Source organism: Streptomyces sp. A1277 (genome assembly GCF_004795015.1).
GTDB lineage: Bacteria > Actinomycetota > Actinomycetes > Streptomycetales > Streptomycetaceae > Streptomyces.
In genome coordinates this window covers 1-56,020 of record NZ_SSBI01000041.1, presented here as the reverse complement: position 1 = coordinate 56,020, position 56,020 = coordinate 1, and the positions used below count along the sequence as shown (strand labels likewise).

Here is a 56,020-nt window from a genome sequence, read left to right as displayed (position 1 = left end):
GGCGCCTCCTGGGGCTTGTGCGGGTGGACCTGATGGCCCGTAGAATCTAACGGTCCGTCAGAAACCGCGGGAAGGGGCCGGGCATGGGGAACTTCTTGGCAGGCAAGGTCGTCGCCGTAACCGGTGCCGGGCGCGGCATCGGCCGGGCCGTCGCGCTCGCGGCGGCGGCGGAGGGCGCGAAGGTCGTCGTCAACGACTACGGCGTCTCCATCGAGGGCGGCGAACCGGCGAGCGGGATAGCCGAGTCCGTCGTCAAGGAGATCGAGGCGGCGGGCGGCGAGGCGGTCGCCGTCGCGGACGACATCTCCACGATGGCCGGCGGGCAGCGGGTCGTGGACACCGCGCTCGAACGGTACGGGCGGATCGACGGCGTCGTCTGCGTGGCCGGCATCCTGCGCGAACGGATGCTGTTCAACATGTCCGAGGCCGAGTGGGACCCCGTCGTCGCCACCCACCTCAAGGGCACCTTCACCGTCTTCCGGGCCGCGTCGGCCGTCATGCGCAAGCAGGAGGGCACGGGCACGCTGATCGGCTTCACCAGCGGCAACCACCAGGGGAGCGTCGCCCAGGCGAACTACAGCGCGGCCAAGGGCGGCATCATCTCGCTCGTCCGCAGCGCGGCGCTCGGCCTCCACAAGTACGGCGTCACCGCGAACGCGGTCGCGCCGGTGGCGCGTACCCGGATGTCCGCCAACGTCCCCATGGAGCTGAAGGAGATCGGCGAGCCGGAGGACGTGGCGGCCCTCGTCGTCTACCTGCTGAGCGAGCGCGCCCGCGCGGAGGGGATCACCGGGCAGGTGTACACGATCGCGGGCCCCAAGATCGCGGTCTGGGCCCAGCCGAGGGAGCTGCGCGCGGCGTACACGGAGGGGGCGGCGGCCTGGACCCCTGAGCGCATCGCGGACTTCCTGCCGGGGACGGTGGGGGTGGATCCGATGCCGATGCTGGCGCGGCTGGAGGAGATGGCGGAGGCGGCGCGCGCGAAATCCCGCCCCAATGCGTGAATCGGCGGGGGCCGATTTTCAGCCCCTCCGGCGATTGAGGAGGGGGTCCGGGCCAGCGCCCCGGGGGCTCCGCCCCCGAACCCCCGCTCCTCAATCGCCGGAGGGGCTTGGTTTCGCGCCCCGCTCCTCAGTCGCCGGAGGGGCTTGGTTTGGTGCCCCGCTCCTCAGTCACCGGAGGGGCTTGGTTTGGCGCACCGCTCCTCAATCGCCGCAGGGGCTTGAGTTGACCCCCAATCAAAGGAGCCGCACATGAGAGGCATCGTCTTCGACGGCAAGCGGGCCGAGGTCGTGCACGATCTGGAGGTACGGGACCCCGCCCCGGGCGAGGTCCGGGTCGCCATCGCCGCCGCAGGCATCTGTCACAGCGACCTGTCGGTGATCGACGGCACGATCCCCTTCCCGCCGCCCGTCGTGCTCGGCCACGAGGGCGCCGGCGTCGTGGACGCCGTCGGGCCCGGCGTCACGCACGTCGCCCCCGGCGACCACGTCGCGCTGTCCACGCTCGCCGCCTGCGGCGCCTGCGCGCAGTGCGACCGGGGGAGGCCGACGATGTGCCGCAAGGCGATCGGGCGGCCGGGCCGGCCGTTCACGCGGGGTGGCGAGCGGCTGTACCAGTTCGCGTCGAACTCCGCGTTCGCGGAGAAGACGATCGTCAAGGCCGTGCAGGCGGTGAAGATCCCCGAGGACCTGCCGCTCACCTCCGCGGCCCTGATCGGCTGCGGGGTGCTGACGGGAGTCGGAGCCGTACTGAACAGGGCGAAGGTCGACCGGGGCGAGAGCGTGCTCGTGATCGGGACGGGCGGGATCGGGCTCAACGTGATCCAGGGCGCGCGGATCGCCGGTGCGCTGACGATCGTCGCGGTGGACTCGAACCCGGAGAAGGAGGCCGTGGCCCGCCGGTTCGGCGCGACGCACTTCCTGACGTCGGCCGAGGAGGTCAGGGACATCCTGCCGGACGGCGTGGACCACGCCTTCGAGTGCGTGGGCCGCACGGAGCTGATCCGGACCGCGATCGACCTGCTCGACCGGCACGGGCAGGCCGTCCTGCTGGGCGTACCGGCGGCGACGGCCGAGGCGTCGTTCCTGGTGTCCTCGATGTACCTGGACAAGTCGATCCTCGGCTGCCGCTACGGCTCCTCGCGCCCGCAGCGGGACATCGCGCTGTACGCGGACCTGTACCGGGAGGGCCGGCTGCTGCTCGACGAACTGGTCACCGCGACCTACCCGGTGGAGGACTTCGCCGCGGCCGTGGACGACGCACACCACGGGCGGGTGGCCCGGGGCGTGCTGGTGTTCTGAGACCGGTGTTCCGAAGGGGCGGGCTACGCCCGGTTCCCGGCCGCCGAGCGGAACGTGCGGCGGTAGACCGTGGGGGAGACCCCCAGCGCCGCCTGGAGGTGCTGCCGCAGCGAGGTGGACGTGCCGAAGCCCGCGTCGCGGGCCACCTGGTCGATCGACAGGTCGGTGGACTCCAGCAGCCGGCGCGCCAGCTCCACCCGCTGCCGGGTCAGCCACTGCACGGGGCTGACGCCGACCTCCTCGCGGAACCTCCGGGTGAACGTCCGTACGCTCATCGACTCCTGCTGGGCCATGTCCCGCAGCAGGATCGGCCGCTCCAGCCGGGCCAGCGCCCAGGCCCGGGCGGTGGTCGTCGTGGCGAACTGGGTGTCGGGGACGGGCCGCTGGATGTACTGCGCCTGGCCGCCGTCGCGGTGCGGCGGTACGACGGTGCGGCGGGCGACGTCGTTGGCGACGGCGGTGCCGTGGTCGCGGCGCACCATGTGCAGGCACAGGTCGATCCCGGCGGCGACCCCGGCGGAGGTCAGGACGTCGCCGTCGTCGATGAACAGGACGTCGGGGTCGACCCGGACGGCGGGGAAGAGCTGCTGGAAGTGGTCGGCGGAGGCCCAGTGCGTGGTGGCGGGGCGCCCGTCGAGGCAGCCGGCGGCGGCCAGGACGTAGCTGCCGGTGCAGATGGACACCATCCGGGTGCCGGGCCGGATGTACGCGAACGCGGCGGCCAGCTCGTCGGTCAGCCGGCCCTCGGAGTGGACGGGGCCCAGCTCGTAACTGGCCGGGACGACGACCGTGTCGGCCGTGGCGAGGGCTTCGGGCCCGTGCTCGACGGTGATCGTGAAGTCCGCGTCGGTGCGGACGGGGCCGGGCGGCCGGACCGAGCAGGTCGCGACGTCGTACAGTTTCCGGCCCCGGGCCTGCGGCTCGGCGGCGCGGGCGAGCCCGAATATCCGCTGGGGGATGCCCAGTTCGAAGGGGAGCAGCCCATCGAGGGCGAGAACGACGACCCGGTGCGGCACAACGGCCTCCCTTCAGCCCGGCTGGTCCCGACGAAAAGCACCTAGCTGGTATAGACCATAAGCTGATACATGTCATCGGTGTGAAGGAAAAGTCTGCAGACTCCGTGTGCATTCCCGCCACGGACCACGAGCGCGTCCCGGGTGGTACGACCCCCCTCGCGTCCCCTCTCCCGCCCTTGTTCGCGGAGCCCCAGCGGCTCTGGAACCGTAACTTCCGGTTGTTCTTCGTCGCCCGGACCGCGGCGCTCTTCGGGGACGGGATGATCCCCGTCGCCCTCACCGCGGGCCTGCTCGGGGCCGGGCGCCCGCATTCCTCGGTCGGGTACGCCCTCGCGGCCTGGATGGGGCCGCTCGCGCTGTTCGTGCTCTTCGGCGGCGTCCTCGCGGACCGGTTCACGCCACGCCGCATGATGATCATCGCCGACTCGCTGCGGCTGGTCGGCGCCTCGGCGCTCGCCGTCTCGTTCGCCACCGGCAACCCGCCGCTGTGGGCGGTGTACGCGCTGAGCGCGGTGGCCGGGGTCGGGGCGGCGCTCTTCCAGCCGGGCGTGGCCTCCACCGTGCCGAGGGTGGCGGCGGACGTCCAGCGCGCCAACGCCGTACTGCGGGTCTCCGAGGCGCTGATGACCATGGCGGGCCCGGCCTTCGCGGGCGTGCTCGTCGGCCTGGCGAGCGCCGGGGCGGTCTACGCGGCCAACGCGTCCACGTTCCTGGTCTCCGGGATCTGCCTCTTCCTGCTGCGCCTGGCCCCGGCCCCCTCGGACGAGGCGCCGCGCGGCTCGTTCCTCGCGGAACTGGTCGACGGCTGGCGGGAGTTCACCGCGCGCAGCTGGCTGTGGGGCGTGATAGCCGTCTGGACGGTGTACGGCTTCGCCGTGCTCGGCCCGATGCTCCCGCTCACCGCCGTCGAGGTCACCGAGGCCCACGGCTCGGGGACGTACGGGGTGATGATGGCCGTGAACGGCGCCGGCAGTGTCGTCGGCGGCCTGCTCGCCCTGCGCCTGCGCCCGCGCCGGCCCCTCGCGGCGGGCGCCGTCGCGCTGACCGGGGTGTGCGGGAACCTGATCGTGCTGGGCCTCGGGCTGCCCGTACCGGCCCTGGGCGCGGGGCAGTTCGTGGCGGGCGCGGCATCCGCGTTCTGGCTGGTGATGTGGTCGACCACGGTCCAGACGCACGTACCGCCCCAGGCGCTGAACCGGCTGCACGCCTACGACGTGGCGGGCTCCCTGCTGATGCTGGCGGCGGGCCGGGCGCTCGCGGGCCCCGTCGCGGACCGGGTCGGCACGGCGGAGGTGCTGCTCGCCGGGGCGGTCATCAACATGCTGGCGGTGGGCGTCCTGCTCGCCGCCCGCCCGGTGCGCCGCCTGGAACGCATCGGCTGACCGGGTCCCGGCGGGACGGCGTGGCCCGATCCTTGCGAACCGTGTCCCTCGGGCCACTCGTGGGGGCGGACTCCGCGACCGGATGCTGGGCGCGTGAATCCGACAACCGAGAGCGCCGTCCCCGTCGCCCCGCTGCCGACCGCCCCCGACGCGCCCCGCCGGCGCCGCGTCCACCGCGCGTGGATCGTCGCCGCCGTCACCTTCGTGACGATCATCGGGGGCGCCGCCTTCAACTCCCTGCCCGGTCTGCTCTTCGATCCCCTCCAGGACGACTTCGGCTGGTCGCGCGGCCAGATCGGGCTCGCCGTCTCCATCGACATGGCGCTGTACGGTCTCACCGCACCGTTCGCCGCCGCGCTGATGGACCGGTTCGGCATCCGCCGGGTGGTGGCCGTGGCGCTGAGCGCGGTCGCGGCCGGGGCGCTGGCGAGCGTGTGGATGACGGCGGCCTGGCAGCTGATGCTCTACTGGGGCGTCCTCGTCGGGCTCGGCACCGGTTCGATGGCGCTGGCCTTCTCCGCGACGGTCACGAACCGCTGGTTCGTCGCCCGGCGCGGCCTGGTCACCGGCGTCCTCACCGCGGCCGGCGCCTCGGGCCAGCTGGTCTTCCTGCCGCTGTGCGCCTGGATCGTGGACCGGCACGGCTGGCGCCCGGCCTCGGTGACCGTCGCGCTGGCGGCCCTCGTCGTCGTCCCGTTCGTCTGGTTCCTGATGCGCGACCACCCGGCCGACGTCGGGCTCGCCCCGTACGGCGGGGAGTACGTGGAGAAGCCCGCGCCCACGCGCGGGGCGGCGGGCCGGGCCGTGCGGGTCCTGTTCCAGGCGGCCCGCACGGGACCGTTCTGGCTGCTGGCCGGGTCCTTCGCGATCTGCGGCGCCTCCACCAACGGCCTGATCCGCACGCACTTCGTACCCTCGGCGCACGACCACCACATGCCCATCACCGCCGCCGCCTCGCTGCTCGCGGTCATCGGGATCTTCGACGTCATCGGCACGGTCTTCTCCGGCTGGCTCACCGACCGCTTCGACGCCCGCCGGCTGCTGGCGGTCTACTACGCGCTGCGCGGCGCGTCCCTGCTGTTCCTGCCGCTCCTGATGCAGCCGACCGTCGAGCCGCCGATGGTCTTCTTCATCGTGTTCTACGGCCTGGACTGGGTCGCCACGGTCCCGCCGACCCTGGCCCTGTGCCGGGAGCAGTACGGGGAGGACAGCGCGATCGTCTTCGGCTGGGTCCTGGCCTCGCACCAGGTGGGCGCCGCGCTCGTCGCCTTCCTGGGCGGGGTGGCGCGGGACTACTTCGGCACGTACGACGTGGTCTGGTACGCGGCCGGGGCGCTGTGCGCGGTGGCGGCGCTGATGGTGCTGGTGATCCGCCGGGCCGGGAAGCCGGTGAAGGCCGCGTTCGTGGCGTGAGCCGTTCAGCCGGTGAAGGCCGCGTTCGTGGCGTGAGCCGTTCAGCCGTCGAAGCGCCCGAACGCCCCCCGGTGGAAGAGCAGGGGCCCTTCCCCTCCGGCCGTCGCCCCCAGGGCCTCCACCCGGCCCACCACGATGAGGTGGTCGCCGCCGGTGTGGACGGCCTGGACGCGGCAGTCGACCCAGGCGGGCACGGAGTCGAGCAGCGGCGAACCGGTCGCCGGGGCGGGGGCGTACCCCACCCCGGCGAACTTGTCGGCCCCGCTGACCGCGAACCCCCGGCACAGCGGGCCCTGGTCCGCGCCCAGGATGTTGACGCAGAAGGCCCCGGCGCGGGCGATGCGCGGCCAGGTCGTGGACGTACGGGCGACCATGAACGCCACCAGCGGGGGGTCGAGCGAGAGCGAGGCGAACGACTGGCAGGCGAAGCCGGCCGGCCCGCCGGGGGTGCCTGGATCGTGGGCCGTGACGATGGTGACCCCGCTGGCGAAGTGGCCGAGGACCCGGCGGAATTCACCCGCGTCGACCGGCGGCCGCTCATCGGCGGCGACGGCCCGCAGATCGGGGCGCGGCAGCGGATCGACCGGCACCGGTGCGGCGGCGGTCGTCGCGGCGCCGGTGGACCTGAGGTAGCGGACGGCGGTTGCGGCCATGCCTGCGTGTCCCATCACGCCTCCATTGGAACTGACGGAGCGTCAGACTGGAAGGGTCGGGGCGGAACCGTTTCGGCGCCCCCCTCGCCGGGCGTGAGGCGGCCCGGGTGAGAATGCCCGGTGGAGGGGGGCTCACATGGCCAGGAATGCCGCGTGGGACACGCGGAAACCGTGGGGGGCGCGGGGACGCGCCGAGGTGCCGTCCGGCCCGCCGCCCGTGTGGTCCAGCCGGTCGATCCTGGCCGGTGCGGCCGCGCTGTTCGTGGGCGCGCTGGCCGGCGTCGAGGTCGGCGGCTTCGCGGAACTCACCGCCGAGGCGCCCGCACCGCCGGACGGGCCCGGGGGGAGCCCGCTCCTCCTGCCGTTCCGCCCGAGCACCCCGAGCTGAACCGTGAGTACGGCGACCTGGACACACCGGGCTGGTACACGCTGACCCGGTGACGGGGGCCTTAGACCCCCCGGTACGTCGGCGTCCGCCGCTCCACGAAGCTCGCCACGCCCTCCTGGGCGTCGCGGGTGGTCATGTTGATCTCCTGGGCCATGGCCTCGGCGGCGAACGCCGTGGTGCGGTCGGTGTCCAGGGAGGCGTTGACGAGCTGCTTGGTGAGGGCGATCGAGCGGGTGGGACCGGCGGCGAGCCGTTCGGCCCAGGCGCGGGCGGTCGCGGCCAGCTCCTCGTCCGGGACGGTCCGGTTGACCAGGCCCAGGCGCTCCGCTTCGGCCGCCGGGAGCGCGTCGCCGAAGAACATCAGCTCCTTGGCGCGCTGCGGCCCGACCAGCCGGGGCAGCAGATACGCGCCGCCGCCGTCGGGCACGAGGCCGCGGCGTACGAACACCTCGATGAACTTCGCCGACGCGGCGGCCAGGACCAGATCGCAGGCGAACGCGAGATGGGCGCCGATGCCGGCCGCCGTGCCGTTGACCGCCGCCAGGACCGGTTTCTCGCAGTCCAGGACCGCCGCGACGAGCCGTTGCGCGCCGAGCCGGATCGTACGGGCGACATCCCCCGGCACCCGGTCGCCGGTGGCCGGGGCGCCGCGCAGGTCGGCGCCCGCGCAGAAGCCGCGGCCGGTGGCGGTGAGGACGACGGCCCGGACGGCGGGGTCGGCGGAGGCGTCCGCGAGCAGCGCGATGACGCGTTCGCGCTGGTCCCGGGTGAGGGCGTTCATCGCCTCGGGGCGGTTGAGGGTGATCCACGAGACCCCGTTGTCAGTGGCGTGGAGTATCAATGAACCAAGCGGCCCGGACGGGTCGGCGTGGTCGGTGGTGTCTTCGGGGGAGGACGACATGAGACAGCTCCTGAGCAGGTGGGACGGGCTCATCCAGCCCGTCCGGCGTTCGAGGACGGAAGCCCGCGCCCAGGACCGGGGCGACAGGCCGAGGGCCCCGCGCCCCGGACCGGTGCGAGCGAGCGCGCCCCGGGCCGGTGCGGGCGAGCGCGCCCGGTCAGCGGCACACCGCGAGCGCGTCCAGGGCGACCGCCCCCTGCCCCCGGCCCAGCACCATCAGCGGGTTGATGTCCAGCTCGGCCAGGTCGTCGCCCAGCTCCAGCGCCATCCGCTGGACCCGCAGGACGACTTCCACGAGGGCGTCCACATCCACCGGCGGCCCGCCGCGCACGCCTTCGAGCAGGGCCCGGCCGCGCAGCTCGCCGAGCATGTCCCGCGCCTGCTCCTCGCCGAACGGCGGCACCCGCACCGCCGCGTCGTGCAGCACCTCCACGAGCACGCCGCCGAGTCCGACCGTCACCGTAGGGCCGAACAGTGGGTCCCGGGTGACGCCGACCATCATCTCGACGCCGCGCTCCACCATCTGGCAGACCAGGATGCCGTCGAGTCCGACGTCCTCGTAGCGGGCGATGTCGGTGAGCTCGCGATAGGCGTCGCGGACCTGGCTGGCCGAGGTGAGGCCGACCTTGACGAGGCCCAGTTCCGTCTTGTGGGCGAGGTGGGCGCCGGACGCCTTCATGACGACGGGGTAGCCGACGAGCCCCGCCGCCCGGACGGCCGCGGCGGCGCTCGTCACCAACTGCTCGCGCGGCACCCGGATTCCGTACGCCCGCAGCAGCTGCTTCGCCGCGTGCTCGCTGAGCTGGTGGCCCGGGCGCATCAGTGCCTGCGCCTTGCGGAACGAGGGCGACGGGGTGCGCGGGGCCTCGTCGAAGGGGGAGCGGTAGGAGGCGGCGAAGCGGTGGTGGTCCAGGTAGGCCCTCACGGCGGTGATGCAGTTGCCGAAGGTGCGGAAGGTGGCGACGCGGGACGAGCCGAGGAGCGTGGTGCGGTAGGCGTCCTCGGTGCCGACCGGCGACCCCCACACCACGCACACCAGCTTGTCGGTGGCCTCCGCCGCGTCCACCAGGTCCTGGGCGAGCCGGTCGCTCATCGGCGGGAAGGGGCCGGTGATAGGACAGATCAGCACGCCCACCGCGGGGTCGGCCAGGATCGCGTCGATGATCTTCCGGCCGCGCCAGTCGCCGACCGGGTGCCCGCCGTTGTCGACCGGGTTCGCCACGTTCAGGTAGTCCGGTATCCAGGTGTGCAGCTCGGCCTGCTTGGCCGCCGAGAGCTCCGGGAGGCGGAGGCCGGCGCCCGTGGCCAGGTCCGCGAAGTGCGCGCCCGTGCCGCCCGAGATCGAATAGACGACGACGCCCTCGGCCTGCGGCGTGCGGGCCCGGGCCAGGAGGGCGGCGGTGTCCTGGAGTTCGTCCAGGCCGTCCACGCGGATCACGCCGAACTGCCGCATCGCCGCGTCGACCACCTCGTCGGCGCCGGTCAGCTTGCCGGTGTGTGACGCGGCCGTCCTGGCCCCCGCCTCCGTACGCCCCACCTTGACCGCTACCACGGGGACCCCGGCCCGCGCGGCCCGGTCCGCGGCGAGCAGGAAGGAGCGCCCGTCCTTGAGCCCCTCCATGTAGCAGGCGATGGCCCCGACCTCGGGGCGCTGCGAGAAGTACGCGATGAAGTCGGCGGTCTCCAGATCCGCCTCGTTGCCCGTGGGCGCCCAGTGGGAGAGGCGTACGCCCAGCTCCTGGAGGGTGTAGACGGGGCGGCCCTGGTGGCCGGACTGGGTGATCAGGGCGATGGCCGGCCCTTCGAGGTCGTCGCGGAACTCCTCGAACGCGTTGAGGTTGGTGTTCGGGCCGAGCAGCCGCAGCCCCGACCGCTCCACCGCGGCGGCCAGCCGTGCCTGGGCGGCGGCCCCCTTCTCGCCGGTCTCGGCGAACCCGGAGGCGAAGGCGACGGCGAACCGCACCTTCGCCTGCGCCAGTTCCTCGATCACGGGGAGCGGGTCGCCGACGAGCAGCACCGCGAGGTCCACCTGTTCCGGCAGGGCGGCGACGGAAGGAGAGCACGCCCGTCCGAAGACCGAGGCGCGCGTGGGGTGTACGGGATGCAGCCGCGCCCCGACGCGCTCGGCCCAGGCGATGAGCTGGCGGGTGATGCCGGTGTTGGGCCGGCCCTCGGTGTCGGACGCCCCGATGACGGCGACGGACTCGGGCCGGAAGAAGCGGTCCAGGTCCGGGACGGGGGCGTGCAGCGGCCGGCCGCTGACGTCGAGGTCGCCCTCCGGGGCGATGGACGCTCTGCTGTGGACGGCGGCGCGCGGCTCCTCGCCGCAGGCCACCACCCTGGCGCGGAAGTCGGTGGTGAGGGTGCCGTGAGTCGATCCAAGCATCGTTCCGCCCACTCCTGCTCGAAGGTCCGCCGGGCGCGTGGAGCCGCCCGGCCGGTGTCCGAAGCTGACACTCTGTCAGGTTACTGAACTGACGGGCCGTCAGGAATGGGTGTGCGAAGAAATGATGGGATGGCGCCCGGACGGGAGGCGGGCGGGCCGGTCGCGGGGGCCGGCCGTCAAGGGGTGTCGGGGGAGCGGCGCGCCGCCGTGCCCTCTTCCGTGAGGTGGGTGTCCATGGTGGTGTTCAGGTCGGCCATGAACGCCTCGAACTGCTCCAGGAGCCGGGGCGGGTAGTGCGACATGGTGGCGTCGAGGCGGCGGGCGAGCGGGCCGAAGAACTCGTCCGCCCGTTCCTGGATGTGCCCCCCGCTGCGCAGGGTGATGACGCGCCGGTCGGAGTGTTCGCGGACGCGGGTGATGTGCCCCGCCGCTTCGAGGCGGTTCAGCAGCGCGGTGGTGGCTCCCGTGGACAGGGGGATGCGCTCGCTCAGCCGCGCCGGTGACAGGGGGGTGCCGCGCTCCTCGGCGGCGGCGATCTCCAGCACGGCGGTCGCGTCGGTGGAGTGCAGGCCCAGCCAGGCGGCGAAGCGCCGGCTCAGCTCGGCGTAGTGGCCGCCGTGGACCCGCAGCGCCTCCATCAGCCGCTCGCGCCGCTCCGCGACGCCGTCGCCCATCGCTTCCTCCATGGGTGCCCCTTCGCCTCTTCCTCCGCCGCGCGGTTCGCGTCGGCGCCCCGCTTTGACAACCTACCGCCACCACTTTACCTTCATGGTGGAACTACTTCACGATGGAGGTATCGAGCGTGTCTGATCCGTCCCCCGCCCCCGGCGCGACGCCCCAGCCGTACCGGTGGCTGATTCTGGCGGTGATGATCGTCGCGGAGATCATGGACCTCCTGGACGCGTCGATCGTCAATGTCGCGGGCCCGGACCTGGAGAGATCCCTCGGTGCCGGTTCCGTCGGCCTGCAGTGGGTGATCGGCGGCTACGCCCTGACCCTGGGCGCGGGCCTGGTGCTGGGCGGCCGGCTCGGTGACCGCTACGGGCGGCGCCGGATGTTCCTGATCGGGCTGGCGGCCTTCACCGCGAGCTCGCTGCTGTGCGCGGTCGCGCCCGGCATCGGGTCGCTGATCGCCTTCCGGCTGCTCCAGGGCACCGCCGGGGCGATGCTGCTCCCGCAGGGCCTCGGCCTGCTGCGGGAGAACTTCTCCGGTCCGGAGCTCACCAAGGTCTTCGCGATCTTCGGCCCCGTCCTCGGCCTGGGCGGCATCGTCGGCCCCGTCCTCGGCGGCTTCCTCATCGAGGGCGACTTCTTCGGCCTGGGCTGGCGGTCGGTGTTCCTGGTCAACCTGCCCATCGGGCTCGCGGCGCTGATCGTCGCCGCGCGGTTCGTGCCGAAGAAGCCCGGCGACCGCGCGGTGCGGGTGGACATGGCCGGTGCGGCCCTGGTGGTCGCGGCCTGCGCCCTGCTGGTGCTGCCGCTGAACCAGGGGCAGGAGAAGGGCTGGCCGCTGTGGACGTGGCTGTGCATGGCCGCGTCGGCGATCGGCTTCGCCCTGTTCGCCGTGCAGCAGCGCCGTACGGCCGCCGCGGGCCGCGAGCCGCTGGTGACCCCGGGCCTGCTGCGCAAGCCGGCCTTCACCGTCGGTCTCGGCGGCATCGCCCTGTTCTTCGGCGGGCTGATCGGCACGCAGCTCGTGCTGACCCTCTACCTCCAGATCGGCCGGCACTTCACGGCGGGCGAGGCGGGGCTCGGCAACCTGCCGCTGGCGGTGGGGACCGCGATCGGCGGAGCGGTCAGCGGCGCGTTCCTCGCGGAGCGGATCGGCCGCAAGGTGCTCCAGATCGGACCGCTGGTGCAGCTGGCCGGTGCGGCCGTGCTGTGGTTCGAACTCGACGGCCTCGACGCGTCCTCGTTCTCGATCTGGGACATCGTCCCCGGCGTGACGGTGGCGGGCGTCGGCGCGGGCATGGTGATCGCCGCCCTGTTCAGCTTCATCCTCGCCGCGGTCGACGACGACGAGATCGGTTCCGCCTCCGGCGTGCTCTCGGCGGTCCAGGCGCTCGGCGGCTCCATCGGCGTCGCGGTCTTCGGCTCGGTGTTCTTCGACCGGGCCGGGGCCGGTGACTTCACCGGCGGCTTCCACCGCGCGCTGATCGTCCAGGCGTGTCTGCTGGTGGCCTTCCTCGCCATCACCTTCCTGCTGCCCGCGAAGGGCCGCCCGGAGGAGGAGCAGCACGGGATCGCCCCGGAGCCGGCCGCCGTGGGCTCCGGCACCGAGCGATAGCTCACCGGGTGAGAGCCCGGGCCCGGGGCCGCTCACCGGGAGCGGCCCCGGGCCCCTCGCCCATTCAGCGCCTCGCCCGCTCAGCGCCTCGCCCGCTCAGCGCTCCCTGCGGCTCGCCTTCCCGGCGATCTTCTCGGCGTCCCGGGCCAGTTCGCGGAGCATGCCGCTGATGGGGTTGGTGAAGCCGGTGAAGTACAGGCCGGGGGCCTGCTTCGGGGTGCGGCCGCCGTGCACCACCGGGCGGCCCCGGGCGTCCAGCACCCCGAGGTGGCCGACCAGCGGTTCCAGGGCCCGCCGGTAGCCCGTCGCGGCGATCACCGCGTCCGGGGTGAGGCGGGTGCCGTCCGCCAGGACCACCGCGTCCTCGTCGAACGACTCGACGGCCGCCACCGGCACCACCCGGCCGCGCTTCACCGCGTCGATCAGCCCGACGTCCTGGACCGGAATGGCGCCTTCCTTCACGCGCGAGTACAGGCCCGTGTCCGGCCGGGGCAGCCCGTGTTCGGCGAGGTCGGGGACGGCGATACGGGACATCAGGCGCCCGGCCCGGTCCACCAGGGCGACGGGCAGCCGGCGCACCAGGATGCCGGTCGCCTGCGCGGGCCATCCGGCCGTGGAGCGGCGCACGATGTGCGGGGCGGTGCGCACGGCGAGCCGTACGCGTGACGCCCCGCCCTCCACCAGGTCGACGGCTATCTCCGCGCCCGTGTTGCCGACGCCGACGACGAGGACGTCCTTGCCGGCGTAGGGGGCCGGGGCGCGGTAGCCGGAGGCGTGCAGCAGCTCGCCGGTGAAGGTCTCGCGGCCGGGCCAGTCGGGCAGGCTCGGGGTGTGGTTGAAGCCGGTGGCCACGACGACGGCCCGCCCGGTCAGTTCGCGGCCGCCGCTCGCGCTCAGCCGCCAACCGCTGCCGTCGGCCGCCCGGTCGATCCGGGAGACCTCGACGCCCGTCACCACTTCCAGCTCGTGGTGTTCGGCGTACTTCTCCAGGTAGCGGACCACGTTGTCGCGGGAGACCCAGCGCCCGAACCTGCGGGGCATCGGCAGTCCGGGGAGCGCGGACCAGCGCCGGGTGGTGTGCAGGTGCAGCCGGTCGTAGTGCCCCCGCCAGGACGCGCCGACGCTCCCGGACTTCTCCAGGACGACGGCCCGTACGCCCCGCGCGCGCAGGGCGGCCGCCGCTGCGAGGCCGCCCGGGCCGCCGCCGATGACGTAGACGGGACGGTCCTCGGTGAGGTCGGTGGGGGCCGGGGAAGTGCTACCGGCGGTAGGTGCGCTGTCGGACATGCTTCGGAGCGTAATCGCGTGACTCCTTGATGGGTCTCGGTCAAGACCGGAATCGATTGCGAATTGATCACGCTCTCGAACGCGGGTGCGGTAGGCGGTCGCACCCCTCGCGCCGTGTGCCCTCGTCGGTCGTGTGGTCGCACCTCTTGCACTGCGCGTCCCCGTCAGGTGAACTGACGTACCGTCAGTTTCAGTGCAACGGGAGGCGCCATGCGGACGATCTGGCTCGACGGGGCCCAGTGGCTCGCCGTTCTGCGCATCGGACTCGGCCTGTGGTGGCTGGAGAGCTGGCGCCACAAGGACCGGAAGGCGTGGTTCGAGCGCGGCACCGGCATCGCATGGGCGGCGGACGTGGCCCGGGAGCACCGCTGGCCGGTGGTCCGCAGCGGCTTCGAGTGGACCGTCGCCCCGCACCCCGGGGCCATGGCGTACGTCGTCGTGTACGCGGAACTCGCCCTCGGCCTCGGCCTGGTCACCGGCTTCCTGACCCCGGTCGCCCTCGTCGGCGGGCTCCTGCTCAACCTCCTCTACCTGGTGCTGATGATCCACGACTGGGCCGAGCAGGGGCAGAACGCGATGATGGCGCTCATCTCGCTGGTCGCCCTGTTCGCGATGTCCTGGCAGACCTGGTCCCTCGACCACGCGATCGGACTCTTCCTGTGACGGCCACCCCGACCACCCCGCCCGCCGCCCCCCGCCACGACCTCCCCGAGCCCGACGCGTTCACCCGGCCCTACTGGGACGCCGCGGCCGAGGGGCAGCTGCTGCTGCTGCGCCGCTGCCGGGCCTGCGACCGGGCGCACCACTACCCGCGCGAGTTCTGCCCGTACTGCTGGAGCGAGGACGGCGAGTGGGTCCGCGCGAGCGGCCGGGCCACGCTCTACACCTGGTCCGTCGTCCACCGCAACGACCTGCCCCCGTTCGGCGCCCGCGTGCCGTACGTCGCCGCCGTGGTCGATCTGGCGGAGGGGCCGCGCATGATGACGCAGGTGGTGGAGTGCGAGGAGGGCGCGCTCGCGATCGGGATGGAGCTGCGGGTGACGTTCCGCCGGGAGGAGGGGCGCGAGGCGGTGGCGGTGTTCCGGCCCTGACCCGGCCCTACGACCCCGTGGCGGCGGGCGCCGGTACGCAGTCCGAGCCGTCGCCCCGGGTCATCCCGGCCGCGATCTTCTCCAGGGAGTGCCGGCGCACGGCGAGACCGATGACCAGGGTGTGGCCGGCGGGGATGAGGGAAGGGGCCACGACGAGGGTGGGTTCGCCGTCCTGGGGGCCGCCCAGGTGGAACGGCAGTTTCGCCCCGGGCTTCGAGCGGGACGGGTTGGCGCAGTCGGGCTCGCCCAGCAGCACCCTGGCCCGTACCCCCATGGCCGCCAGGTTCCGCTGCATGGTCTCGACGTCGATCTCCCCGGACGGGTCCACGATGACCAGCCTGACCCGGCCGGTGGCCTTGTCCTTCTCCAGCGTGTAGGCGGCGTTGGTGACGCGCGTGGACGAGCCCGGGGCCGAGGGCGCGGACTGCCCGAGGCCGAGCGTGCCGGCCAGCGCGGCGGCCGCGGCACCGGCGGCGAGGGTGAGCGGAACCCGGCGGGCCCAGCGCCCGCCGGCGGATCGCGTACGGACCACCTCGGCGGTGCCCGCCCGGTGGGCGTTCTGCGCCACGTGCTCCTTCAGCGCGTGCAGCAGACGGTCTTCGAAGCGTTCGGTCTTCATCGGGCCTCCACGGCGAAGGACGAGGGATGCGGAAGGGATTCCGGGGGAGCGGGCGTCAACGTGTCCCGCAGCGCGCGGCGGGCGCGGTGCAGGCGGACGCGCGCGGTCACCTGCTTGATGCCGAGTGCGGCGGCGGCCTCGGGGACGGTCAGGCCGTCGACCGTGACGAGTTCGAGCACCGCCCGCTGACCGGCCGGCAGCGCCGCCATGGCGGCCAGCAGCGCGGTGCCGTCGCGTTCGGCGTCGATGCGGTCTTCGAGCCGCGCGATGTCGTCCTCGTCCAGCAGCCGGCGCCCGGCGATCCTGCTCTCGGCGTTCCACGTCCGGGCGGCCCGCCGCCGCTCGGCCGCCACCACATTGCGGGCGATGCCGTGGAGCCAGGCGGAGGGGCTGCCCAGCTCCTCGCGGTAACCGGGAGCGGCGGCGATCGCCGCCAGGAACACGTCGGCGGTCAGGTCGGACGCGGCGTACGCGTCCCGGCTGCGCCGGGTGGCGTAGCGCAGTATGGCCTGCACGTGCGCCCGGTAGAACAGCTCGAACGCCTCCGGGTCCTCGCCGATCTTCGCCACCTCGTAGGTGGCCGGTGGATGTCTCACAGAAGCTCCTCGGATCGACTGCTGTGGCCTCATCTCCTCTTGGCGTCCCGCGGCCCATGCGTTACAAGCGTCACGCCGGGCCCGGCTACCGGCGGACACGCGGGCGGTGTCAGGCTGTTGTCCCCCGATCCGCACGTCCGTGAGGGAATCATCCGTTGAACACCGGCAGCTACTACGAGCGCATCGACGCACACCACTACAAGCCCACCGCCCACGCGAGTGGCGCGTGGAGCACGGACGAGGTGCACTTCAGTCCGCTCGGCGGCCTGCTCGTCCACGCCATCGAGCGCCACCTCGCGGACCGGCCGGGCGAGCGCCTGCTGCTGTCGCGGGTCGGCTTCGACATCCTCGGCCGGCTCGCCCTGGACGAGTGCGAGATCCGCGTCGAGACCGTCCGGCCCGGCCGCACCATCGAGCTGGTGGAGGCGGTCGCCCTCATCGCGGGCCGTCCGGTCGTACGGGCCAGGGCCTGGTCGCTCGCCCCCGTGGACACCACCGCCGTCGCCGACGGCGAGGCCGGGCGGCTCACCCCGCCGGAGGCGCTCGCGCCCTGGCCGATGGCCGACCTCTGACCCGGCGGCTACATCGCGTCCCTCGACGTACGCCCGCTCGCGCCGCCGCTGCCGGGCCGCACGACCGCCTGGATCTCCACCCCGCTGGACCTGGTCGCGGGCGAGGCCGCCGGCCCGCTGGCGTCGTACGTCGCGCTGGTCGACACGGCCAACGGCATCGCCGTGCGCGAGCAGCCCACCGAGTGGATGTTCCCCAATGTGGACCTGACGATCCACCTGCACCGGCAGCCCGAGGGCCGCTGGACCGGCCTCGACACCACGGTCGTCTTCGGCCCCACCGGTCAGGGCCTCACCAGCACCGTCCTGCACGACGTCAACGGCCCCGTCGGCCGGGCGGAGCAGATCCTCACCGTCCGCCCGCTGTAGGGGGACGGCCTCAGCGCCCCAACTCCTTGCGCTGCTTGCGGCGTTCGAGGAAGCCGGGGTTGCGCAGGCGCACGCCGCCCATGCCGCAGGTGCCCGTGATCCTCAGCAGCGGCGCGCCCGGCAGCCGCTCGCCCGAGGTCCGGTCCTTCACGCCGCCGAGCCCCGGGTCCAGCGCGTCCGTGTCCACCGCCCAGCCCTCCGGCACCACGATCCGCACCCCGCCCATCTGCGCGTCCACCTCAAGCTCGACCTCGCGCAGCCGGCACTCGGCCCGGCTGAAGTCGAGCCGGGCGCCGCCCATGCCCGCCTGGACGAGGAGGCGCGGCGGCACCTTCCAGCCGCCCTCCCGCCGCACGCCGTGCATGCCGCCCCGCAGGGTCAGCGGCTCGCCCGCGTCGGGCACGACCGGGACCAGGTCGTCGGTGAGCGGGGCGAGATCGCCGTACGTCTTCGCAGTGAGGGCCAGGTTGAGCCGGGCGTCCAGCTCGTCGAGGTCGATCCGCCCCTCGGCCGCCGCCTCCCGCAGCCGCTCCACCACCGCCTCGCGGTCGGCGTCGGAGGCCCGTATGCGGGCGGCGGATCGCGAGGGCTCAGCAGTCATGCACCTGATGATACGGAGGCCGGGGCGCCACGCACCCCGTCAGGCCCGGCCGGCCGGCCGCGGCCGGGCGCGCTCCAGCCACGGGCCGAACTCGCTGTCCAGGACCAGCCGTCCGAGCTTGCGGTACTCCGCGAGGACGGCCGCGACCAGCTGCTCGGTGTCCAGCGGACGGCCCGACTCAGCGGCCTGGTACGCGGCGGTGACCGCGCAGGCGCGGATGGAGCCGCCCGTCAGCTCGAAGCGCTCCGCACAGGTCGGCAGGTCGAGGCCGGGGGCCCGGGGGACCTCCGTACCGAGGCAGCGTTCCCACAGGGCCAGCCGCTGCTGCGCGTCCGGTACGGGGAAGTCGGCGACCACGTCGAGCCGGCGGGTGAACGCCTCGTCCAGGTTGGCCCGCAGGTTGGTGGTGAGTACGGCGATGCCGTCGAAGGACTCGACGCGCTGGAGGAGGTAGGCCGACTCCACGTTGGCGTGCCGGTCCTGCGCGTCCTTGACCTGCGAACGCTTCCCGAAGACGGCGTCCGCCTCGTCGAACAGCAGCACCGCGTTGACGTCGGACGCCTCGGCGAAGATCCGCTCCAGGTTCTTCTCGGTCTCGCCGACGTACTTGTCCACCACGGAGGACAGGTCCACGACGTACAGCTCCATGCCCAGGTCGGCCGCGACCACCTCCGCCGACATGGTCTTGCCCGTCCCGGACTCCCCGGCGAACAGGGCGACGATGCCCCGCCCCCGGCCCCCGCCCGGCCGCATCCGCCACTGCCCGAGCACCTGCTCCCGGTGGCGGGCGCGCAGGGCCAGGTCGGAGAGCTGGCGGCGGGTCGCCGGGGGCAGCACGAGGTCGTCCCAGCCGACGGCGGGCTCGATGCGGCGGGCGAGCCGGGCCAGGCCCGCCCCGTTCTGCGCCCGGACGGCGGTGCGCAGGTCCCGGGCCTCCACCGGGCGGCCCTCCAGGGCGGCCAGCCGGGAGGCGACGGCGGCGGCCCTGCGGATCTGGCCGGAGTCGAGCCGGTAGGCCCGGGTGGCGTCGGCGAGATCCGCGTCGGCCGTCGCGGTGCCCGCCGCGAGCCCGGCCCCGGCATCGGTCCCGGCACCTGCCCCGGCACCGGCCCCGGTGAGCGCGTGGCGCCACCGCCGTGCCGCGTCCGCCGGGTCCGGCGGCGGGACCGTGACCGTCACCGGGCTCTCGCCCGCCCACAGCGGGTCCCAGTTCTTCTTCCCGTACACGATCAGGGGCGAGCCGCCGCCGACCGCGGCGCAGAGGGCGCCGACCAGGGCGGCGCCCTCGGGCTGCTCGGGGGCGAGCGTCTCCAGCGGGCCGAGGACGAGACCGCCGCCGCTCAGCCGCGCCTCGGCCGCCAGGACGCGCACGGTCCTGTCGGGTGCCGGGGCCGCCGCCAGGGCCGCCGCGTCCACCACCAGCGGGCGGAGCCCGGCCGAGGCGAGCGCGTCGGCGGCGAGCCCGCCCGGATCGCCGCCCCGGTCCAGCAGGTGCACCAGGCCGGTACCGGCAGCCGCCGCGATCCGCAGCGTCGTCGGGCACGCGCCCGGCCCCTCCGGCGGTTCGCCCACCCGGACGAGGCCGTGCAGCCGTCCGTCCACCTCGTCGTCGCCGAGCAGATGGGCGGTGATCCGGTCCGGGACGCGCAGGACCCGGGAGAGCAGCGGGCGTTCGGGCTCCAGCACCTCCACCAGACCGGCCGCGACGAGCGGGGCGGACGGCCCGAAGCGGAAGCGGCCGGCCCCTGCGGCGGGCAGGCCGCACAGTTCGAGGGCCAGGCCGATCGTCGCCCGGCGCCGGGTCAGGTCGTCGTTGAGATAGCCGTACAGCCGCTCGAACCGGGCGTCGATGTCCGGGGCCATCGCGACCAGCAGGAGATCGACGTCCGGCGCGACCAGGCCGAAGCGCTCCACGAGCGCCGCGATCCGGCCCCGCTCGGGGGAGTCCGCAGGGGTGTCCGGGCCGGGGACGGGGCGGAACGCGTCGCGCGAGTCGAGGACCCGTTCGGCTGCGGCGGCGGTGAGGTACTGGCCCCGGAACGGGTCGTCCGGCTCCGGGTCGGCGTCCCGGCGCACCGCGACCGCGAGCCGTACCCGCCGCTCGATGCGGCCGAGCCGTTCCCAGAGGTCCGCCACGGCCGTCGGCGGGGTGCCGTCCGGCGCGTGGAGGCCGGGGCGCGGGGCCTGGTGGGCCGTGGTCACCTGGCCCTCCCCCCGCGCCTGCGCCGGCCCGGCGGGGGTTGCCGTTCGCGCTCGGTGGCGAAGTCCTGTTCTGCTGTCACGTTGCCGTACCCCCGCGCCTGCGCCGGCCCGGCGGGGGTTGCCGTTCGCGCTCGGTGGCGAAGTCCTGTTCTGCTGTCACGTTGCCGTACCCCCGCGCCTGCGCCGGCCCGGCGGGAGCCGCCGTTCGCGCTCGGCGGCGAAGCCCCGCCCGGCCGGGTCCGACGCCCCCTCGTAGCGCAGCCGCCGCCCCGCTTCGGCCGCCCCGCCGTCCCGTGCGGGGACGGTCTGTACGAGCAGGCCCTCGGTGACCGGCTGGCCGGCGGCCTCCACCTCGCCGGCCAGCGGCGCCCACACCCGCAGGTCGATCGCCGCCTTCAGCTCGCCGCCCAGCGCGGACCACACGTCCACCGTGGACGGCCGGTCGCCCGAACCCGCGGAGGCGGCCTCCATCTCCACCGTGAGACCGAGTTCGGCGAGGCTGCCCGTGAGCATCCGGCCGGGCAGCACGCTCGTGCGGATCAGGCAGCGCAACACCTCGGAGAGCAGCCGGTGTTCGTCCTGCGGCCGGTTGGTCCACGCCGTCACCAGGTAGGTCAGCTCGAACCAGCGCGGGGGCGTGCGCCGCCCGGTGACCACGCCCTCGTCGTCGTACTCCTCGGCCGTGCCGGTGCGGCGCCGGGTCGCGTCCTCGCGGATGCCGTACAGGAAGACGCTCACCGTGGGCGCGTTGCGGCGCGCGGACCAGTCCTTCGTCGGGGCGTCGAAGACCAGCTCGACCCCGCTGTCCTGGAGCCCCGCGTCGACCAGCAGCAGCCGCACGGCCTCGTCCACTTCGTGGATCACCGGCGGCCCATCTCGTCCGGCGGCACGAGGGTGCCGCTGACCACCAGGAAGTCCGTGGTGACCGGGGAGAACCCGGGCCCGGACGCGGTGATGGTGCGCGGCCCGGTCCGGTCCTTCACCAGGATGAGCAGCTGGGCGATGAACGTGCCGTCCCCGCCCGGCCGGGCCGGCGGCGCGGCCGCCGTGATCCCGGGCTTCCAGGTCAGCTTCACCGGCACGCCGGGCGGGAAGTCCTTCCCGCGCACCGAGGTGACGAACCCGGGCTTTCCGATCTCGGGCACCGAGACGATGCGCGGCTGGAGGATGCGCAGCGGGACGCGGGAGACGTTGTCGCTCCGGTCCGCGTCGGTGCCGCTGGTGGTCAGCGTGCCGGTGATGCCGGTCCGCAGGGCGCGGTCCGGGGCGAGCACCACCCGCAGGACCGAGGAGGCGCCCGGTTCCAGGTCGGGGAGCGCGCACACCCCGCCGGTGCAGCCCGCCGGGAGGGTCGCCACGGGGACGCGGGCGGGCAGCCCGAGCCGCAGCCGCAACCCGGTGGCGAGCGCGTTCTTCCCGTTGCGCACGGTGTACGTCACCACGACCCGCCCGCCCACGTATCCGGGGCTGGGCTGCGCCCGCACGACGACCCCGGGGCCCGCCTCGGGCGCCGGCGGCAGCGGAGCGGGTGGCTGGGCGGGCGGCTGCGCGGCCGGCGGCGGGAGGGTGTGCGGCGGGGTCGGGACGGGGGCCGGGGGGATCGGCGTGGGCGCCGGCGGGGTGGTGCGGACCCGTACGGCCGTGCCGGTCGCGTTGTCCGTGGGGTTGGGGTCCACGACGCTTCCGGTGACCGACCAGCCCAGCTGCCAGGGCCCCGGCGTCACGCCCGTCAGCCGCGCGGTGACCTCCACCTCGGCGCCCGGCCGGAGCACGCCCAGGTCGCAGCTCGGCGAACCGGCCGCGCACGCCCCCGCGGCGCTGGTCAGCTCCTCCAGGCGCACGCCCTGCGGGACGTCGGCGACGAACGTGGTGCCGGGCGAGGGGGCCGGGCCGCGGTTGGTGACGGTGACCGTCACCGAGACCGAGGAGCCGGTCTCCACCGGGGCGGTGGCGGGCGGTGCGGTGAGCGCCAGGTCCACCCGCTGCTGGAAGGCGGGCTCCTTCTGGCGGCCGGGCAGCCGCGCGGTCAGCGGGGTCAGGGTGCCGGTGGCGAGGTCGAGCTGGGACAGCTGCTCGGGGGAGTTCGGCGCCCTGCCCCGCCGGGAGCTGAGCACCAGCCGTCCGGCGTCCGCCGACCAGGCCACGTCACGCGGCTGGTAGGGGCCGGTCGCCTCGACGTCCGGGATCCGCGCGCCGCACGCGGCGGGGTCGTCGCGCCGGTCGGACGGCAGCACGACCCGGCAGTCCCGCCCGTCCGGCGAGGTGACGACGACGCTCGCCCGCTGGTTGATCTGGTCGGCACGGTCCTTGCGGTTGAAGGCGATCGACGTGCCGTCCGGGGAGAAGGCGGGGCTGTCGTCGATCACCTTGCACTCACCGGGGCAGCCGGTGACGCTGAGGTCCCGCTGCTGGCCGAGGGCGTCCGCCGGGGCCGTCCACACGTGCTTGATGCCGCCGAGGCCCCGGATCACCTGGTTGCGGGTGAAGGCGAGCGTGGCGCCGTCCGACGACCAGGTGGGCTGGGCGTCACCGCCCACCACCTCGCCCGCGGGCGGGACCACCTCGCCGGTGATCTTCCCGCTCGCGGCGTCGGCGAGGAGCACCCGGCTCGTCCACGTACCGTCCGCGCCCGGCGTGGACCGGGTGAACGCCAGCCGGGTGCCGTCCGGCGAGAACGAGGGGTCGGTGTCCCGGTCCTTCGGGCCCCGCCCCTCCAGCCCGATCGCCTCCGCGTGCGTCCCGTCGGTGTCGGCCAGCCAGATCCGCTGGACCCGCTCGCCGTCGACGGTCTCGAAGCGGGTCACGGCGATCTGCCGCCCGTCGGGCGTGTACGTCTGCCGCTCGGTCCACGGGTCGTAGCCGTCCGCCGGGTGGAACAGCGGATCGTCGGCGGGGTCGTCGCTCGTGTTGGACCACGCCCTCGGGTCCTCGCGCAGCACGTCGAGCCGGAGGTCCCGGGGGTCCGAACCGTCCTGCCGCATGTCCTGGAGCGTGACCAGGTCCGCGTCCTTCGTGGTCCTGCGGGTGACGACCGTCGTCCAGGAGTCCACGGGGCCGAGCACCGCCGGTGCCTCCACCTCGCGGTCCTCGGTGAGCACCATCCGCGGGACCGGCTCGCCGAGGGAGCCGATCCGGTACACGTGGTCGTAGACGGAGCACCCGCAGTCCGTGTTGGGGCTGAGGAAGAGCAGCCCCTCGCCGTCCGGGAGCCAGGCCGACGACCGGGTGCCCCAGTCGGCGCCGAGACCGGTCAGCACGGGACGGCCCGTCCCCGGCCCGTCCGTGACCCGCAGCCGGTGCCCGGTGTCCGTGTCCGACTGCGGCTCGACCCGCACCGTGTACACGACCCGGGAGCGGTGCGTGCCGTCGCCCACCGGATTCCACTCCGGCTCGCTCGCGTCGCCCTCCGCGCTGTCGCTGACGCACGTCACCGGCCCGCCGGACAGGTCCCGTTCGTAGATCTGCGTGCCCGGCTCCGGGCCGCCGTCGCTCGCGTACGCGATCCGGGTGCCGTCCGGGGACAGCGTCGGCGAGGTCTCGTCGGCGGGCGTGTCCGTCAGCTGCCGCGGCGCGGAGCCGTCCACACCCACCGCCCACAGGTCCCGCTGGTCCCCGGCCCCGGCCGAGTCGAAGACCACCGTCCGCCCGTCCACGGAGAGTTCGGGGTGCGCCGCGTCCATGCCGGTGGTCAGCTTGCGTACGGTGCCGTCCGCGCCGCGCACGTACACCTGCGGCCGTGCCTCGTCGCGGAGGCTGGTGAAGACCAGCGCCTGTCCGCGTCCGAAGGCGTCCTGGTCGTAGTGGGCCGGACCGCTGCCGAACAGGTCCTCGGTGGCGGTCTGCGAGGTGACCCGGCCGAGGCTGCGGTGCCCCGTACCGGCGAACGCGATCCGCCCGGTGTCCGCCGCCGCCGCCGCGTCCGAGGCGGCGGCCGGCTGCGCCTGCGGGGCGGACACCGAACCCGCCACCAGCAGCGGTGTCAGCAGCACCACGGCACCGCTCAGCCGGCGCCACCGGGCACCCCTCGCCGGGCCAGCAGGACCGCCCACGGGTCCACCTCACAGTCTGGGTCGATGGTTCTCCACGTCGAGCATCCTGCGTACGGGGGCGCGGGGACAGGGCCGGGAGTACCCGGGGCGGGGAAGAGCGGGTGCCCTTTGCGGGCGGGTCTACTTCTTGTGGCGCGCGTCCAGGCGGTTGCGCTGGTCGATGACGACCTCGTCGCGCACGCCTTGGAGCATTCGGCCGATGTGGCCGAGGTCCCTCAGAAGCTGCTCGTAGCCGGACTGCGCCTGGATGTCGCGGAACTCGACGCGACGGTTCCCTTCCGTCGCGGAGTTCATGTGTTCCAGGTTGACCGCCTGATAGTGAGACCGGTCCTCAGGATGACTCTTCACCTTGTCCCTGAGACGCTGCGACGCCTGCGCGTGCAGGGGGAGCCCCGCCATGTGGTTCTGGAGCTGCCGGACCGCTTCCGGCAGGTCCACGTTCCCCTGGCGCGCGTTGGCCAGGATGTCGTCGATAAGAGTCTCGACGTCGGCCAGGTGGTCGCTTTTGGTCTGGGGGAGATCGCCGGTCCATGGCGCGTTCTCCACGTCCTTCTCGCGCGGTGCGGCGCCGAACGAGTCGACCCAGGACTCCCAGTCGGTCTCCCATTGCCGCACGGACTGGACGAAGAGTTCGACGCTTGCGCCGAAGGTCGACGCGCTGTCCACGGAAAGGTGACCGCCGCCTCCGGCCGAGGTCTGGTCCACGTGCAGCCCGCACTTCTCGGCAAGGGCGAAGATGTGGCCCTGGATGATGGCGCGCACGTGGGAGGAGTGCAGGCCGCTGATGGGGGTCGGGTCGGTCCGTGTCTCCAGGCAGGCGTCGTCCATGGTGATCTCCCACCACCATGAGGCGGACCCGTCGGTGTACGTGAACCGCTTCGCGTCCTGGTCCTTGACGGTGGTGTCGCTCACGCTGAGCGTGAACCCGGCCGGCGGAGCGGCTTTCTGTACCAGTGCGGTCCAGGCGTTCATCTTGCCCTTCGCGTACGTGATCACGGATCTGGCATTGGCTTCGGCCTTGCCGGTCAGACTGCCGAGGTCCACGATCAGGGGAAGGGCGCCCTTCTTCACCGTTCCGTTGAGGGTGCTGTCCGTGAACGTGAACTCGGTGCCGACGACGCTTCCCGGCAGGGGGACGGCTTCATCCCGCGTCTCCCCCGCCTTGGCCGCCGTCGCGCACTCCTGCTCCATGAGGTTCAGCTTCTGCACCAGTGTGGTCAGTGATGCGTCGACGGCGGGTCCGGCGGTGTCCGGCCCGCCTCGCGCGGCCTTCCCGACTGCTTGCCAGGCGGGCAGGGCTCCCAGCTCCTTGAGGATTTGCTTCATGTCCTTTTCGTCGGGGTCCCTCTCCAGCACCACGCGCGCGTACTCGTTCAGGATGCGCGCCTTGTGAGCGCTGGTGTACTCAAGGGCCCGCCGCCGCCACTCCGCGGCGTCCCCCTCCGCGACCGGCGACATGAACCGCTGGACCGCCGCCCCGCCGACGTGAGCCGTACCGGCGGAGACATGGGCGTCGTGCCCGGCGGGGGCGGCCCCCGCCACCGAACGGCCCATCACCCGGTGCGCGTTCGCCTCGGCCTCCCGCTCGAACGCGTCGGACGGGTCGGAGATCCGCAGCCCGTCGCCGTGGTCGGTGCCGGCGACCGCGCCCCGGCGCTGCTGGATGACGTGGGTGAGTTCGTGGGCGAGCGTGTGCTTGTCCTTGCCGCCGTCGCCGATGACGACGTGGTGGCCGCTGGTGTAGGCGCGGGCACCGACCTCGGCGGCCGACGCCCGGGCGGCCGCGTCGTCGTGGACGCGTACGTCGCCGAAGTCCTCGCCGAGCCGGGCCTCCATCTCCTGCCGCAGCGGCGCCTCAAGCGGCCGCCCGCTCCCGCTCAGCACGTCGTGGACGGCCGAACGCTGCACGGCGGGCTGCTCCGGTGCCTCCTCCTGGGCGTACGGGTGGCCGGCCTTCCGCAGTACGTGCAGGACGGCCGCGTTCCCCAGGGTGCGCTGGAGGTCGAGGAGTTCGGTCCGGTCCACGGGGGCCGGGCCGCGCGACGGGGTGGACCGGGTCTCGGCGGTCCGGCCGGTGCGGTGCTCATGCTGCGACAACGGGATGCCTTTCGACGGGCGGTCACCGCCACCAGACCGGTCGGCCGTGCCGCCGGGCAAGGGTCGCCGGGGCAGAGACCGGGACACGGGTCCCGGCCGGGCGGTCGCCCCGGGGCGCCGTGGGGGCAACACCGGTTGCCCCCACGGCGCCCGCCGCCCCGTCAGATGAGCCCGTGCCGCATGGCGTACCCCACCGCGTGGGCCCGGTTGCGCAGGTCGAGCCGGGTGGCGACCTCGTGCAGCACGTTCTTGACGGTGCGTTCGGAGTACGACGTCTTCTGCGCGATCTCCGCGGTGCCGTAGCCCTCCGACACCAGCCTGATCATCTCCGCCTCGCGCGTCGTGAGGGTGGACAGCGAGAGGCCCCTCGGGTCCAGCACCGTGCGGTGCAGGCTGCTGACGTGGTCGAGGAGCTTGCCGAGGAGGTCGCCCGGCAGGACCCCCTCGCCCTTGGCGATGGCCGTGACGAGGTGGACGAGGCGGTCCTGATCGGCCTCCCCGCGCCGCAGCACGGCGGCGACCCCGTACTCGATCAGGGTCTGCAGGGCGCCCGCCTCGAAGTAGCCGACGACGAGGCCGGTACGGGTGGCGGTGTTGCGCTGGAGGCGGTGCAGGAGCTGGACGGCGGGTTCGTTCACCATGTCCACCACCACTAAGGAGACCTGTGCGCTGTCGGCCTCCTCCTGCGGTATGAGCTCGATCTCCGGGCGTGGACGCAGTTGCTGCACCACTCCGGTCTGGAGGATCAGGTCCTCCGCGTACACCGCCACCGTCACCCGGCCCGACGCCGGGGCCGGTGTGCTGGGCGCGGGGTGCTGGGGCGCGGCGGGGATACGGCCGGGGCCGCCCGCCGCCGTCTTCGTCATGTCTGTCGTGGTCGTGGTCATGCGCTCGTCCTTCTGGGCCGCTTTCGCCGATAACCGATGGGTCAGATGCCGTACGGGCTCGTCCCGTGCCGCTCAGGGCGGCCTGGCACGGGGGTGGGGCACGGGCGCCCGGCGCGGATGTGCCCCCGGGGCACCCGGCCTGCCCGCACGTTGCCCTCCCGCCCCTGCCGCCGGGACCGGGGCGCGGCCTAACGTCGCATCGTGACCACATCTGCCGAACTCGACATGCCCACGGTGACGGTGTCGCCCGGCGCCGAAGCGACGACCGCGCTGACCGTGCGCAACGACGGCGACATCGTCGAGGCGTACACCCTCGAAGTGGTCGGCGACTGTGCGGCATGGACCACGGTGGAGCCGGCGCGGGTCTCCCTCTACCCGGGCACCTCCGAGACGGTCACGGTGCGCCTCGCGCCGCCCCGGTCCCACGAGGTCCGGGCAGGCGAAGTGCCCCTGGGGGTCAGGGTCCTGCCCGCGGAGCACCCCGAGTCGGTGGCCGTTCCCGAGATGACGGTCGTGGTCGAGCCGTTCCGCGAGCTGCGGGCGCGGCTGGAGCCGGGCCGGCGCAGGGGCTGGCTGGGGGCCCGGTTCCGGATCTCGGTGCAGAACCGTGGGAACGCTCCCACGGATGTCGCGCTCAGCGGGAAGCAGGCCGGGGAGGAGCTGCGCCTCGCCTTCACGCCGGAGCGCCGCAGGCTGGAGCCGGGCGAGTCCGCGGAGGCGGGCCTGCGGGTGCGGGCCCGGAAGCTGATCTGGTTCGGCGCACCGGCGTCCTGGCCGTTCGAGGTCGTCGCGGCCGAGGCGGAGAGCGAGGGGGCGGGCGTCGAGGACGGGCAGCCCGCCCGGCCGGAGCCCCTGCCGGGCGAGTTCGCGCAACTCCCGCTGCTGCCCAAGTGGCTGCTGATCGTCCTGGCGGCGATCCTCGCGCTGCTGGTGGCGTGGTTCGCGCTCGTGCGGCCCGCTGTCCGCAGCACCGCGAAGGAGGCGGGCGCCAAGGCCGCGCAGGAGGAGAACCGGGAGCCGAGGCAGCCCGGCGCCGCGACCGGCGGCACCGCCGACGGCGGGCAGGGGCAGCCCAGGAGTCAGGGCGAGGGCGGCACGACGGGAGCGGACGGCACCGGCGGTGCCGGTACGGGCGGCTCCGGCTCGACCGGGGGCGCGGGCGGGGCGAACGCCCTTCAGAGCTCCGAGACCATCGACGTGCAGACGCGCGCCGGGGCCCGGAGGGCCGGGACGTACGTGGTCCCGGAGGGGAAGACATTCGGTGTCACGGACATAGTCGTGGCCAATTTCCAGGGCGACGAAGGGTTGCTGACGATCTCCTTCGGGAAGCGGAAGATCACCACCATTGCCCTGGAGACGTTCAGGAACCAGGACTATCACTGGGTCACCCCCATTCAGATACCGGAGAAGGCGGCGGTCACCGTTTCCGTGACCTGTTCCAAGCCCGGGACTCCGGCGACCGGTACGCAGGCCACCGGGTGCCACCAAGTGCTCAATGTCAGCGGTGTGCTGAGCGATGTCTCGCGAGAGGAACGATAGCGCCGGATTCCTGTCCTTCTGTTCCGGCGATATGAACAGACAGGTTCTCCACCTGCGGATACGTGCCGCCGTGCGTTCACCCGGGTGTGGCCCTTCACACACCCGGACACACCCGGAACGACTGGACGGGTAAATGCCCGGAGTCCGTTCCGGCCGGTGAATTCCGGTATTTCACGGGTGATTCCCGGCATTCCCGGGTGCGGTGAATCGCTCGGACCGCCGGCCCCTGCGCTCGTCGGAGCGGGCCGCATTCCCCGGCCACCCGGACGCGATCATGGAATTCCGGCCGTTCCCGCCCCGCCGGCTCGGTAGTTTCTGGCTGAAATCAATCCCTCGTGCCGGGGGAGTGCCCGCGGGGGCCCGGAAAGGCAGCGGCCCTGCCCCCCGGCCAGGACTTTGAGACCTACTGCCCGCGCACACGCCCCGGCAAGACTGTCCGGGCGAACGACTGACCAGCCGAAGGAGCGAGCATGCCGTCGTACCTCACCCCAGGTGTATACGTGGAGGAGGTGCAGTCCGGAGCACGGCCCATCGAGGGAGTCGGCACCGCGGTCGCAGCCTTCGTCGGCTTCGCGGAGACCGGCCCCTTCCACCGGCCGACGCTGGTGACGAGCTGGGACCAGTACGTATCGGCCTTCGGCACCTTCACCCCGGACACCTACCTGACGCTCGCCGTCCACGGGTTCTTCACCAACGGCGGCGGCGCCGCGTACATCGTGCGCATCGGCGGCCCCGCCGAGGACGCGCCCCGGGACAAGGCGCCCGCCCAGGCCCCGTCCGTCGCCATCGGCGGCTTCCTGGTCTCCGCCCGGCCGGGTGCCGGTGACGGCCTCTCCATCGAAGTCACCGACGCCGAGGGCGAGAACCCCCCGGAGGACCGGTTCCGGCTGCTGGTGCGCCAGGGCGGCAAGGTGGCGGAGACCTTCGACACGTCCGTACGCAAGAACGTCAAGGGCTACCTGGTCACCCAGGCCCGTCAGTCCAAGCTCATCGAGGTCATCGAGCAGCCCGGCGCCGCCCAGACCCGCCCCGAGAAGCAGAGCCTGACCCTCGCGCCGGCCGCCCCGGAGACCGGCGGCCCGGCCGGGGCAGGCCCCGCCGAGTACGTGGGCGACGCGTCGGCCCGTACCGGCATCGCGGCCCTGGAGGCGATCGACGAGATCACCATGGTGGCCGTCCCCGACCTGATGAGCGCCCACCAGCGCGGCGACATCGACGACGAGGGCGTCAGGGCCGTACAGCTGGCCCTCATCGCGCACTGCGAGCAGATGGGCGACCGGGTCGCCGTCCTGGACACCCCGCCGGGCATGAACGCCCAGCGCGTACGCACCTGGCGCAACGACGACGCCGGATACGACTCCCGCTACGCGACCGTCTACTACCCGTGGCTCAAGGTCCTCGACCCGGCGACCGGCCGGCAGACCCTGATGCCGCCGAGCGGCCACGTCGCCGGTGTCTGGGCGCGCAGCGACGGTGAGCGCGGCGTGCACAAGGCCCCCGCCAACGAGGTCATCCGGGGCGCGCTCGACCTGGAACTGCGCCTGAGCCGGGGCGAGCAGGACCTCCTCAACCCGATCGGCGTCAACTGCGTACGCGCCTTCCCGGGCCGGGGCATCCGGATCTGGGGCGCACGCACCCTCTCGTCCGACCCGGCCTGGCGCTACCTCAACGTCCGCCGCCTCTTCAACTACCTGGAGGAGTCCATCCTCCTGGGCACCCAGTGGGTGGTCTTCGAGCCGAACGACGACCGCCTCTGGTCGAGCATCCGGCGCAACGTCACCGCGTTCCTCTCCGAGGAGTGGCGCCGGGGCGCGCTCTTCGGCCGCACGGCCGAGGAGGCGTTCTACGTCAAGTGCGACCGGGACAACAACCCGCAGGAGTCCATCGACCTCGGCCAGGTCGTGTGCGAGATCGGCGTCGCCCCGGTGAAGCCCGCGGAGTTCGTCGTCTTCCGCCTCTCGCAGTTCTCCGACAGCACCAGCCTCGTGGACGAGTGACCGTCCCCGTCGCGGAGTGACCCAGCAGGCAACAGGCAACGAACGGAACAGGTGACACAGAGTCATGGCAGAGGGCGACGCTCTTTCCACCCACGTCTTCGGCGTGCAGCTCGGCGGCTACCTCGTGGAGTCGATCCAGGAGATCAGCGGCCTGACCGTCGAGGAAGAGGTGGTCGAGGTCCGGCAGGTGACCGCCACGGGCAAGCAGATCATCCGCAAGCAGCCCGGCGCGCGCCAGGCCGGCGAGGTGACGATCACCCGCGGGCTCGACAAGAGCAGCGAGTTCACCAAGTGGATCAAGGAGACGCTGAACAACGGCGCCGTCGACACCGCGCGGCAGAACCTCACCATCGAGATCAAGGACTCCAAGGGTGAGACCGTCCGCCGCATCCAGCTGATGCAGGGCTGGGCCAGCCGCTGGGAGGGCCCCTCGCTGAAGGCCGGCGAGTCCAGCGCGGCGACGGAGACGGTCACCATCACCTTCGAGGAGATCGTGGTCGAATGAGGCGCAGGACCGTTTCCGGCGGCGGCCTCGAAGAGGTCCTCGACAGCCTCGCCGCCGCCGCGCCCACGCAGCCCGAGGCCGCCCCCGCGCCGCCGCCCGCCCGGGAGCCGGACCGCGCGGACCTCCGCACGGAGTTCGACTTCGAGCTGCCGCGCGGTTACGTGGACGACGAGGGCCGGGTGCACCGCAGCGGCTCGATGCGGCTCGCCACCGCCCGCGACGAACTGCGCCCGCAGATCGACCTGCGGGTCAAGGAGAACCCCGCGTACCTGAGCGTGGTACTCCTCAGCCAGGTGATCACCCGGCTCGGCACGGTGAGCGACGTGCACGTCGGAGTGGTCGAGCGGATGTACGCCACCGACGTGGCGTTCCTCCAGGACTTCTACCGCCGCATCAACAGCGAGGGCCACACCCACGCCGCGGTCACGTGCCCGCTGTGCCAGGGCTCCTTCGAGGTGGACCTCTCGGGTGAACGCCTGGGGGAATCGTGACGTACGCGCCTTCCCGGCTGCGGGAGGAGCTCGCGTACATCGCCTACCACTTCCACTGGCAGCGTGAGGACATCCTCGACCTCACCCATGGTGAGCGGCAGGAGTGGGTGAGGGAGATAGCGCGGATCAACACCCGCGTCAACGAGAGCGGGTGAGGGCGTGGAGTTCAGGGACTGGTTCCGGCGGCGGCCGGTCGCGGCCGGGGACGGCGTCCCCGGCACGGGCCCGGCGCCGGCCGGCCCGGAGCCGGAGCCGGAGCCGGAGCCCGTGGCCGGGCCGGGCGCGGACTGGGACGGCGGCTGGCGGCGGGTCGCCCCGCCGGCGGTGACCGTCGCCCGCTCCTCGATCGGCGTGAGCGACGGCCTGCGCTTCAGGTCCCGGCTCGCGTCGTGGCAGAACGTCGCGTACGGCGGCGAACTCGGCCACGCCGTCCTGCCGTCCGCCCCCGTGGGGCTCATCCACGGCGTGGCCCGCACCCCGGGCACGCCGCGCTCCGCACCGTCCGGGGCGCCCCTCCTCCTGCGCGCGACCGGCGCACCGGAGGAGCCGGTGGCGCCGGTGGCGCCGGTGGCGCCTTCGGCGCCGGGTGCTCCGGCCGCCCAGCGGCGGCCCGGCACCAACCGGCCCGGTGCCGCCGGAGCGAGCGGCCGGGCGGTTACGGATGCGGGGAGCGGAACGGGTCCGGGTCCGGGTTCGTCGGCGCCGGTCGCCAGGAGAAGCGCGGGCCCGTCGGGCTCGTCCGCCGGGACCGGGCCGCAGGCGCCCGCCCCCGGTTCGGGCGCGAGCCCCCGGGGCGGGGCGGACGCGGGGCGTGCGCGTGGCCGGTCGGCTTCCGGTTCGGCGGGGGCCGGGCGCGCGTCCGCCGGACCGGGCCCGGACGCGGGTGGCCGGGCGGGTCGGGGTGCGGTAGGTATGGGCTCCTCGGGTGCGTCCGCCGGGCCGGGCCCGGACGCGGGTGGCCGGGCGGGTCGGGGTGCGGTGGGTGCGGGCTCCTCGGGTGCGTCCGCCGGGACCGGGCCGGTTCCGGGTGCCCGAACCGGCCGGGGTGCGTCGGGCCGCGTGGTCGTAGCCGTGCCGGGGTCCGCGTCCGCCGTGCCGGCGTCCCACGCGTCCGTGCCGGCGTCCCACGCGTCCGGGCCGGCGTCCCACGCGTCCGGGCCGGCGTCCCGCGCGTCCGGGGACAGCGGTCCCGCCGCTGCCGCCCCGGTTCGCACCCGGCGCACCGCGCCGCCCCTGATCATCGCCCGACGCCCGGCGGCGCCCCTGCGGAGCCTGACCGCCGTCGCCCCGGCCGCCTCCGTTGCGCCGGCCGGGGCGCCCGACCCCGGCGGGAGGCCCACGGAGCGCCCGCCCGTACGCCCCGCGCTGGGCGAGTCCTCGCGTGCACCGGCGTCCGAGGCGAGCCCCTCGGCCCCGTCCGTGCGGGACGGGGCCGCCCCCTCGGAGCCGGACCTGCCCGTGGTCCAGCGGCAGACGGAAACGCCCGCGCCGGTGGCGCCGACTGGGGCGCCCGATGCCGGGCGGAGGCCCGCGGAGGGCCCGTCCGTGGCCGCGCCGCAGCGTTCCGGGGGTCCGCCGGCTGCGCCGCACGTGCGTCCCGCGCTGGGTGAGCCGTTGCGTGAACCGGCCCCCGAGACGGCCCCCTCGGGCCCGTCCGGCGGGGGCGGGGTCGGCCCCTCGGAGCCGGTCCTGCCCGTGGTCCAGCGGCAGACGGAAGCGCCCGCGCCGGTTGCGCCGACAGGACCGCCGCCCGACCTCGGCCGGACGTCCACGGAACGCCCGCCCGTACGCCCCGCCCTGGGCAAGCCCCTGCGTGAACTGCCGCCCGAGGCGGCCCCCTTCACCCTGCCAGCCCGGGACGGGAGCGTCCCCGCCCTGCCCGTGGTCCAGCGGCAGACGGAAACGCCCGCGCCCGAAACCGGCCGGAGGCCCACGGAGGGCCCGCCGGTCGTCGCGTCCGAGCGATCCGCAGGACCGCCCGCCGCGCCTCCGGCACGCCCCGCCCTGGGCAAGCCCCTGCGTGAACTGCCGTCCGAGGCGGCCCCCTTCGCCATGCCCGCCCGGGACGGGAGCGCCCCCGCCGGCCCCGCCCTCCCCGTGGTCCAGCGGCAGACGCCGGAAACGGCCGCTGCCCCGGCAGGGCAGGGACCGGGCGGCCACCGGGACCACCAGCCGCCCGCACCCTCCACCCGCCGTGCGCCCGCACCGGAGGGCACGCCCGGCCCCCCGCACCGGGCCCCGGCCACCGGCCCCGGCTCGCAGGCGCGCACCCGGGGCGGGCTCGGCGCGCCCCTGTCCGCGCTCCCGCCCACCGCAGGCACCGCGAACGACGTCCCGCTGCTGGGCGACCCCCGCCGCGCGCAGCCCCGGACCGCCGCCCCGCAGCCGGGGGAGCAGCAGGCCCCCGCCCCGCAGCCGGGGGAGCAGCAGACCCCCGCCGCACCGCCGCCCGCAGCGATGCCCCTGCGCACCCCGTCCCGCCCCGGCCCCGAGCCCGCAGCAGCCTCCGCCCAGCCCACCTCCGCCCAGCCCACCTCCGCTCAACCCGCCTCCGCCCAACCCACCGCCGTACAACGTCACACCACCGTGGACACCCGCACCCCCGCGGGCCCCCGCCCCGCCCCCGTACGCGTCCGCCGCATCGCCCCCCGAAGCGCCCCCGCACCCGTGGCCGTCCAGCGGTCGCGGGCCCTGCTCGCCGGGCGGACGCTCACCGTGCGCACCGGGGCGGCCGAGGGCTTCACCGCCCCCGAGCCGGCCGCCGCCACGCGCCCCGTCGTACCGGCGATCTGGCGCCGGGACGCCCCGCGCCCGCAAGAGCGCCACGACACCCGGGGCGCCGAGCCCACCCCCACCGCCCGCGCTCACGCCACCCCGGCCGTCCGGCCCGCCACCGTCCAACGGACCGCCCGCCCCGACGCGCCGAGCGAAGGCACAACCCGCGTACCCCAGCCACCGCCCCCGGCGCAGCAGTCCGCGCCCGTCCCGGTCGTCCGGCCCCACGCACCCGGCGCCCCCCGCCCCGGCGGCCCCGCCGTACCCGTGCAGCGCCTCGCGATGCCCGTGGTGGCCGAGACCGGCGCGCCCGCCACCGGCCCCGCGCCGGAGAGCGACGCCCCGTCCGGCGTACCGCAGGCCCTCGCCGTACGCGCTCCCCGGCCCGCACCGGCGACCGGGCCCGCCGAGGGCCGGGCCCCCGCGCCCGGCAGTCGCGAGCGGGCGGTCCAGCGGGCGGTGGCCGAAGCGGGGCTGACCGCAGTCCCCGTGCGGGTGGTCCAGAAGCAGCCCGCCCCGGACCCCGCGCCCGTCGCCCCCCGACCGAACGAGGCCGCCGGGGTGGACGTCGAGGAGTTGGCCCGACGCCTGATCGACCCGGTCAGCAGGCTCCTCCGGGCGGACCTGCGCCGGGGCAGGGAACGGTCCGGACGCCCGTACGACGGCCGCCGCTGAAGAGAGAAAGCAGCAGATGACGGACAACATCTTCGCGACGAGCGTGTTCTTCACGCTCGCCATCGGGGGAAGCGACCTCGGGCAGTTCCACACGTGCTCGGGGCTGGGCGCCGAGGTGGAGTTGGAGCAGTACGCCGAGGGCGGCAACAACGGGTTCACCTGGCAGCTGCCGGGGCGGATCACCTGGACCAACATCACACTGACCCGCCCGGTCACCACCGACACGCTGAAGATCGCGCGCTGGCTGAACGAGACGATCCAGCGGGTCGAGCGCAAGGACGGCGAGATCGTCGCGCTCCGCCCCGACCTCACCCGGATCATCAGCTGGCAGATCCAGGGCATCGTGCCGGTGCGCTGGCAGGGGCCCTCCTTCGACCCGGCCAGCTCCCAGGCCGCGATCGAGACCCTGGAGATCGCGCACGAGGGCCTGGTGCCGTCCTGATGAGCCGACGACGCCACCACCCACACGAGCAGGAAGGAGGAGGAAGCCCATGCCAGCCGCTGCCCGCACGAGCCGTGCACGCGCCCAGCTGACCATCATGGAACCGCCGGCGGACGTCGGCGCCAAACCGGGCGGCACCCTCGCCCAGCTCACGCTGCAGTTCAACCCGGCGACGCTCTCGCTGTCCAAGTCCACCGAGTGGCGGCGCACCCCGTCCCGGACGGCCGGCGAGTCCGCGCTGCCCGAGTTCGTGGGCAGTGGGCCCCGGTCGCTGTCCCTGGACGTGTTCCTGGACGCCACCGCCACCCACGACAACTCCGTGGAGAAGGCGGTGGAACAGCTGATGACGGCCTGCGTGCCCACCCCGAGCAGCCTGGGCCGCAAGAAGCCGTCGAGCCCCTGGGTGCGCTTCGACTGGGGCACGTCGAGGACGACGTCGTTCGACGGGGTGCTCTCCAGCCTCTCCGTCTCGTACACGCTGTTCGACGTGGACGGGAAGCCGCTGCGCGCCACCTGCTCCCTGTCCATCGAGGAGGCGAGCGTCGACCCGGCGGGCCAGAACCCGACGTCCGGCTCGCGGGAGGCGCGCCGTACGCACGTCGTCGTGGCGGGGGACAGCCTGCCGCTGCTCGCCTGGCGCGAGTACGGGGACGCCACCGCCTGGCGCACGATCGCCGAGGCCAACGACATCGACGACCCCATGCGGCTGGCCCCCGGCAGCGAACTCCTCGTACCCGCGCTGGAGGACCGCGCGGCGGAGGATGCTTCGGGGGGCGTACGGTGACCGGGCCCGCCCGCTCCTTCGCCGCCGACCCGATCGTGGAGGCGCCCGGCGAGCTGCCCCAGGCATGGGCGGCCCAGCTGGTGCGCTGCGAGGTCGACGAGAACGTCGGCCTCCCCGACACCGCCGTCCTGACCTACCGCGACCCGTACCACACGCTGCTCACCGCCACCGGGATCACCATCGGCACCCCGCTGAAGATCTCTGTGGTGACCGTCCAGGAGCGGGCGCGCGAGCGGCTGTTCACGGGTGAGGTCACCGCGCTGGAACTCGACAGCGACACCACCGGTTCGTTCACCGTCGTCCGGGCCTTCTCCAAGGCGCACCGGCTGCGGCGCGGGCGCAAGGTGGTGGCCTTCCGCAACATGAAGGCGGCCGACATCGTCCGCAAGGTCGCCGCCGGTGCCGGGCTGCCGTGCGGGAAGGTCGAGGCGGCCCCCGTCATGTACAAGCAGCTCACCCAGCCGAACATCTCGGACTGGGACTTCCTCCAGTACCTCGCGGGCGAGTGCGGGGCGCACGTCCGGGTGGACGAGAACGGCGTGCTGCAGTTCGTGAAGCCGAAGCCCGCCGCCTCGGCGCCCTCCCCGTCCACCTCCGCGTCCAGGCACCCGATGGTGCTGGAGTACGGGCGCAACCTGCTGGCGCTGCGGGCCGTGCTGACCGGCGCGGACGGGGCGGACAGCGTGGAGGTGCGCGGCTGGGACGTGGAGACCAAGACCCGGCTGGTGGCCCGCGAGCAGTCCGTCCGCTCCACCACGGTCGTCCCGGGCGCGAGCCCGTCCGCCGCCGCCGGGGCGTTCGGGCCGAACGCCCGGATGACGGTCGCCGACACCCCGTACCGCACCCAGGCCGAGGCCGGGGCGGTCGCCGGGGCGGTGGCCGCGCGGGTCTCCTCCGGCTTCGGCGAGATCGAGGCGGTCGCCGAGGGCAACCCCCGCCTCCGGGCCGGTGAACCGGTCGCCCTCGGCAACGTCGGCCCCGCCTTCGCCGGCCGCTACACCGCCACGGCCGCCCACCACGTCCTCGACCCGCACGGCGGCTACCGCACGACCGTCCTGGTCAGCACCGCCCCCGACCGCTCCCTGTCCGGGCTCACCGGCGGCGGCGCGCCCCCGCCGGGACCCCGTATGCCGGGCCTGGCGATCGGCGTGGTCACGGACATCCGCGAGGGCCGGGGCAACGGCGAACGCGGTTCGGTGCGGCTGAAGTTCCCCTGGCTGGACGACACGTACGTCACGGACTGGGTCCGTACGGTGCAGTGGGGCGGCCAGGGCGGCGGCGGGGTGTTCAGCCCCGAGGTCAACGACGAGGTGCTGGTCGGCTTCGAGCAGGGCATGCTGGACAGCCCGTACGTGCTGGGCGGCCTCTACAACGGCGTCGACAAGCCGTCGCCGCACGACGTACCGCTGGTCGACCCGACCAGCGGGAAGGTCAACCGCCGCTCTCTGGTGTCCCGTTCGGGCAACCGGATCGAACTCCTCGACAGCCCGCGCGGCCCGTCCGGCGTGCGGCTGGCCACCGGCGACGAGCAGCTGGAGGTCACCTTGGACGAGCGGCGGGGCGAGATCGCGCTGAAGGTGTACGCCCGAGGCACCTCCCGGGTGCTCAGCTCCCTGTCCCTCGGCCGGTCCGGGATCACGCTCGACGCGGGCCTGGGCGACGTCCATGTGAAGGGGGCGTCGGTGACCGTCAACGGCAAGACCGGCGTCACCGTGGACGGCGGCCTGCTCGCCGTCCTGAAGGCGGCGCTCATCCGCATCAACTGACCCCGAACCGAGCAGTCCCAGCAGCCCCGACAAGGAGAACAGCAGCCATGCCCCCCGCAGCCCGTACGGGCGACCCCACCGTCCACGGAGGCGTCATCGGCACCCCGCCGCCGGGTGCGGTGGCCGTCGCCACCGTGCTGATCGGCGGAAAACCGGCCGCCGTCACCGGAAGCCTCCACGTGTGCGCCGTCCCCCCGCACGCCCTGCTCGGCCCGGGGAACGTCGTCATGCCGAACCCGGCCGCCCTGGCCGGTGGCGCGGTCCTGATCGGCGGGCTGCCGGCCGCCCGCATGGGCGACACCACGAGCTGCGGCGCCAAGATCGTCGCCGGGGCGCCCAACGTCCTGATCGGAGGCCCGATATGAGCGAGGGCGGATTCATCGGCCGCGGCTGGGGCTTCCCGCTGCGGGTCGCCGCCACGGGCGGCATCGGCATGGTCGAGCGCGAGCAGGAGATCGAGGAGGCCATCGGCCTGGTGCTCGGCACCGCGCCCGGGGAGCGGCCGATGCGCCCCGAGTTCGGCTGCGGCATCCACGACTACGTCTTCGCCCCCGGCGACGGCGCGACCGCCGGGCGCATCGCCCACGAGGTGCGGGTGTCGCTTGAGCGGTGGGAGCCGCGCATCGACGTACGGGACGTGGTCGTCGCCTTCGACACCGTCGAGGAGGGCACCCTCTACATCGACGTGCACTACACCGTGCGGTCCACCAACGACCTGCGCAACCTCGTCTTCCCCTTCTACACCATCCCGGAAGCGGGAGCCCGCTGATGTCCCTGCCCCCGCCCAACCTGGACGACCGGCGCTTCCAGCAACTCGTGGACGAGGCCAAGCGGTACGTCCAGCAGCGGACCCCCGAGTGGACCGACCACAACGTGTCGGACCCCGGGGTCACCCTGATCGAGACGTTCGCGTACATGGTCGACCAGCTGCTGTACCGGCTCAACCGGGTGCCCGACCGGAACTACTTCGCCTTCCTCGACCTGCTGGGCGTGCAGCTGTTCCCGCCGACGGCCGCCCGCGCCGACGTCGACTTCTGGCTGTCCGCGCCCCAGCCGGACACCGTGCGCCTCCCCGCCGGTACGGAGGTGGCCACCGCGCGCGGCGAGACCGAGGAGGCGGTGGTCTTCTCGACCGAGGAGGACCTGGCCATCGTGCCGAGCTCGCTGATCCGCCTGGTCACCGTCCCGGCCTCCGGCGACCAGACCGACCGCACCGCGCCGCTCGGCGAGGGCAAGGACATCCCCTGCTTCCAGCCCCGGCCCGAGCCCGGTGACGCCCTGCTGTTCGGGCTGCCCACCGCCGTGCCCCGGTGCATCGTCGCCGTACGCCTGGACAGCCGGGTCGAGGGCGTCGGCGTCGACCCCCGGCAGCCTCCGCTGGTGTGGGAGGCGTGGGACGGCGCCCGCTGGGTGCCCTGCGCGACCGGCACCGACTCCACCGGCGGGCTCAACAAGCCCGGCGAGATCACCGTGTTCGTGCCCGCCGGGCACACCGCGTCCGTGACGGCCGGCACCCGCGCCGGATGGCTGCGCTGCCGGGTCACCGAGGCCGCGCCTGGCCAGCCCTTCTACGCGGAGTCCCCGACGATCCGCGAGGCCGAGGTCTTCACCGTCGGCGGCACGGTCGGCGTCGAACACGCGGAGACCGTCCTCGACGTCCCGCTCGGCACCTCCGAGGGGGTCGCGGGCCAGACGTTCTCCGTGCCCCGGACGCCGATCCTGCTGGACGCGGAACCCCCGGCCGTCCAGGTGTCGTCGGACGGGGGCTGGCAGACCTGGACCCCGGTCGAGCACTTCGGCGCCTCCTCCCCGGACGACCGGCACGTCCGGATCGACGCCGCCACCGGCCGGTTCGCCTTCCCGCCGGAGGTGCGCGAGGCGGACGGCACGATGCGCGCCTACGGGGCGGTGCCCCCGAAGGGCGCCCAGCTCCGGGTCGCCCGCTACCGCACGGGCGGCGGCGCCGCCGGGAACGTGGCACGCGGCGCCATCCGCGTCCTGCGCAGCTCCGTCCCGTACGTCGCCGGAGTCGACAACCGCGAAGCGGCACGCGGCGGCGTCGACGGCGAGAGCGTCGGGAACGCGAAGGCGCGCGCGCCCCAGATCCTCCGCGTCCAGGAGCGGGCCGTCACCGCCGAGGACCACGAGGTCATCGCCCGCGAGGCCGCCCCCTCGCTGCGCCGGGTCCGCTGCCTGCCCGCCGTCGCGGGCGAGGGCGGTGCGGTACGGGTCCTGGTGGTGCCCGACGCCGTCCCCGACGAGGGCGGCCGGCTGCGGTTCGAGCAGCTGATCCCGCCGGACTCGGTCCTCGCGGCCGTGGCCGGCCGGCTCGACGAACGGCGCCTCGTCGGCACCCGCCTGGTCGTGGAACCGCCCGCCTACCAGGGCGTCACCGTCGTCGCCGGGCTGGTGGCGGACGAGGGCGACATGGACCGGGTCCGGGCCGCCGCGCTCGACGCCCTGTTCCGCCACATCGACCCGCTCCGGGGCGGCGCGGACGGCAACGGCTGGCCCTTCGGCAGGCCCGTGCAGTACGGCGAGGTCTTCGCCGTACTCCAGAGCGTGCCCGGAGTGCGCCTGGTGGAGGAGGTACGGCTGTTCCCCGCCGACCCGCTCACCGGCCGCCGGGGCGCGGCCGTGGACCGGATCGACGTCGCCGCGAACGCCCTGGTCTTCTCCCACCAGCACCAGATCGCCGTCACGGCGGCCGGGCCCGGTGAGCGCCCATGACCAGGGCCGCGATCCCCGGACTCCCCAGCCGCTACCCGATCGGCGCGCTGCTGCCCGCCCTGTACGCGGACGACGACCTCGCCCAGCGCTTCACGGCGGGCCTGGACACGGTCCTGGCCCCCGTCCTGTCCACCCTCGACAACCTCCCCGCCTACTTCGACCCCGCGCTGACCCCGGACGACTTCCTGCCCTGGCTGTCGTCCTGGGTCGGCGCCGGCATGGACCCGGCCTGGCCGGTGGAACTGCGCCGCGCCGCCGTCGCCCGCGCCGTCGAACTCCACCGCCGGCGCGGCACCCGCCGGGGCCTCACCGAACACCTGCGCCTCTGCTTCGGCGTGGAGGCCGACATCCAGGACGGCGGCGGCGCGGCCTGGTCGTCCGAGCCGGGCGCCGCACTCCCTGCCGCCCCGACCGGCGAACTGCTGGTACGGGTCCGCCCCCCGGCCGGAGCCACGGTGGACGCGACGCGCGTCCTGGCCGTCGTCCGCGCCTCCTGCCCGGCGCACCTCACCTGCCGGGTGGAGATGCTGCCGGGCGCCCCGGCCGACGAGACAGGAGCCTGATGTGACGCGCCCGTGCCCGGCCTGCGGCGCCGCCAACGCGGAGGACGAGGACTTCTGCGGAAGCTGCGGTACGTACTTGGGATGGTCGTCGCGCCGCAGCGCCCGGCCCGAGCCCCCGGCGCCGGAACCGGCCCCCGAGCCGGCGCCCGCGCCGGAACCGGGGCCGAGTCCGACGCGGCGGCCGGAACCGGAACAGGAGCCCCAGCGGGAGCCGGAACCGGAGTCGCGACCCGAACCGGAACCGGAGCCACGACCGGCCCCCGCTCCTCGCCGCGCGCCCGCGCCCGTACGGCCCGCCCGTCCGGCGTCCCCCGAACCCCCGGCGCACGACGAGCCCGTGGTGGCCGTGCGGCCCGGCGTACCGATCGCCGCCCGCCCCACCGTGCGCCCGGCGGCGGTGAACGACGAACCGGACGGCGCGCCCTGCCCGTCGTGCGGGACGACCAACCGCCCGGGCCGCACGTTCTGCCGCAGCTGCGCGGCCCCGCTGAACCCGCGTGCGCAGGCCGCGGCGCTGCCCTGGTGGCGGACCAGGTGGCCGTTCAACCGCCGGGTCCGTGCAGGATCGGGGCGGCTGCTGCGGGGGAGCCTGATCGCCCTGGTGATCGCGGGGCTCCTGGTCGCGGGCTTCCTGCTGGTCCCGGCCGGGCGTTACGTGATCGAGGACGTACGCGACAAGCTCGGCGGCACGGGCGAGATCAGCCCCGCCCACGTCTCCGCGGACGCCGCCGCCCCCGGGCACCCGGCGAAGGCGGCGGTGGACAGCGTGACCAACACGTACTGGGGGGCCCCGAAGCTGGGCGACTCGCTGACCGCCGACTTCGAGGACCCGTTCCGGCTGGTAGGCGTCACGGTCCACACCGGGGTGTCGACGAAGCCCGAGGTCTTCCAGACGGGTGCGAGGCCGACCAAGGCCGACCTCTTCATCAAGACGGAGGACGGAAAGATCCACGAGAAGACCATGACGCTCGCCGACAAGCCGGGCGAACAGACGCTACGGACCGGCATCAGCGACGTCGTCTCGATCCGCTTCGTCGTGCGCGAGGCGGCGGGACAGGAGGACGGCCGGCCGATCGCCCTGGGTGAGATCGAGTACTTCAAGCGGACCTAGCGGCACGCGCGCCGGCACTCCCTTGTCCGACAGGTTCAAGCAAGTCAGCTGTGGTCAAGCCGGTCTCGCCATGGACGAGTTGGAGGGCGACTTCGGCGCGGGCGGCCAGGTCGAGGGGGTCCAGGTCCTCGTAGTGGAGGCGGCAACCGCTCGGTAGAGGTCGTCCGGCTCGCTGGGGTGTGGCGGTGGGCCAGCGTGGTGAGCTCGGCACGGGGCCAGGAGCAGGCGATGATGGCGGACATCCGGTCGGCGGCGATCGCGGCGGCGGACTCCGCGATTTCCACAGCGGTGGCCCGGTCGCCCAGCCTTTGATCGGGTCCGATCAGGGCCCTCAGTTCGTTGCGCTGCCAGTCACACGCGGAAGCCGAGAGCACATTGTGGGCCTGCCAGTGCCCGGCCTCCCACAGTTCTTCCAGGGCCAGCACAGCCCCGATATCCCACAGCCGGCGCGGCCACGGCGTCCCCTCGTCGGTGAAGAAGTCCGTCATCCGGGCGAGGACGCGGCGTGCGTAGGCGTCGGGCTCCGGAGCTGCGGCAGTGGCCATCCATGCACCCTATCGACGCGCTGTGCGCGGGTAGCCGGCTCGCGAGCGCCGTGCTAAATTGGCAGCGGACTTGAAGGGGCGCTCGCTAAGGCCACTGCCCCTCTATTCTTTGGCTCGCACACCAGGCGGTGTGCGAGCCGTTTTTTTGACCAAGGTCAGCCCTGCCGCGTCGGGCGGGGTCGGCTGTGGTCGGGGACCCGCGGCGGGTTCCCGCCCGTCCCGACATGGCCTCGCCCCTGTACTCAGTCGCCCGGTGGGCAGAGTAATCGGCGAGGACGGTCGGCCGGAAACGAGAATTCACTCAGCCACGAGCTGCGCGGTCACCACGCCGTGCAGCAGCTCCGCGTCCACGAAGTCCCCGTCCTCCGGCGGCCCGCAACGCCAGCTCAACGGGTACGTGTTGCCGTGCGCCGCCGGAATCCCCACGTACTGGTCCCGCACGGCCGGCCCGAAGCACTTCGCACCGGGCGGCCAGTCGAAGTCCTGGCTCGCCCCGGGCTCCAGCAGGAAGTACGTCCACCGCGCCCCGGCGATCTCCCGCACCACCGGCCCCGGATCGCCGTCCGTGAGCGCCACCAGATGGTGCACCACCGCCTCACCCCGGACGCCGCGCAGCCGGATGGCGTCGAAGTGGATGCCGGTGAGGTGGAGTTGGAGCCCCGAGGAGGGAACCCATTCGGGGAGTCTCTTCTGCAACATGCCGCTAAGCATTCCGGCGGATGCGTAGCGTGACTAGGAGGTAGCGGTCCACATCGGTGAGGTGTGGGGAAGGACTGGTGGGCTGTGGGGACGAGTGAGGTGTCGTATGTTCGGCGGCTCGTGGGGGAGTTGATCCGCGTGCACCGGGTGGCCGCCGGATACACGCAGAAGTCAGCGGCAGCGAAGCTGCGCATCTCCGAGTCGTTGATGGGCGCGGTGGAACGCGCGGAGCGCATTCCGTCGACCGAACTGATGGTGGAGGCCGACGAGCTGTTCGGAGCGAACGGCGCGTTGAAGGAATGCTGTGACATGCTGGACGAGGAGAAGTACCCCCCGAAGTTCCTGGGCTGGGCCAAGTACCAGCGGACCGCGCGGATCATCAACGGGTACGAGACGATGGTGATCCCGGGGCTGCTCCAGACCGAGGCGTACGCGTATGCCCTGCACCGGGTGCGAGTGCCCGCGTACACCGAGGCCGAGATCGTCAGCCGCGTCGAAGCGAGGCTGGAACGTCAGGCGGTGCTGACGCGCACGCCACCTCCGCACATTGGGTACGTCATCGAGGAATCAGTCCTGGAACGGTGCCTGGGAGGGCCGGAGGTGCTGAAGGAGCAACTGCGGCACATGCTCGACTGCATCGAGCGCTACAACCACCTGACGGTGCAGGTGATGCCGACCGCGCAGCACACCCACGCAGGGCTGATGGGGCCCATGCAGTTGATGTCCACGGCAGAGGGGCGCGCGGTCGTGTACGTGGAGGCGCGCGGCGGGGATAGGTTTGTCTCGCAGCCGGACCAGGTCGTCGTCATGTTCGACCTCTTCGGCATCTTGCGGGCCCAGGCGCACAACCCCTGGGAGTCCGCAGAGGTCATCGAGAAGAAGATGGGGCAACTGTGAGCTACCACGACGCCGGCCTGACCTGGTTCAAGTCCAGCTACAGCGGCAACGAAGGCGCCGAGTGCATCGAAGTCGCCTACAACTGGCACAAGTCCAGTTACAGCGGTAACACGGGCGGCGACTGCGTAGAGGTGGCCACCTGCCCCCACACCGTCCACGTCCGCGATTCCAAGGTCACCGACGGCCCGACCTTCGCCGTCGCCCCGACCGCCTGGACCGCGTTCCTGGACCACGCGACCGCGAACTGATCACGGGGTAACCGTGTCCCGTAAGGGGGCCCTGGAGAACGCCTACGCCGCTCTCCAGGCAGCCCGCGACGCGGAGGACCGTGCGTATGAGGCAGCCGTAGGGGCCCGGGGTGCCCGCCGGCGAAGCCGAGCCCGGCTCGACGGATGAGGGCCGTCATTCCGTTCGTGGTGGGGACGGGAGACCCGGCGCCGCTTGTCGTACGCGGTGAGCCCCCGAGCCCGCCCTTCAGCCGGTAGTTCGTGGGCGTCGTGGACAGGGGGGTCCGGGTGAGGAAGTCCCACGTCTCCGTCATCTGATTGCGGATCGTCGCGACGAGGTCCCGCCAGCCCTTCAGTGCGTCGGCGGTGGCGAAGCGGATCTCGTACTCGGTCTTCCTCGGAGGCCGGGGGACCAGTTCCCCCTTCTTCGCGGCGGCCACGGTCAGGGACGCTCCACGGTCTCGTCCTCGTCGAGCCAGTCGAGGTCGGGGCTGCCGAGCCCTGCGGCCAGCGCCGTGGCCGTCTCCTTCCAGGACGTCAGCTCGGCGATCGCGAGGTGCGGCTGGTTGGTGGAGAACGACGCCCGCGCGGCGTCGACGAGGTCCTGCGCGCAGGACTCTCTGTCGGACGGCGACAGCGCGAGCATCCAGGGGAAGACCTTGGCCATGCGCGCGGCGAGCGTGCCGCTCTCGTCAAGGGTCACGGTGATGAGCTGCGCGGCGAAGTCCAGCAGGCGGGCGCGGCCCTCTGCCTCGCGCTGGGACATCAGGACCAGCGCCTCGCCGTCGCGGCGGGTCACCGTGACGGGGTGGTCCTCGGCCTCGGCGAAGACCTCGGCCGAGTGCTTGCTCAGGTCCGAGGAGCGCCGGGTGGCGGCAGGGAGGTCAGCTGCCATGGTCATGCATCGATCGTGTTCGGAACGTGTTCGGAAGTCCAAGGGGTGCGCCCCGCCCCCTCACAACCCCGGCGCCCCCCACACCGGGAACCACCGCGACAGGTCCTGCTCCACCCGCAAGTCGTCCCCCAGCGCCGCCCTGACCTGCAACTCCAGCTGGTTGTCGCGCTTCTCCGCGCCGCCCGGGACCGGGGCGAACGGGTAGAACGTGCCGCGCTTGTAGAGGTAGACCAGGGCCAGGGCGCGGCCCGACTCGTCTCGGAAGGCGACGAGCGAGCAGAGCAGCTGGGGGCCGAAGCCGCCGTCCTGGAGCAGGGTGTTGACCGCGTGCAGGTCGTTGACCAGGGCGGCCGTGTCCTCGGGCGGCTGGCGCGAGAGGAGCCAGGTGTAGCCGTAGGTGTCGCGGCTGAACTCGACCGGGATGCCGCCGCGCCCGGTGTCCGCGTCGAGCAGTTCGCGTACGTCCTGCTGGATACGGGCGAAGGCGGAGCCCTCGACGCCGGCGAAGCACACCGAGCCCAGGCCGGTCGGCGTGAAGCCCGTGGCGGCCTGGAGGGTGAGCGCGGCGGAGGGGACGGCGAAGAGCTGGTCGAGGTCGGGGCGGACCGGTTTGCTGCGGCCCAGGATCGTGTCGAGCAGGCCCACGGGGGCTCCTTACGGTCGGGACAGGTCGGCCGAGATGCGGGCCAGCTGGTCGAGGCGCTGTTCGAGCGTGGGGTGCGAGGAGAGCAGCCGGGCAAGGCTCTCCTTGGAGGCGAAGGCGGGGACGAAGTAGAAGGCGTTGTACGGCTCCGCCTTCCGCAGGTCCTCCGTGGGAATCCGGGCCATCTGGCCGCTCACCTTGGTGAGGGCGGAGGCCAGGGCCGAGGGGCGGCCGGTCAGGAGGGCGGCCGTGCGGTCGGCGGAGAGTTCGCGGTAGCGGGACAGCAGCCGGGTGAGCAGGAAGCTGACCGCGTAGACGACCGCGCTGACCAGCGGGATCAGCATGATCGCGATGCCGAGGGGGTCATTGTTGCGGCTGCCGCGTGAGAAGCCGCCCCACAGGGCGACCCGGGTGATGATGCCGGCGAGAACGCCGAGGAACGAGGCGATCGTCATGACGGCGACGTCACGGTGCGCGACGTGCGACATCTCGTGGGCGAGGACGCCCTCCAGCTCCTCCGGCTCCAGTCTGCGCAGCAGCCCCGTCGTGGCGCAGACGAGGGCGGTCTTCTCGCTGCGGCCGGTGGCGAACGCGTTCGGTACGTCGCTCTCGGCGATGGCGACCCGTGGTTTCGGCATATCGGCAAGAGCGCAGATCCGGTCGATCGCGCCGTGCAGTTCCGGCGCCTGGGCGGGGGTGACCTCGCGGGCACCCATGCTGAACGAGGCGATCCGGTCGCTGAACCAGAACTGCGCGACGAACATGCCGCCGGTGATGATCAGAATGATCGGCCAGGCCCCGCGCAGCGCGGCCAGCAGCACGCCCACCAGGACCACGTACAGCAGCCCGATCAGGAACATCGTGGTGACCATGCGGGTGGTCAGACCACGGTCCGGGGCGTACCGGCTCCGGGTTCGGGTCATCGGGTCGACCTCCAGTCCTCACCTGTCCAGCCTGTCCCGTCTGTCTCCCATGGTGCTCCTCAACGGCTGAAAATGGAGGAAACGGGGTGGGCGGGGAGATGTGGCCGAAGAGGGACTGGTCCAGATAGGTGCCTAAGGCATCTAGTGAGGGTGATCGGTAAGCAGGACCCACCCCCCTCGCTGCGAGGTCCGCATGACAGAGACCCAGTCCGAGATGCAGTCCCAGTCCGAGACCATTGCCTTCCCGCAGAACCGCACCTGTCCCTACCACCCGCCCACCGGCTACCCGAGTGCGAGCCGGGGCCAACGGCCGGTGTCCCGCGTCCGGCTCTTCGACGGCCGTACGGTGTGGCTGGTCACCGGGCACGCCGAGGCCCGGGCGCTCCTGGCGGACCCCAGGCTGTCGTCCGACCGGGCGCACCCGGCCTTCCCCTTCTTCGCGCCGAGGCTGGCCACGCTCGCACAGCGTCGCGTCGAGCTGATCGGCGTCGACGACCCGGAGCACAACGCGCAGCGCCGGATGCTGATCCCGAGCTTCACGGTCCGGCGGACGGCGGCGCTGCGGCCGCGCATCCAGGAGACCGTGGACCGGCTGCTCGACGCGATGGCCGAGCAGGGCCCGCCGGCCGAGCTGGTGAACGCCTTCGCGCTCCCGGTGCCGTCCATGGTCATCTGCGCGCTGCTCGGGGTGCCGTACGCGGACCACGACTTCTTCGAGGCCCAGTCGCGCAAGCTGCTGCGCGGGCCGGAGCCGGCGGACGTCATGGCGGCACGCGAGGAGCTGGACGCGTACTTCCGCGTCCTGATCGAACGCAAGCGGCGTGAGCCGGGGGACGGGCTGCTGGACGAGCTGATCGCCGAGCAGCTGGAGACCGGGGCGGTGGAGCGCGACGAGCTGGTGCGGCTGGCGGAGATCCTGCTCGTGGCCGGTCACGAGACGACCGCGAACATGATCTCGCTCGGCACCTTCACGCTTCTCCAGCACCCGGACCAGCTGGCCCGGCTGACGGACGGCGACGCCGACGCGGTGCCGCCCGCCGTGGAGGAGCTGCTGCGGTTCCTGTCCATCGCGGACGGGCTCTCCCGGGTGGCGGTGGAGGACATCGAGATCGGCGGGGAGACGCTGCGGGCCGGGGACGGGGTGCTGCTGTCCACCGCCGTGAGCAACCGGGACGCGTCCGTCTACCCGGAGCCGGACGCGCTGGACCTCGGACGCGGGGCGCGCAACCACGTGGCGTTCGGGTTCGGCATCCACCAGTGCCTGGGCCAGAACCTCGCCCGCGCCGAACTGGAGATCGCCCTGCCCGCGCTCTTCCACCGCTTCCCCGGCCTGCGTCTGACGGTCCCGCCCGAGGAGGTCCCGTTCAAGCCGGGCGACACGGTGCAGGGGCTGCTGGAACTGCCGGTGACCTGGTGACGGCCGAAACGCGGACGGGAGGAGCGATGGGCATGCGGATCGACATCGACAAGGACGTGTGCATCGGCGCGGGGCAGTGCGCGCTCGCCGCACCGAAGGTGTTCACCCAGGACGACGACGGGCTCAGCGAACTCCTGCCGGAGGCCGAGCCCGGCCCCATGGTCGGCGAAGCCGCCCGCGCCTGCCCGGTGCAGGCGATCACGGTGAGCTGAAGCGGGCGGCGGGCGGCGGGGGCGGTCAGGGCCAGAGCAGTTCCCGCTCCCAGGCCACCGTCCCCGTCCGCACGTCGGCCGAGCGGCGGTACCGCAGGCGCACGTGCCGCCGCCGGGCGTCGCCCTGGAAGAACTCGGCCTCGCGCGGCTCGACCACGTACCGGGTCCAGGTCGCCGCCTCCGCGTCGGGCTCGGCGCGCGCCCGGTCCCAGGCGGCGTCGGACGCGCGGTCGAGCGCGGCCGTCGAGTCCAGGATCTCGCTCTGCCGCCCCACCAGGGCCGAGGCCAGCGCCCCGGTCGAGCGGGCGTGCAGATCGGCGGCGCTCTCGGCCGTGGAGCACGCCGTGACCGGTCCCCGGACGCGTACCTGCCGGCCTTGCGCCGGCCAGTAGAAGCCGAGCGCGGCGTACGGGCGGGCGGCCAGCTGGCGGCCCTTCGCGCTGCTGTCGTGCGTGGCGAAGTGCCAGCCGCGCTCGTCCGCGTCGTGCAGCATCAGGGTCCGTACGTCGGGCAGGCCGTCGGCGTCCACGGTGGCCAGGGTCATGGTGTGCGGCTCGGTCTGCCCGGCGGCGACGGCCTCGGCGAACCAGGCGCGGAACAGGTCGAGGGGCGCGGGCGGTGCGGTGTCCGGGTCGAAGGCCGGAAGGTCGGTGTCCCAGACGCGCTGGGCGTGCAGCAGGTCGAGGAAGGACTGCCGGGCGGCGGGATCGAGAGCGTCTGTCATGCGGCCGACGCTACGCCGAAGGCGGCCGGGCACCGAGGAGCCGGTGGCCGAGTGCCGCCCGCCGCCCCGCGTGGACGGCCGGTGGCCGAACACCGGCAGTCGCCCCCCGTGGACGGCCGGTGGCCGAACACCGGCAGTCGCCCCCCGTGGACGGCCGGTGGCCGAACATCGGCAGTCGCCCCGCGTGGACGGCGCGCTCATGCGCCGTGAGACGGACGGGTTCTTGGGCCACGAGGATCGCGCCGGGGACGGCGGCCCCGGGGACCGCGCCGTGTGAGCACGGCCCCTCATCCCCGCCCCAGCACCACCGTCCCCGACGAGCAGAACCAGCCGCCCGTGCCCGAGGCCACCGCCAGTTCCGGGAGGCGGCCCCCCGCCTTGCGCACCTGGCGGGCCCCCGCCTCGCCACGCAGCTGGCGTACCGCCTCCACCAGCAGGAACAGGCCGCGCATCCCGGGGTGGCAGGCGGACAGGCCGCCGCCGTCCGTGTTGACCGGGAGCTCCCCCGTGAGGCCCGTGCGGCCGCCCTCCACGTACGGGCCGCCCTCGCCCTTCGCGCAGAAGCCCAGGTCCTCCAGCGTCACCAGCGTCATGTAGGTGAACGCGTCGTAGATCTCGGCCAGGTCGATGTCGGCCGGCCGCACCCCCGCCCGTTCGAAGGCGAGGCGGCCCGAGACGGCGGCGGGGGAGACCGTGAAGTCGTCCCACTCGGACATCGTGGAGTGCGAGACGTGCTCGCCGGTCCCGAGCACCCAGACGGGCGCCTTCGCCGTGTCGGGGACGTACTCCTCGGCCGCCAGCAGCACCGCGCAGCCGCCGTCGCTGCGGATGCAGCAGTGCAGCTTGGTGAACGGGTCGGCGATCATCGGGCCCGAAAGCACCTCGTCCACCGTGACGGGGGTGCGGAACATCGCGTCCGGGTTGGCCGCCGCGTTCGCCCGCGCCCGCACCGCCACCTCGGCCAGCTGCTCCAGGGTCGTGCCGTACTCGTGCATGTGGCGGCGGGCGGCCATCGCGTACTTGGCGATCAGCGAGTGCCCGTACGGCACCTCGAACTGGAGCGGGCCCCGCGCCCCGAACGACAGGCTGGAGGTGCGGCGGCCCGCTTTGATGTCGGCGCGGGCCGTGGACCCGTAGACCAGCAGGACGGCGTTGGCGCGGCCCGCAGCGACGGCATCAGCCGCATGGGCCGCCATCACCTCCCAGGTCGAGCCGCCCACCGAGGTGGAGTCCACCCAGGTGGGTTTCAGCCCCAGGTACTCGGCGACCTCCACGGGCGCGAGCGTCCCGAGCCCCGCCGAGGCGAAGCCGTCGACCACCGAGCGGTCCAGGCCCGAGTCGGCGAGCGCCCGGCGGGCGGCCTGGGCGTGCAGGGCGTACGGCGTGGCCGTGTCGACGCGCCCGCAGTCGGCGAGGGAGACACCGACGACGGCGACCCGGCGGAGGGAAGTGGGCGTGGCAGACATGAAACTGACGGTACATCAGATAACCGCCGCCGTCTCGCCCGCACGGCTCTGGGAATCTCGTCTCCGCGCGCCTAGCATGACGGGCCGTCAGTTCAGAGGCCGTCGGCCTCCGAGGGGAAGGAGTCCGCCGATGGATGCCGCCTTCACCGCGGAACAGGACGAGATCCGCCGCACCCTGCGCGCCCTGCTCGACGGGGGAGGGGGCGGGGGCGAGCTGTGGCGCCGGGGCGTCCGGGACCTCCGGCTGCCCGGTCTCGGCGTCCCGCAGGAGTACGGGGGCGCCGGCTGGGGCGCCGCCGAGCAGGCCGTCGTCCTGGAGGAGACCGGCCGCGCCCTGCTGCCGTCCCCGCTGCTCGCCACCAGTGTGCTCGCCGCGCCCCTGATCCTGGCCCTCGGCACCGGGGAACAGCGCGCCGCCCTGCTGCCGGCCGTGGCCGCCGGCGAGCTGACCGCGGCGCCTGCCGTGCCCGGCGGGGCGCTGTCCACGGCCCTCGGCCTCGCCGGCGACCCGACCGGCGGCTCCTGGGCGGGCGGTGGCCGGGCGGGCGGGGTGCAGGCGAGGCCGGCCGGTGGCGGGAGCGGCGGGTGGCGGCTGTACGGGGAGGCCGACCGGGTGCCGGACGGGGACCGGGCCGGGCTGCTCCTGGTCGCCGCGCACGCGGGCGGCTTCCCGCGCAGCCGCACCCTGCTCTTCCTGGTCCGCGCGGACGGACCCGAGCCGCCCGCCGGGCTCGTCCGGACCGGGCAGACCTCACCGGACCCGACCCGTCCGCTGGCCCGGGTCCAGCTGCGCGACACCGAGGCGGAACTCCTGGGGGCCGACGACACCGTGGACGCGGCCGCCGCCCTCGCGACGGCCGGACGCACGGCGGCGGCCCTGCTCGCCGCCGAGGCGGTGGGGGCGGCGGCGGGCGCGCTGGAGCGCATGGCCGCGTATGTGGCGGGGCGCGAACGGTCCGGGCGGGCCGGCGACCCCGCCCGGGCCTCGCACGCCTTCGGGGCCGAGCAGCACCGGATCGCGGAGCTGTACGTACGGGTACGGGCGGCGCGTTCCGCCGCGTACTTCGCGGTCGGGGACCCGGAGAGCGCCGGGCTGGCGCTCGCCGGGGCCCTGGAGGCGCTGCGGGCCGCGGCGGCGGAGGCGGTGCGGCTGCCGGGGGACGCCGGGCCGCCGGACCGGGAGCACGAGGCGCAGCCGTACGCCGGGCGGGCCGCCGTCATGGAACTCCTCCTCGGCCCCGCCCACCGCCTGCGCGACCACGCGGCCCGGCGCTCCGGGCTCTTCGCGGCGGCCGGGGACGAGGGCGGCGGCGCGGGGGGCGGGGCGGCCGGGGGTGGAGGCGGTGCCGGGCGCGGGGCGGCCGGGCAGGTGGCGGTCTGATGGCGGCGGCCGGGGTCCGGCTCGTCCAGAAGGTGTCCTCGACCCGCGCCTTCGCCCGGATCGCCCCGCATGTGGTGCCCGCCGTGGACCGCGCGGTCCACCGGCTCACCCGGGGCCGGGTGCTGCTGAGCGCGCGGATGCTGCCGGGGGTCGTTCTGACGGTCCCGGGGGCGCGCAGCGGGCAGCCGAGGACCACCCCGCTGGCCTGCATGCCGCAGCCGGGCGACGGTGACCGGGAGGGCTGGGTCCTGGTGGGCAGCAACTTCGGCAGGCCCGGGCACCCGGCCTGGACGGCGAACCTGCTGGCGCACCCGGAGGAGGCGGTCATCAACTGGAACGGGCGCGACATCCCCGTACGGGCCCGGCTGCTGGCGGGTGAGGAGCGCGCGGTGGTGTGGAAGGCCGCGCTGGCGTTCTGGCCGCCCTATGCCGCGTACCAGGCGCGGATCGACCGCGAGATACGGCTGTTCCGGCTGGAGCGGCGGGAGGTCTCCTCGTAACGGTCCGGGTCCGGATACGCCGACGGCGGACCACATGCGTGGTCCGCCGTCGGTGAGACAGGACCTGGGGCGCCCGGGAACACCGCGCGTCGCCCAGTGGCGGGGAGTTCGGCGCGGACGCTACTTCGTCGGCTTCTTGCCGGTGATGCCGAGGTGCACCAACAGGGCCAGATTCGGCTTGAGTTCGGCCTGCTTGACGCCCCAGGTGGTGAAGCCCTTCTGGTGCGAGGCGACGGCGGCCAGCATCGCGACCAGGGAGCCCGCCATCGCGGCGGCGCTGACGTCCTTGTCGACCTTGCCCTTGGCCTGGAGCTCCTTCACGGACTCCGTGAGGGAGTTGGTGACCGAGTTCAGGATCTTCATGCGGATCTTGTAGAACCGCTTGTCGCCCTCGGCCGCGCCGAGGTCGACCACGCGCAGGATCGCGTCATTGCGCCGCCAGAAGTCGAGGAAGCCCTCGACGAGTTGTTCGGCGGTCTGCCAGCCCGACTTGCCGACCCAGGAACGCCCGGCGACCAGTTCGGTCAGACCGGCGCCCTCCTTGGCCATTTCTTCGGCGATTTCGAGGACCGCGCCCTCGACGTCGGGGAAGTACTGGTAGAAGGTCGCGGGTGAAGTCCCCGCCTTCCGGGCGACGTCGATGACTTTGACGTCCCGGTACGGCGAGGAGCTGAGCATCTCGCTGAGGCAGTCGAGCAGCTTCTGCCGCGTCGCCTGTCCGCGCCGACCGGCCACGCGGCCGTCGACGGTGCGTACTTGTCCTGTCATGCCGTCAGCTTACCGACGGGTGATCGGAGCGCGATTCGGCCGAGTGCAAATGGGGAATGGCCGCCCGCTGACGCCCTCCTCCGACCGTCTCCGGTCCGTCTCTGCCCACAGTCTGATCAATGTTATTAACAGCCTGTGGATAACTTCGGTGGATAACTTTCGAAAGTGCGTTCGCTTCCGGGGGTAGGAGGCGGGTCCCGGGCGCGCGGAACGCGCCGCGCGGCTACGTTGGGTGAGACGAGCGTCACGACGGCGAGCGTCACGACGGCGAGCGTCACCACGGCTGGCGTCACCAGGACGAACGGAAGGATCCGGGCCCATGGCCGCATTCGCACAGTCCGCACCGTGCTGGGTGGATGTGCAGCTCTCCGACCTGGAGGCGGGCAAGCGCTTCTACGGCGAGCTGTTCGGCTGGACCTTCCGGGCGGCCGATGGCCCCCGCGCCGAGGCCCTCAGTGAGGGGAAGCTCGTCGCCGCGCTGGCCGCGAAGAAGGACGGCCGGATGCCGACCGCCTGGGGCGTCTACTTCGCCACCGACGACATCGAGGCGTCCGTCGCCCGGGTCCGCGAGGCCGGCGGCCAGGTCATCACCGAGCCGGTACCGGCCGGCCGCGCCGGGGTGCTCGCCCAGGCAGCCGACCCGGGCGGCGCGGTCTTCGGCCTCTGGCAGGCCGGCGAGCGCGCGGGCTTCCAGAAGCAGAACGAGCCCGGCTCCTTCTGCTGGACCGAGGTCCACACCCGGTTCAAGGACCGCGTCGACCCCTTCTACGAGGAGGTCTTCGGCTTCCGCTCCGCCGACATCGGCGACTCGGTCACCGACGTCCCGGACACGGACGAGTCCCGCGTCGACTTCCGCACCTGGTCCCCGCCCGGCACCGAACCCGGCCCCGACACGGCGGTCGGCGGGCGCAGCGTCATCACGGACGCGTTCCCGGCCGAGCTGCCCAGCTACTTCCTGAGCTACTTCAACGTCACGGACTGCGACGCCACCGCGCGCACCGTCCAGCGGCTCGGCGGCCGGGTCACCGCACCCCCGCTCGACATCCGGTACGGGCGGATGGCGGTCCTCCAGGACGACCAGGGCGCCGTCTTCGCCGTACTTCAGGAACCCGTGTCCTGATTCGGGCGGTGTGGCCCAGGACACCCCGATCCGCCCCCGGGTTCGCAACCGGGGCCTTCGCCAGGAACAATCGGGGTGCGCACCGCCGGGTGGTGCCCAGTGATGAGACGCTGCACACGGCGGGTATTTCGCGGACCTCTGTTCCCTGAGGTCCGTACGGGGAGGTGGCAGGCAAAGTGGTGGAGCAGCTGACGCAGCACGACCCGAGGCGGATCGGCCCGTTCGAGGTGCTGGGACGGCTCGGGGCCGGCGGCATGGGGCTGGTCTATCTCGCCCGGTCGGCATCCGGCCGGCGGGTGGCGATCAAGACGGTCCGTACGGAACTGGCCGAGGACCAGCTGTTCCGGGTGCGCTTCACACGTGAGGTGGAGGCCGCGCGTGCCGTCAGCGGCTTCTACACGGCCGCCGTGGTGGACGCCGACCCGCGCGCCGCCGTGCCCTGGCTCGCCACCGCGTACGTGCCCGCCCCCTCGCTCGAAGAGATAGTGAATGAGTGCGGGCCGATGCCGACCCAGGCGGTGCGCTGGCTGGCGGCGGGCATCGCGGAGGCCCTGCAGTCCATCCACGGCGCACAGCTCGTCCACCGCGACATGAAGCCGTCGAACGTGCTCGTGGTCGAGGACGGCCCCCGGGTCATCGATTTCGGTATCGCGTCCGGCGTCTCCAACACCCGGCTCACCATGACCAACGTGGCCGTCGGCACGCCCGCGTACATGTCGCCCGAGCAGGCGCGGGACTCGCGCAGCGTGACAGGGGCCAGCGACATCTTCTCGCTCGGCTCGACGCTCGTCTTCGCGGCGACCGGCCACGCGCCGTACCGGGGCGCCAACCCGGTCGAGACGGTGTTCATGCTGCTGCGCGAGGGCCCCGACCTCGCCGGTCTGCCCGACGACCTGCGCTCGCTCATCGATTCCTGCATGCAGATGGACGCCACGCGGCGGCCCACGCCCGCCGAGCTGCAGGCCCAGCTCGCCCCGCACCTCTTCGCCTCCGGCGGCGGTGACGACAGCGGTACGGCCTCGGCCTGGCTGCCGGCCGCCGCGACCGCGATGATCGAGCAGCGCCGGGGCGGTGGCCGCGCGGTCGCCCCCGTGCCGCCCGCCGCACCTCCGGCGCCCGTGCCGCCCCC

At 73.8% G+C, this 56,020-nt stretch carries 51 protein-coding genes and 1 pseudogene; 31 read left to right on the top strand and 21 right to left on the bottom strand.

What is annotated here, in order from left to right; all coding sequences use genetic code 11:
- Positions 1-83: 83 nt before the first annotated feature.
- Complete coding sequence (locus E6R18_RS24760; RefSeq protein WP_136319112.1) at positions 84-1,004, top strand: SDR family oxidoreductase; 921 nt, start codon at positions 84-86, stop codon at positions 1,002-1,004.
- 249 nt (positions 1,005-1,253) lie between these two features.
- The gene (locus E6R18_RS24755) at positions 1,254-2,303 is read left to right on the top strand and encodes a Zn-dependent alcohol dehydrogenase (protein ID WP_136319111.1); all 1,050 of its coding nucleotides are present in this window, start codon (positions 1,254-1,256) and stop codon (positions 2,301-2,303) included.
- A 23-nt stretch (positions 2,304-2,326) separates the two neighbouring features.
- Here the strand turns inward: E6R18_RS24755 and E6R18_RS24750 are convergent, their stop codons facing one another.
- A complete protein-coding gene (locus tag E6R18_RS24750) occupies positions 2,327-3,319 on the bottom strand; it encodes a helix-turn-helix domain-containing protein (protein ID WP_136319110.1) in 993 nt (330 codons plus the stop codon).
- Positions 3,320-3,423: 104 nt separating this feature from the next.
- Here E6R18_RS24750 and E6R18_RS24745 point away from each other — a divergent pair, with 104 nt between their 5' ends.
- Both E6R18_RS24745 and E6R18_RS24740 read left to right on the top strand, forming a co-directional pair.
- On the top strand, positions 3,424-4,701 hold the full coding sequence (locus E6R18_RS24745; RefSeq protein WP_136319109.1) for an MFS transporter: 1,278 nt from the start codon (positions 3,424-3,426) through the stop codon (positions 4,699-4,701).
- Between the two features lie 93 nt (positions 4,702-4,794).
- Positions 4,795-6,114, top strand: coding sequence for an MFS transporter (locus E6R18_RS24740; RefSeq protein WP_136319108.1), 1,320 nt, complete (start codon positions 4,795-4,797; stop codon positions 6,112-6,114).
- Positions 6,115-6,155: 41 nt separating this feature from the next.
- On the opposite strand, the gene E6R18_RS24735 is transcribed toward E6R18_RS24740, so the two are convergent.
- The gene (locus E6R18_RS24735; protein WP_136319130.1) at positions 6,156-6,767 is read right to left on the bottom strand and encodes a flavin reductase family protein; all 612 of its coding nucleotides are present in this window, start codon (positions 6,765-6,767) and stop codon (positions 6,156-6,158) included.
- Positions 6,768-6,903: 136 nt separating this feature from the next.
- Between E6R18_RS24735 and E6R18_RS24730 the strand changes: the two genes are divergently transcribed.
- On the top strand, positions 6,904-7,155 hold the full coding sequence (locus tag E6R18_RS24730) for a hypothetical protein (protein ID WP_136319107.1): 252 nt from the start codon (positions 6,904-6,906) through the stop codon (positions 7,153-7,155).
- A 61-nt stretch (positions 7,156-7,216) separates the two neighbouring features.
- Here the strand turns inward: E6R18_RS24730 and E6R18_RS24725 are convergent, their stop codons facing one another.
- From E6R18_RS24725 to E6R18_RS24715, 3 genes are all read right to left on the bottom strand, one after another.
- On the bottom strand, positions 7,217-8,056 hold the full coding sequence (locus E6R18_RS24725) for an enoyl-CoA hydratase-related protein (protein WP_136319106.1): 840 nt from the start codon (positions 8,054-8,056) through the stop codon (positions 7,217-7,219).
- A gap of 157 nt (positions 8,057-8,213) precedes the next feature.
- The gene (locus E6R18_RS24720) at positions 8,214-10,442 is read right to left on the bottom strand and encodes an acetate--CoA ligase family protein (protein ID WP_136319105.1); all 2,229 of its coding nucleotides are present in this window, start codon (positions 10,440-10,442) and stop codon (positions 8,214-8,216) included.
- Between the two features lie 176 nt (positions 10,443-10,618).
- Positions 10,619-11,128: a MarR family transcriptional regulator gene (locus E6R18_RS24715; protein ID WP_136319104.1), complete on the bottom strand. Its 510-nt coding sequence runs from the start codon at positions 11,126-11,128 to the stop codon at positions 10,619-10,621.
- Between the two features lie 116 nt (positions 11,129-11,244).
- Between E6R18_RS24715 and E6R18_RS24710 the strand changes: the two genes are divergently transcribed.
- Positions 11,245-12,729 (top strand): MFS transporter, encoded by a 1,485-nt coding sequence (locus E6R18_RS24710; protein ID WP_136319103.1) that lies wholly within the window; start codon positions 11,245-11,247, stop codon positions 12,727-12,729.
- A 96-nt stretch (positions 12,730-12,825) separates the two neighbouring features.
- On the opposite strand, the gene E6R18_RS24705 is transcribed toward E6R18_RS24710, so the two are convergent.
- A complete protein-coding gene (locus tag E6R18_RS24705) occupies positions 12,826-14,016 on the bottom strand; it encodes an NAD(P)/FAD-dependent oxidoreductase (RefSeq protein ID WP_136319102.1) in 1,191 nt (396 codons plus the stop codon).
- 210 nt (positions 14,017-14,226) lie between these two features.
- On the opposite strand from E6R18_RS24705, the gene E6R18_RS24700 reads away from it, so the two are divergent.
- Positions 14,227-14,679: a DoxX family protein gene (locus tag E6R18_RS24700; protein ID WP_136319101.1), complete on the top strand. Its 453-nt coding sequence runs from the start codon at positions 14,227-14,229 to the stop codon at positions 14,677-14,679.
- Entirely contained in the window at positions 14,676-15,107 is a 432-nt protein-coding gene (locus E6R18_RS24695) for a Zn-ribbon domain-containing OB-fold protein (protein ID WP_136319100.1), read from the top strand. The genes E6R18_RS24700 and E6R18_RS24695 overlap by 4 nt, the downstream gene beginning before the upstream one ends.
- 7 nt (positions 15,108-15,114) lie before the next feature.
- On the opposite strand, the gene E6R18_RS24690 is transcribed toward E6R18_RS24695, so the two are convergent.
- Together E6R18_RS24690 and E6R18_RS24685 are read right to left on the bottom strand one after the other, a co-directional pair.
- The gene (locus tag E6R18_RS24690; RefSeq protein WP_136319099.1) at positions 15,115-15,726 is read right to left on the bottom strand and encodes a hypothetical protein; all 612 of its coding nucleotides are present in this window, start codon (positions 15,724-15,726) and stop codon (positions 15,115-15,117) included.
- Positions 15,723-16,322, bottom strand: a complete 600-nt coding sequence (locus E6R18_RS24685; RefSeq protein ID WP_136319098.1) for a sigma-70 family RNA polymerase sigma factor — start codon at positions 16,320-16,322, stop codon at positions 15,723-15,725. Before E6R18_RS24685 ends, E6R18_RS24690 begins: the two co-directional genes overlap by 4 nt.
- Before the next feature lie 155 nt (positions 16,323-16,477).
- Here E6R18_RS24685 and E6R18_RS24680 point away from each other — a divergent pair.
- Positions 16,478-17,260 (top strand): annotated as a pseudogene (locus tag E6R18_RS24680) (thioesterase family protein).
- A gap of 10 nt (positions 17,261-17,270) precedes the next feature.
- Here the strand turns inward: E6R18_RS24680 and E6R18_RS24675 are convergent.
- From E6R18_RS24675 to E6R18_RS24650, 6 genes are all read right to left on the bottom strand, one after another.
- A complete protein-coding gene (locus E6R18_RS24675; protein WP_136319097.1) occupies positions 17,271-17,861 on the bottom strand; it encodes a DUF1707 domain-containing protein in 591 nt (196 codons plus the stop codon).
- Between the two features lie 39 nt (positions 17,862-17,900).
- Positions 17,901-19,997: an ATP-binding protein gene (locus E6R18_RS24670; RefSeq protein WP_136319129.1), complete on the bottom strand. Its 2,097-nt coding sequence runs from the start codon at positions 19,995-19,997 to the stop codon at positions 17,901-17,903.
- 222 nt (positions 19,998-20,219) lie between these two features.
- Positions 20,220-20,927 carry a DUF4255 domain-containing protein gene (locus tag E6R18_RS24665; RefSeq protein ID WP_136319096.1) on the bottom strand — a complete coding sequence of 236 codons (708 nt, stop codon included), beginning with the start codon at positions 20,925-20,927 and terminating at the stop codon, positions 20,220-20,222.
- Positions 20,924-24,112, bottom strand: a complete 3,189-nt coding sequence (locus E6R18_RS24660) for a DUF11 domain-containing protein (protein ID WP_136319095.1) — start codon at positions 24,110-24,112, stop codon at positions 20,924-20,926. Before E6R18_RS24660 ends, E6R18_RS24665 begins: the two co-directional genes overlap by 4 nt.
- A gap of 120 nt (positions 24,113-24,232) precedes the next feature.
- A complete protein-coding gene (locus E6R18_RS24655; RefSeq protein ID WP_136319128.1) occupies positions 24,233-26,215 on the bottom strand; it encodes a DUF4157 domain-containing protein in 1,983 nt (660 codons plus the stop codon).
- Between the two features lie 155 nt (positions 26,216-26,370).
- Positions 26,371-27,096 (bottom strand): LuxR C-terminal-related transcriptional regulator, encoded by a 726-nt coding sequence (locus E6R18_RS24650; protein WP_136319094.1) that lies wholly within the window; start codon positions 27,094-27,096, stop codon positions 26,371-26,373.
- A gap of 225 nt (positions 27,097-27,321) precedes the next feature.
- Between E6R18_RS24650 and E6R18_RS24645 the strand changes: the two genes are divergently transcribed.
- The 14 genes from E6R18_RS24645 to E6R18_RS24585 all read left to right on the top strand — a co-directional run bounded on the left by E6R18_RS24645 (position 27,322) and on the right by E6R18_RS24585 (position 42,474).
- A complete protein-coding gene (locus E6R18_RS24645) occupies positions 27,322-28,635 on the top strand; it encodes a hydrolytic protein (RefSeq protein WP_136319127.1) in 1,314 nt (437 codons plus the stop codon).
- Between the two features lie 470 nt (positions 28,636-29,105).
- Positions 29,106-30,632 carry a phage tail sheath family protein gene (locus E6R18_RS24640; protein ID WP_136319093.1) on the top strand — a complete coding sequence of 509 codons (1,527 nt, stop codon included), beginning with the start codon at positions 29,106-29,108 and terminating at the stop codon, positions 30,630-30,632.
- Between the two features lie 64 nt (positions 30,633-30,696).
- A complete protein-coding gene (locus tag E6R18_RS24635) occupies positions 30,697-31,137 on the top strand; it encodes a phage tail protein (protein WP_136319092.1) in 441 nt (146 codons plus the stop codon).
- Positions 31,134-31,628: a hypothetical protein gene (locus E6R18_RS24630; protein ID WP_136319091.1), complete on the top strand. Its 495-nt coding sequence runs from the start codon at positions 31,134-31,136 to the stop codon at positions 31,626-31,628. Before E6R18_RS24635 ends, E6R18_RS24630 begins: the two co-directional genes overlap by 4 nt.
- Positions 31,625-31,783 (top strand): DUF6760 family protein, encoded by a 159-nt coding sequence (locus tag E6R18_RS34150; RefSeq protein ID WP_167535327.1) that lies wholly within the window; start codon positions 31,625-31,627, stop codon positions 31,781-31,783. Before E6R18_RS24630 ends, E6R18_RS34150 begins: the two co-directional genes overlap by 4 nt.
- A gap of 1,459 nt (positions 31,784-33,242) precedes the next feature.
- Positions 33,243-35,078, top strand: coding sequence for a hypothetical protein (locus tag E6R18_RS34460; RefSeq protein WP_206308418.1), 1,836 nt, complete (start codon positions 33,243-33,245; stop codon positions 35,076-35,078).
- 16 nt (positions 35,079-35,094) lie between these two features.
- Positions 35,095-35,520: a phage tail protein gene (locus E6R18_RS24620; RefSeq protein ID WP_136319090.1), complete on the top strand. Its 426-nt coding sequence runs from the start codon at positions 35,095-35,097 to the stop codon at positions 35,518-35,520.
- Positions 35,521-35,569: 49 nt separating this feature from the next.
- A complete protein-coding gene (locus E6R18_RS24615; RefSeq protein WP_136319089.1) occupies positions 35,570-36,304 on the top strand; it encodes a LysM peptidoglycan-binding domain-containing protein in 735 nt (244 codons plus the stop codon).
- Complete coding sequence (locus E6R18_RS24610) at positions 36,301-38,070, top strand: VgrG-related protein (RefSeq protein ID WP_136319088.1); 1,770 nt, start codon at positions 36,301-36,303, stop codon at positions 38,068-38,070. The genes E6R18_RS24615 and E6R18_RS24610 overlap by 4 nt, the downstream gene beginning before the upstream one ends.
- A 47-nt stretch (positions 38,071-38,117) precedes the next feature.
- Positions 38,118-38,435 carry a PAAR domain-containing protein gene (locus E6R18_RS24605; RefSeq protein ID WP_136319087.1) on the top strand — a complete coding sequence of 106 codons (318 nt, stop codon included), beginning with the start codon at positions 38,118-38,120 and terminating at the stop codon, positions 38,433-38,435.
- Positions 38,432-38,839 (top strand): GPW/gp25 family protein, encoded by a 408-nt coding sequence (locus tag E6R18_RS24600; protein WP_136319086.1) that lies wholly within the window; start codon positions 38,432-38,434, stop codon positions 38,837-38,839. Before E6R18_RS24605 ends, E6R18_RS24600 begins: the two co-directional genes overlap by 4 nt.
- The gene (locus E6R18_RS24595) at positions 38,839-40,800 is read left to right on the top strand and encodes a putative baseplate assembly protein (RefSeq protein ID WP_136319085.1); all 1,962 of its coding nucleotides are present in this window, start codon (positions 38,839-38,841) and stop codon (positions 40,798-40,800) included. The genes E6R18_RS24600 and E6R18_RS24595 overlap by 1 nt, the downstream gene beginning before the upstream one ends.
- Positions 40,797-41,363, top strand: coding sequence for a phage tail protein (locus E6R18_RS24590; RefSeq protein ID WP_136319084.1), 567 nt, complete (start codon positions 40,797-40,799; stop codon positions 41,361-41,363). The genes E6R18_RS24595 and E6R18_RS24590 overlap by 4 nt, the downstream gene beginning before the upstream one ends.
- Before the next feature lie 337 nt (positions 41,364-41,700).
- Positions 41,701-42,474, top strand: coding sequence for a zinc ribbon domain-containing protein (locus E6R18_RS24585; protein WP_346765003.1), 774 nt, complete (start codon positions 41,701-41,703; stop codon positions 42,472-42,474).
- Between the two features lie 842 nt (positions 42,475-43,316).
- Here E6R18_RS24585 and E6R18_RS24575 read toward each other — a convergent pair.
- On the bottom strand, positions 43,317-43,718 hold the full coding sequence (locus E6R18_RS24575) for a hypothetical protein (RefSeq protein ID WP_136319081.1): 402 nt from the start codon (positions 43,716-43,718) through the stop codon (positions 43,317-43,319).
- A gap of 120 nt (positions 43,719-43,838) precedes the next feature.
- Here E6R18_RS24575 and E6R18_RS24570 point away from each other — a divergent pair, with 120 nt between their 5' ends.
- Complete coding sequence (locus E6R18_RS24570; RefSeq protein ID WP_136319080.1) at positions 43,839-44,615, top strand: helix-turn-helix transcriptional regulator; 777 nt, start codon at positions 43,839-43,841, stop codon at positions 44,613-44,615.
- Positions 44,612-44,863: a DUF397 domain-containing protein gene (locus E6R18_RS24565; protein ID WP_136319079.1), complete on the top strand. Its 252-nt coding sequence runs from the start codon at positions 44,612-44,614 to the stop codon at positions 44,861-44,863. The genes E6R18_RS24570 and E6R18_RS24565 overlap by 4 nt, the downstream gene beginning before the upstream one ends.
- Before the next feature lie 421 nt (positions 44,864-45,284).
- Here the strand turns inward: E6R18_RS24565 and E6R18_RS24555 are convergent, their stop codons facing one another.
- Genes E6R18_RS24555 through htpX form a run of 3 tightly spaced genes read right to left on the bottom strand, consistent with a single transcriptional unit; the run spans position 45,285 to position 47,303 of the window.
- A complete protein-coding gene (locus tag E6R18_RS24555) occupies positions 45,285-45,743 on the bottom strand; it encodes a type II toxin-antitoxin system Phd/YefM family antitoxin (protein WP_136319078.1) in 459 nt (152 codons plus the stop codon).
- A 54-nt stretch (positions 45,744-45,797) separates the two neighbouring features.
- Entirely contained in the window at positions 45,798-46,382 is a 585-nt protein-coding gene (locus tag E6R18_RS24550) for a hypothetical protein (protein WP_136319077.1), read from the bottom strand.
- A gap of 9 nt (positions 46,383-46,391) precedes the next feature.
- Complete coding sequence (gene htpX / locus E6R18_RS24545; RefSeq protein WP_136319076.1) at positions 46,392-47,303, bottom strand: zinc metalloprotease HtpX; 912 nt, start codon at positions 47,301-47,303, stop codon at positions 46,392-46,394.
- Between the two features lie 193 nt (positions 47,304-47,496).
- On the opposite strand from htpX, the gene E6R18_RS24540 reads away from it, so the two are divergent.
- Together E6R18_RS24540 and E6R18_RS24535 are read left to right on the top strand one after the other, a co-directional pair.
- Positions 47,497-48,720 (top strand): cytochrome P450, encoded by a 1,224-nt coding sequence (locus tag E6R18_RS24540; RefSeq protein ID WP_136319075.1) that lies wholly within the window; start codon positions 47,497-47,499, stop codon positions 48,718-48,720.
- A gap of 32 nt (positions 48,721-48,752) precedes the next feature.
- A complete protein-coding gene (locus tag E6R18_RS24535) occupies positions 48,753-48,932 on the top strand; it encodes a ferredoxin (protein WP_136319074.1) in 180 nt (59 codons plus the stop codon).
- A gap of 25 nt (positions 48,933-48,957) precedes the next feature.
- Here the strand turns inward: E6R18_RS24535 and E6R18_RS24530 are convergent, their stop codons facing one another.
- On the bottom strand, positions 48,958-49,656 hold the full coding sequence (locus tag E6R18_RS24530) for a pyridoxal 5'-phosphate synthase (protein WP_136319073.1): 699 nt from the start codon (positions 49,654-49,656) through the stop codon (positions 48,958-48,960).
- 287 nt (positions 49,657-49,943) lie between these two features.
- Positions 49,944-51,122 carry an acetyl-CoA acetyltransferase gene (locus E6R18_RS24525; RefSeq protein WP_136319072.1) on the bottom strand — a complete coding sequence of 393 codons (1,179 nt, stop codon included), beginning with the start codon at positions 51,120-51,122 and terminating at the stop codon, positions 49,944-49,946.
- Positions 51,123-51,252: 130 nt separating this feature from the next.
- Between E6R18_RS24525 and E6R18_RS24520 the strand changes: the two genes are divergently transcribed.
- Positions 51,253-52,503, top strand: a complete 1,251-nt coding sequence (locus tag E6R18_RS24520; RefSeq protein ID WP_136319071.1) for an acyl-CoA dehydrogenase family protein — start codon at positions 51,253-51,255, stop codon at positions 52,501-52,503.
- Positions 52,503-53,003: a nitroreductase family deazaflavin-dependent oxidoreductase gene (locus tag E6R18_RS24515; protein WP_206308417.1), complete on the top strand. Its 501-nt coding sequence runs from the start codon at positions 52,503-52,505 to the stop codon at positions 53,001-53,003. The genes E6R18_RS24520 and E6R18_RS24515 overlap by 1 nt, the downstream gene beginning before the upstream one ends.
- 120 nt (positions 53,004-53,123) lie before the next feature.
- Here E6R18_RS24515 and E6R18_RS24510 read toward each other — a convergent pair whose 3' ends face one another.
- A complete protein-coding gene (locus tag E6R18_RS24510; protein ID WP_136319070.1) occupies positions 53,124-53,771 on the bottom strand; it encodes a TetR family transcriptional regulator in 648 nt (215 codons plus the stop codon).
- A 319-nt stretch (positions 53,772-54,090) separates the two neighbouring features.
- Between E6R18_RS24510 and E6R18_RS24505 the strand changes: the two genes are divergently transcribed.
- Both E6R18_RS24505 and E6R18_RS24500 read left to right on the top strand, forming a co-directional pair.
- On the top strand, positions 54,091-54,891 hold the full coding sequence (locus E6R18_RS24505; protein ID WP_136319069.1) for a VOC family protein: 801 nt from the start codon (positions 54,091-54,093) through the stop codon (positions 54,889-54,891).
- 176 nt (positions 54,892-55,067) lie between these two features.
- Positions 55,068-56,020, top strand: a 953-nt coding sequence (locus tag E6R18_RS24500) for a serine/threonine-protein kinase (protein WP_206308416.1), incomplete at its 3' end; no start/stop codon positions are given.

What these genes read in the sequence shown, in the direction of transcription:
- E6R18_RS24760 (WP_136319112.1), top strand. Translation starts at nt 84, where the DNA reads ATGGGGAACTTCTTGGCAGGCAAGGTCGTCGCCGTAACCGGTGCCGGG.
- E6R18_RS24755 (WP_136319111.1), top strand. Translation starts at nt 1,254, where the DNA reads ATGAGAGGCATCGTCTTCGACGGCAAGCGGGCCGAGGTCGTGCACGAT.
- E6R18_RS24735 (WP_136319130.1), bottom strand. Translation starts at nt 6,767, where the DNA reads ATGGCCGCAACCGCCGTCCGCTACCTCAGGTCCACCGGCGCCGCGACG.
- E6R18_RS24730 (WP_136319107.1), top strand. Translation starts at nt 6,904, where the DNA reads ATGGCCAGGAATGCCGCGTGGGACACGCGGAAACCGTGGGGGGCGCGG.
- E6R18_RS24725 (WP_136319106.1), bottom strand. Translation starts at nt 8,056, where the DNA reads ATGTCGTCCTCCCCCGAAGACACCACCGACCACGCCGACCCGTCCGGG.
- E6R18_RS24720 (WP_136319105.1), bottom strand. Translation starts at nt 10,442, where the DNA reads ATGCTTGGATCGACTCACGGCACCCTCACCACCGACTTCCGCGCCAGG.
- E6R18_RS24715 (WP_136319104.1), bottom strand. Translation starts at nt 11,128, where the DNA reads ATGGAGGAAGCGATGGGCGACGGCGTCGCGGAGCGGCGCGAGCGGCTG.
- E6R18_RS24705 (WP_136319102.1), bottom strand. Translation starts at nt 14,016, where the DNA reads ATGTCCGACAGCGCACCTACCGCCGGTAGCACTTCCCCGGCCCCCACC.
- E6R18_RS24700 (WP_136319101.1), top strand. Translation starts at nt 14,227, where the DNA reads ATGCGGACGATCTGGCTCGACGGGGCCCAGTGGCTCGCCGTTCTGCGC.
- E6R18_RS24690 (WP_136319099.1), bottom strand. Translation starts at nt 15,726, where the DNA reads ATGAAGACCGAACGCTTCGAAGACCGTCTGCTGCACGCGCTGAAGGAG.
- E6R18_RS24675 (WP_136319097.1), bottom strand. Translation starts at nt 17,861, where the DNA reads ATGACTGCTGAGCCCTCGCGATCCGCCGCCCGCATACGGGCCTCCGAC.
- E6R18_RS24650 (WP_136319094.1), bottom strand. Translation starts at nt 27,096, where the DNA reads ATGACCACGACCACGACAGACATGACGAAGACGGCGGCGGGCGGCCCC.
- E6R18_RS24645 (WP_136319127.1), top strand. Translation starts at nt 27,322, where the DNA reads ATGCCCACGGTGACGGTGTCGCCCGGCGCCGAAGCGACGACCGCGCTG.
- E6R18_RS24640 (WP_136319093.1), top strand. Translation starts at nt 29,106, where the DNA reads ATGCCGTCGTACCTCACCCCAGGTGTATACGTGGAGGAGGTGCAGTCC.
- E6R18_RS24635 (WP_136319092.1), top strand. Translation starts at nt 30,697, where the DNA reads ATGGCAGAGGGCGACGCTCTTTCCACCCACGTCTTCGGCGTGCAGCTC.
- E6R18_RS24630 (WP_136319091.1), top strand. Translation starts at nt 31,134, where the DNA reads ATGAGGCGCAGGACCGTTTCCGGCGGCGGCCTCGAAGAGGTCCTCGAC.
- E6R18_RS24620 (WP_136319090.1), top strand. Translation starts at nt 35,095, where the DNA reads ATGACGGACAACATCTTCGCGACGAGCGTGTTCTTCACGCTCGCCATC.
- E6R18_RS24615 (WP_136319089.1), top strand. Translation starts at nt 35,570, where the DNA reads ATGCCAGCCGCTGCCCGCACGAGCCGTGCACGCGCCCAGCTGACCATC.
- E6R18_RS24605 (WP_136319087.1), top strand. Translation starts at nt 38,118, where the DNA reads ATGCCCCCCGCAGCCCGTACGGGCGACCCCACCGTCCACGGAGGCGTC.
- E6R18_RS24600 (WP_136319086.1), top strand. Translation starts at nt 38,432, where the DNA reads ATGAGCGAGGGCGGATTCATCGGCCGCGGCTGGGGCTTCCCGCTGCGG.
- E6R18_RS24595 (WP_136319085.1), top strand. Translation starts at nt 38,839, where the DNA reads ATGTCCCTGCCCCCGCCCAACCTGGACGACCGGCGCTTCCAGCAACTC.
- E6R18_RS24590 (WP_136319084.1), top strand. Translation starts at nt 40,797, where the DNA reads ATGACCAGGGCCGCGATCCCCGGACTCCCCAGCCGCTACCCGATCGGC.
- E6R18_RS24575 (WP_136319081.1), bottom strand. Translation starts at nt 43,718, where the DNA reads ATGTTGCAGAAGAGACTCCCCGAATGGGTTCCCTCCTCGGGGCTCCAA.
- E6R18_RS24555 (WP_136319078.1), bottom strand. Translation starts at nt 45,743, where the DNA reads ATGACCATGGCAGCTGACCTCCCTGCCGCCACCCGGCGCTCCTCGGAC.
- htpX (WP_136319076.1), bottom strand. Translation starts at nt 47,303, where the DNA reads ATGACCCGAACCCGGAGCCGGTACGCCCCGGACCGTGGTCTGACCACC.
- E6R18_RS24540 (WP_136319075.1), top strand. Translation starts at nt 47,497, where the DNA reads ATGACAGAGACCCAGTCCGAGATGCAGTCCCAGTCCGAGACCATTGCC.
- E6R18_RS24535 (WP_136319074.1), top strand. Translation starts at nt 48,753, where the DNA reads ATGCGGATCGACATCGACAAGGACGTGTGCATCGGCGCGGGGCAGTGC.
- E6R18_RS24530 (WP_136319073.1), bottom strand. Translation starts at nt 49,656, where the DNA reads ATGACAGACGCTCTCGATCCCGCCGCCCGGCAGTCCTTCCTCGACCTG.
- E6R18_RS24525 (WP_136319072.1), bottom strand. Translation starts at nt 51,122, where the DNA reads ATGTCTGCCACGCCCACTTCCCTCCGCCGGGTCGCCGTCGTCGGTGTC.
- E6R18_RS24520 (WP_136319071.1), top strand. Translation starts at nt 51,253, where the DNA reads ATGGATGCCGCCTTCACCGCGGAACAGGACGAGATCCGCCGCACCCTG.
- E6R18_RS24515 (WP_206308417.1), top strand. Translation starts at nt 52,503, where the DNA reads ATGGCGGCGGCCGGGGTCCGGCTCGTCCAGAAGGTGTCCTCGACCCGC.
- E6R18_RS24510 (WP_136319070.1), bottom strand. Translation starts at nt 53,771, where the DNA reads ATGACAGGACAAGTACGCACCGTCGACGGCCGCGTGGCCGGTCGGCGC.
- E6R18_RS24505 (WP_136319069.1), top strand. Translation starts at nt 54,091, where the DNA reads ATGGCCGCATTCGCACAGTCCGCACCGTGCTGGGTGGATGTGCAGCTC.